Origin of the sequence: Streptomyces varsoviensis, from assembly GCF_000718635.1 — a bacterium.
In the GTDB taxonomy this organism is placed as follows: Bacteria; Actinomycetota; Actinomycetes; order Streptomycetales; family Streptomycetaceae; genus Streptomyces; species Streptomyces varsoviensis.
This window is the reverse complement of the sequence record NZ_JOBF01000001.1, coordinates 1-56353: the sequence shown is the minus strand read 5'-3', so window position 1 is coordinate 56353 and position 56353 is coordinate 1. Positions and strand designations below refer to the sequence as shown.

Annotated in this window: 51 protein-coding genes and 1 tRNA gene (1 of these 52 cut by a window edge); 27 read left to right on the top strand and 25 right to left on the bottom strand. The window is 72.5% G+C overall.

Translation table 11 applies throughout. The annotated features are described in order from the left end of the window. On the top strand, positions 1–152 hold the end of the coding sequence (locus IF55_RS00260) for a helix-hairpin-helix domain-containing protein (protein ID WP_398243980.1). The gene continues 2383 nt to the left of window position 1, outside the view; the window shows 152 of its 2535 coding nt (coding positions 2384–2535); its start codon lies beyond the left edge, outside the window; its stop codon occupies positions 150–152. 136 nt (positions 153–288) lie between these two features. Here IF55_RS00260 and IF55_RS00255 read toward each other — a convergent pair whose 3' ends face one another. Continuing rightward, complete coding sequence (locus IF55_RS00255) at positions 289–984, bottom strand: hypothetical protein (protein WP_030879118.1); 696 nt, start codon at positions 982–984, stop codon at positions 289–291. 268 nt (positions 985–1252) lie between these two features. Between IF55_RS00255 and IF55_RS00250 the strand changes: the two genes are divergently transcribed. Further along, complete coding sequence (locus IF55_RS00250) at positions 1253–1441, top strand: DUF5703 family protein (protein ID WP_030879115.1); 189 nt, start codon at positions 1253–1255, stop codon at positions 1439–1441. Between the two features lie 74 nt (positions 1442–1515). Here the strand turns inward: IF55_RS00250 and IF55_RS00245 are convergent, their stop codons facing one another. The 3 genes from IF55_RS00245 to IF55_RS00235 form a co-directional block, all read right to left on the bottom strand. Next, on the bottom strand, positions 1516–2379 hold the full coding sequence (locus IF55_RS00245) for a chaplin (RefSeq protein ID WP_030879112.1): 864 nt from the start codon (positions 2377–2379) through the stop codon (positions 1516–1518). A gap of 142 nt (positions 2380–2521) precedes the next feature. Further along, a complete protein-coding gene (locus tag IF55_RS00240; protein ID WP_030879109.1) occupies positions 2522–2755 on the bottom strand; it encodes a chaplin in 234 nt (77 codons plus the stop codon). Positions 2756–2981: 226 nt separating this feature from the next. Further along, positions 2982–4307 (bottom strand): M20/M25/M40 family metallo-hydrolase, encoded by a 1326-nt coding sequence (locus IF55_RS00235; RefSeq protein ID WP_030879107.1) that lies wholly within the window; start codon positions 4305–4307, stop codon positions 2982–2984. Positions 4308–4579: 272 nt separating this feature from the next. Between IF55_RS00235 and IF55_RS00230 the strand changes: the two genes are divergently transcribed. The 4 genes from IF55_RS00230 to IF55_RS00215 all read left to right on the top strand — a co-directional run bounded on the left by IF55_RS00230 (position 4580) and on the right by IF55_RS00215 (position 9915). Then, positions 4580–4667 (top strand) — tRNA-Leu (locus IF55_RS00230). A 369-nt stretch (positions 4668–5036) separates the two neighbouring features. After that, complete coding sequence (locus IF55_RS00225; RefSeq protein WP_245661004.1) at positions 5037–6677, top strand: hypothetical protein; 1641 nt, start codon at positions 5037–5039, stop codon at positions 6675–6677. Between the two features lie 389 nt (positions 6678–7066). Then, positions 7067–8605 (top strand): alpha-L-fucosidase, encoded by a 1539-nt coding sequence (locus IF55_RS00220; protein ID WP_342668258.1) that lies wholly within the window; start codon positions 7067–7069, stop codon positions 8603–8605. Further along, positions 8602–9915, top strand: a complete 1314-nt coding sequence (locus IF55_RS00215; protein WP_030891046.1) for a GDSL-type esterase/lipase family protein — start codon at positions 8602–8604, stop codon at positions 9913–9915. Before IF55_RS00220 ends, IF55_RS00215 begins: the two co-directional genes overlap by 4 nt. A 66-nt stretch (positions 9916–9981) precedes the next feature. On the opposite strand, the gene IF55_RS00210 is transcribed toward IF55_RS00215, so the two are convergent. Continuing rightward, positions 9982–11598, bottom strand: a complete 1617-nt coding sequence (locus IF55_RS00210; protein ID WP_030891047.1) for an ABC-F family ATP-binding cassette domain-containing protein — start codon at positions 11596–11598, stop codon at positions 9982–9984. A gap of 336 nt (positions 11599–11934) precedes the next feature. Here IF55_RS00210 and IF55_RS00205 point away from each other — a divergent pair, with 336 nt between their 5' ends. Beyond that, complete coding sequence (locus IF55_RS00205; protein ID WP_030891048.1) at positions 11935–12339, top strand: hypothetical protein; 405 nt, start codon at positions 11935–11937, stop codon at positions 12337–12339. Positions 12340–12492: 153 nt separating this feature from the next. After that, positions 12493–13722, top strand: coding sequence for an alpha/beta fold hydrolase (locus tag IF55_RS00195; protein WP_342668248.1), 1230 nt, complete (start codon positions 12493–12495; stop codon positions 13720–13722). 53 nt (positions 13723–13775) lie between these two features. On the opposite strand, the gene IF55_RS00190 is transcribed toward IF55_RS00195, so the two are convergent. From IF55_RS00190 to IF55_RS00175, 4 genes are all read right to left on the bottom strand, one after another. Continuing rightward, on the bottom strand, positions 13776–15785 hold the full coding sequence (locus IF55_RS00190) for a primary-amine oxidase (protein ID WP_030891055.1): 2010 nt from the start codon (positions 15783–15785) through the stop codon (positions 13776–13778). A 124-nt stretch (positions 15786–15909) separates the two neighbouring features. Next, complete coding sequence (locus tag IF55_RS00185; RefSeq protein WP_030891060.1) at positions 15910–17445, bottom strand: APC family permease; 1536 nt, start codon at positions 17443–17445, stop codon at positions 15910–15912. Positions 17446–17496: 51 nt separating this feature from the next. After that, positions 17497–18441, bottom strand: coding sequence for a hypothetical protein (locus IF55_RS00180; RefSeq protein ID WP_030891062.1), 945 nt, complete (start codon positions 18439–18441; stop codon positions 17497–17499). Between the two features lie 529 nt (positions 18442–18970). Further along, positions 18971–20626, bottom strand: coding sequence for an FAD-binding dehydrogenase (locus tag IF55_RS00175; RefSeq protein ID WP_030891064.1), 1656 nt, complete (start codon positions 20624–20626; stop codon positions 18971–18973). A gap of 248 nt (positions 20627–20874) precedes the next feature. Here IF55_RS00175 and IF55_RS00170 point away from each other — a divergent pair, with 248 nt between their 5' ends. The 4 genes from IF55_RS00170 to IF55_RS00155 all read left to right on the top strand — a co-directional run bounded on the left by IF55_RS00170 (position 20875) and on the right by IF55_RS00155 (position 23418). Then, a complete protein-coding gene (locus IF55_RS00170) occupies positions 20875–21768 on the top strand; it encodes a DMT family transporter (RefSeq protein ID WP_030891066.1) in 894 nt (297 codons plus the stop codon). 352 nt (positions 21769–22120) lie between these two features. Further along, the gene (locus IF55_RS00165) at positions 22121–22657 is read left to right on the top strand and encodes an NUDIX domain-containing protein (protein WP_030891068.1); all 537 of its coding nucleotides are present in this window, start codon (positions 22121–22123) and stop codon (positions 22655–22657) included. A 9-nt stretch (positions 22658–22666) separates the two neighbouring features. Beyond that, on the top strand, positions 22667–23092 hold the full coding sequence (locus IF55_RS00160; protein ID WP_030891070.1) for a YidH family protein: 426 nt from the start codon (positions 22667–22669) through the stop codon (positions 23090–23092). Beyond that, entirely contained in the window at positions 23092–23418 is a 327-nt protein-coding gene (locus tag IF55_RS00155) for a DUF202 domain-containing protein (protein ID WP_030891072.1), read from the top strand. Before IF55_RS00160 ends, IF55_RS00155 begins: the two co-directional genes overlap by 1 nt. Before the next feature lie 199 nt (positions 23419–23617). On the opposite strand, the gene IF55_RS00150 is transcribed toward IF55_RS00155, so the two are convergent. Continuing rightward, positions 23618–24973: a glucarate dehydratase family protein gene (locus tag IF55_RS00150; protein ID WP_030891075.1), complete on the bottom strand. Its 1356-nt coding sequence runs from the start codon at positions 24971–24973 to the stop codon at positions 23618–23620. Positions 24974–25121: 148 nt separating this feature from the next. Here IF55_RS00150 and IF55_RS00145 point away from each other — a divergent pair, with 148 nt between their 5' ends. Together IF55_RS00145 and IF55_RS00140 are read left to right on the top strand one after the other, a co-directional pair. Next, positions 25122–26144, top strand: coding sequence for a phosphotransferase family protein (locus IF55_RS00145; protein WP_030891078.1), 1023 nt, complete (start codon positions 25122–25124; stop codon positions 26142–26144). A 6-nt stretch (positions 26145–26150) separates the two neighbouring features. Continuing rightward, positions 26151–27365 (top strand): acyl-CoA dehydrogenase family protein, encoded by a 1215-nt coding sequence (locus tag IF55_RS00140; RefSeq protein WP_030891081.1) that lies wholly within the window; start codon positions 26151–26153, stop codon positions 27363–27365. 63 nt (positions 27366–27428) lie between these two features. On the opposite strand, the gene IF55_RS00135 is transcribed toward IF55_RS00140, so the two are convergent. The 3 genes from IF55_RS00135 to IF55_RS00125 form a co-directional block, all read right to left on the bottom strand. Next, on the bottom strand, positions 27429–28022 hold the full coding sequence (locus IF55_RS00135; protein ID WP_030891084.1) for a TetR/AcrR family transcriptional regulator: 594 nt from the start codon (positions 28020–28022) through the stop codon (positions 27429–27431). Between the two features lie 117 nt (positions 28023–28139). Then, positions 28140–29789, bottom strand: coding sequence for an AMP-binding protein (locus tag IF55_RS00130; RefSeq protein WP_030891085.1), 1650 nt, complete (start codon positions 29787–29789; stop codon positions 28140–28142). 57 nt (positions 29790–29846) lie between these two features. Then, on the bottom strand, positions 29847–30734 hold the full coding sequence (locus IF55_RS00125; RefSeq protein WP_211269922.1) for an SDR family oxidoreductase: 888 nt from the start codon (positions 30732–30734) through the stop codon (positions 29847–29849). Positions 30735–30858: 124 nt separating this feature from the next. Here IF55_RS00125 and IF55_RS00120 point away from each other — a divergent pair, with 124 nt between their 5' ends. Next, positions 30859–32142, top strand: a complete 1284-nt coding sequence (locus IF55_RS00120; RefSeq protein WP_030891087.1) for an exo-beta-N-acetylmuramidase NamZ family protein — start codon at positions 30859–30861, stop codon at positions 32140–32142. A gap of 133 nt (positions 32143–32275) precedes the next feature. Here IF55_RS00120 and IF55_RS00115 read toward each other — a convergent pair whose 3' ends face one another. Further along, the gene (locus IF55_RS00115; protein WP_030891088.1) at positions 32276–32917 is read right to left on the bottom strand and encodes a TetR/AcrR family transcriptional regulator; all 642 of its coding nucleotides are present in this window, start codon (positions 32915–32917) and stop codon (positions 32276–32278) included. A gap of 105 nt (positions 32918–33022) precedes the next feature. On the opposite strand from IF55_RS00115, the gene IF55_RS00110 reads away from it, so the two are divergent. From IF55_RS00110 to IF55_RS00090, 5 genes are all read left to right on the top strand, one after another. Next, entirely contained in the window at positions 33023–34246 is a 1224-nt protein-coding gene (locus IF55_RS00110; protein ID WP_030891089.1) for a cytochrome P450, read from the top strand. 20 nt (positions 34247–34266) lie between these two features. Then, complete coding sequence (locus IF55_RS00105) at positions 34267–34461, top strand: ferredoxin (RefSeq protein WP_030891090.1); 195 nt, start codon at positions 34267–34269, stop codon at positions 34459–34461. Between the two features lie 353 nt (positions 34462–34814). Next, entirely contained in the window at positions 34815–36068 is a 1254-nt protein-coding gene (locus IF55_RS00100; RefSeq protein ID WP_030891093.1) for an MFS transporter, read from the top strand. A 168-nt stretch (positions 36069–36236) separates the two neighbouring features. Further along, on the top strand, positions 36237–37013 hold the full coding sequence (uppS, locus tag IF55_RS00095) for a polyprenyl diphosphate synthase (RefSeq protein WP_030891096.1): 777 nt from the start codon (positions 36237–36239) through the stop codon (positions 37011–37013). A gap of 240 nt (positions 37014–37253) precedes the next feature. Continuing rightward, positions 37254–38570 (top strand): hypothetical protein, encoded by a 1317-nt coding sequence (locus tag IF55_RS00090; protein ID WP_030891099.1) that lies wholly within the window; start codon positions 37254–37256, stop codon positions 38568–38570. Here IF55_RS00090 and IF55_RS00085 read toward each other — a convergent pair. The 6 genes from IF55_RS00085 to IF55_RS00065 all read right to left on the bottom strand — a co-directional run bounded on the left by IF55_RS00085 (position 38547) and on the right by IF55_RS00065 (position 44105). After that, the gene (locus IF55_RS00085) at positions 38547–39077 is read right to left on the bottom strand and encodes a hypothetical protein (RefSeq protein WP_030891100.1); all 531 of its coding nucleotides are present in this window, start codon (positions 39075–39077) and stop codon (positions 38547–38549) included. The genes IF55_RS00090 and IF55_RS00085 overlap by 24 nt on opposite strands. Before the next feature lie 80 nt (positions 39078–39157). Further along, positions 39158–39379: a DUF397 domain-containing protein gene (locus IF55_RS00080; RefSeq protein WP_030891103.1), complete on the bottom strand. Its 222-nt coding sequence runs from the start codon at positions 39377–39379 to the stop codon at positions 39158–39160. Between the two features lie 146 nt (positions 39380–39525). Further along, entirely contained in the window at positions 39526–40359 is an 834-nt protein-coding gene (locus tag IF55_RS00075; RefSeq protein ID WP_030891106.1) for a Scr1 family TA system antitoxin-like transcriptional regulator, read from the bottom strand. Further along, the gene (locus tag IF55_RS00070) at positions 40356–40853 is read right to left on the bottom strand and encodes a DUF6879 family protein (RefSeq protein WP_030891108.1); all 498 of its coding nucleotides are present in this window, start codon (positions 40851–40853) and stop codon (positions 40356–40358) included. Before IF55_RS00070 ends, IF55_RS00075 begins: the two co-directional genes overlap by 4 nt. Then, positions 40837–41055, bottom strand: coding sequence for a hypothetical protein (locus tag IF55_RS40255; RefSeq protein ID WP_078643290.1), 219 nt, complete (start codon positions 41053–41055; stop codon positions 40837–40839). Before IF55_RS40255 ends, IF55_RS00070 begins: the two co-directional genes overlap by 17 nt. Positions 41056–41255: 200 nt before the next feature. Next, the gene (locus IF55_RS00065; RefSeq protein WP_030891111.1) at positions 41256–44105 is read right to left on the bottom strand and encodes a penicillin acylase family protein; all 2850 of its coding nucleotides are present in this window, start codon (positions 44103–44105) and stop codon (positions 41256–41258) included. A gap of 183 nt (positions 44106–44288) precedes the next feature. Here IF55_RS00065 and IF55_RS00060 point away from each other — a divergent pair, with 183 nt between their 5' ends. Beyond that, positions 44289–44900, top strand: coding sequence for a hypothetical protein (locus tag IF55_RS00060; RefSeq protein ID WP_030891113.1), 612 nt, complete (start codon positions 44289–44291; stop codon positions 44898–44900). 304 nt (positions 44901–45204) lie between these two features. Here the strand turns inward: IF55_RS00060 and IF55_RS35855 are convergent, their stop codons facing one another. Then, a complete protein-coding gene (locus IF55_RS35855; RefSeq protein ID WP_051776233.1) occupies positions 45205–45627 on the bottom strand; it encodes a DUF4190 domain-containing protein in 423 nt (140 codons plus the stop codon). Positions 45628–45870: 243 nt separating this feature from the next. Between IF55_RS35855 and IF55_RS00050 the strand changes: the two genes are divergently transcribed. Beyond that, entirely contained in the window at positions 45871–46332 is a 462-nt protein-coding gene (locus IF55_RS00050; protein WP_030891118.1) for a MaoC family dehydratase, read from the top strand. Positions 46333–46342: 10 nt separating this feature from the next. Here IF55_RS00050 and IF55_RS00045 read toward each other — a convergent pair whose 3' ends face one another. Further along, positions 46343–46966: a TetR/AcrR family transcriptional regulator gene (locus IF55_RS00045; protein WP_030891120.1), complete on the bottom strand. Its 624-nt coding sequence runs from the start codon at positions 46964–46966 to the stop codon at positions 46343–46345. Between the two features lie 258 nt (positions 46967–47224). On the opposite strand from IF55_RS00045, the gene IF55_RS00040 reads away from it, so the two are divergent. After that, positions 47225–48184 carry an urea transporter gene (locus IF55_RS00040; protein ID WP_245661003.1) on the top strand — a complete coding sequence of 320 codons (960 nt, stop codon included), beginning with the start codon at positions 47225–47227 and terminating at the stop codon, positions 48182–48184. A gap of 159 nt (positions 48185–48343) precedes the next feature. On the opposite strand, the gene IF55_RS00035 is transcribed toward IF55_RS00040, so the two are convergent. Further along, positions 48344–49762, bottom strand: coding sequence for an aldehyde dehydrogenase family protein (locus IF55_RS00035; protein ID WP_030891125.1), 1419 nt, complete (start codon positions 49760–49762; stop codon positions 48344–48346). A 221-nt stretch (positions 49763–49983) separates the two neighbouring features. Further along, positions 49984–50595, bottom strand: a complete 612-nt coding sequence (locus IF55_RS00030; protein ID WP_030891128.1) for a TetR/AcrR family transcriptional regulator — start codon at positions 50593–50595, stop codon at positions 49984–49986. Positions 50596–50750: 155 nt separating this feature from the next. Between IF55_RS00030 and hmgA the strand changes: the two genes are divergently transcribed. The 3 genes from hmgA (at position 50751) to IF55_RS00015 (ending at position 54421) form a co-directional block, all read left to right on the top strand. Next, the gene (gene hmgA, locus IF55_RS00025; protein ID WP_030891132.1) at positions 50751–52085 is read left to right on the top strand and encodes a homogentisate 1,2-dioxygenase; all 1335 of its coding nucleotides are present in this window, start codon (positions 50751–50753) and stop codon (positions 52083–52085) included. 11 nt (positions 52086–52096) lie between these two features. After that, positions 52097–52846 carry a GntR family transcriptional regulator gene (locus IF55_RS00020; RefSeq protein WP_030891135.1) on the top strand — a complete coding sequence of 250 codons (750 nt, stop codon included), beginning with the start codon at positions 52097–52099 and terminating at the stop codon, positions 52844–52846. 357 nt (positions 52847–53203) lie between these two features. Beyond that, positions 53204–54421 (top strand): type ISP restriction/modification enzyme, encoded by a 1218-nt coding sequence (locus IF55_RS00015; RefSeq protein WP_030891138.1) that lies wholly within the window; start codon positions 53204–53206, stop codon positions 54419–54421. 59 nt (positions 54422–54480) lie between these two features. On the opposite strand, the gene IF55_RS00010 is transcribed toward IF55_RS00015, so the two are convergent. Then, positions 54481–55227: a TetR/AcrR family transcriptional regulator C-terminal domain-containing protein gene (locus IF55_RS00010; RefSeq protein ID WP_030891141.1), complete on the bottom strand. Its 747-nt coding sequence runs from the start codon at positions 55225–55227 to the stop codon at positions 54481–54483. 64 nt (positions 55228–55291) lie between these two features. Between IF55_RS00010 and IF55_RS00005 the strand changes: the two genes are divergently transcribed. Then, entirely contained in the window at positions 55292–56305 is a 1014-nt protein-coding gene (locus IF55_RS00005) for a daunorubicin resistance protein DrrA family ABC transporter ATP-binding protein (RefSeq protein WP_037967012.1), read from the top strand. Positions 56306–56353: the final 48 nt, after the last annotated feature.

The following is a 56353-nucleotide window of genomic DNA, read 5'->3' as shown; positions in this document are numbered from 1 at the left end:
TCTACACCGCGTTCAGCCGCGCCGAGCGGCATCTGTCCGTGGTGCACGGCGTGGACCAGGCGCTGCCCCGCGCCATCGCCGAGGTGCCGGCGAAGCCGCGCACCACCCGCCTCCGCTCCCTGCTCCAGACGCAGAACAGGCCCGAGGAGTGAACGGGAGTCCGGGGCCGGGCCCCGGCGCGGGACCTGGGCCAAACGCGGGACCTGGGCCGGCGCCCGGACCAATGGCGGAGCCGGGCGGCGGCCCGGCCGGCCCCGCCCGGGCCGGAGGTCAGCGCCGGCGCCGGCGTCAGTGCTCGGGCCGCAGCGGCTCCAGGTCGTCCTCCTCGTCGCCGATGTCCTCCACGTCGTCGTCGAACTCCTCGTCGAAGACCGAGCTGACGTCGAAGCGGCACACCACCCGCTGCGGATCCGTCTGGTCGAACGGCGCGGTCAGCCACTCCCCCGGCTCGGTCAGTTCGTCGAGCGCCGCGACCCAGAGCGTGGAGTCGCCCTCCTCCAAGCCGAACTCCTTGTGCCGGGAGGCGATCTCGTCCGGTTCGTACTCGCCGAAGAGCACTCCGAGCGCGGCGTGCACGCTGCTGCCGACGATGCCCGCGGTCCCGCCCGCCGTGCCGTTCCCGGTGTCGACGTCCGGGTCGAGGTCGGCCACCCGCTGCGCCTGGGCGAGGAGGCGCTGCGGCTCGGCCACCGCGTAGTCGCGGCGGATCAGCACGCTCAGCGCGCTGGGTTCCTCGGGCCCGGCGTACGCGGGCAGCGACTCGTCGCCGGGGATCTCGAAGGGCGTCACCTCGTCGTAGACGTCGTAGAGCAGCTCGTCGTACGTCTCGGCGGCCGCGGCCAGTTCGTTGAACGCGGCGTAGACGTCCGGGTCGTCCTCCCCCGACCGGCGTTCGACGGCGTCGAGGTGACGATCCAGCGCGGCTTTGACCGCCTCGGCGGCGGCACGTACCTCGGCAGCGGTTGGCTGCGCAGCATCAGACATAGTGCAGACGCTATCCGCACCCGGGCTCTTCACGCGCAGTAGATGCGTTGCCAAGACGCGAATATCCCTGCACGGCCGAGCACTTGACTCCGGCCGGGCGGTCAAATGTCCGTAATCATTCGCATTTCGCCGGACGGTAGCCGGGACGGTCGCCGGACGGCCGCCGGGCTGTCTCCGGCCCATCTCCGGCCCACCTCTGGACCCCCTTCGCGCGGCGCGAGACGGCGCGGGGTGCCGAAATCCGCTCGCACCGAGCACAATGGGGGCGATGCCGGAATATGAATTCTGCGACGTGTACGTGCCGCGCGGGGTCTCCCGCAAGGCGACCACGCGCCTGCTGACCGACCATGCCGAGTACGGACACTGGGAGTTGGACCGACTTCGACTCAATCCCGACGGCAGCCGCAAGGTGCGGTTGCGGCGGCGGATCATCCGCCAGTTGCACGCCACGTGGTGAGTGAACGCGAAACGGGCCCCGCACCCGCGGGGCCCGCTCGTAGCGCCCCGGCCGCTGCCGGAGCCCTGGTCCGTTCAGCGCCGTGCCACTCGGGCGCGGCGGTACAGCACCGCGCCGCCGAGCAGCAGCCCGGCGCCGACGGGAATGACCGTACCGAGCTGATCCACGCCGGTGCGGGCGAGTTCCTCGGTGCCCACCGTGTGCGGAGACGGTGCGGCATCACGCGCCCGCGACACCCCGGACGCCTGCGGCTGTCCGGGGTTCGAGTCCGGGTCCGACGGAATGGCGCGGCCGCTCGGAGGCGTGTGCGCCGCCGAGTTCCCGGGGTTCTGCGGCTGGTGACCGGGGTTGTGGCCAGGGTTCTGGCCGGGGTGGTGGCCGGGCTGGTCCGGCGTGTGCGGCTGCCCCGGGTGCTGGGGCTCGTGCGGCCGCTGCCCGCCGGGCGAGTGACCGGGCCCCTGGTGGCCGGGTCCTTCCGGGTTGGCGCACTCGTTGCCGGTGGTCGAGTTGCCGAGGCCGACGACGTTGGCGCTGTTGCCGCAGGCGTTGACCGGCACGTCGATCGGCACCTGGAATCCGTTGCCCGAGCCGATTCCGGGCGAGTTGTGGGCGCCGCCGTGTGCGACGGCCCCGCCGTGGTTGCCGCCCGGCTTCGCGCTGTGGCCATGGTCATGGCCGTGGTGCTGACCGCCCGAACCATTGGCGCACTTGTTCCCCGTGGTGGGATTGAGCACTCCGATCACGTTCACCGTGTTGCCGCACGCGTTCACCGGCACGTGCACCGGGACCTGCACCGAATTGCCGGACAGCACACCCGGCGAGTTCGAAGCGCCGCCGTGCGCCCCCGCGTCCGCCTGTGCGTAGCCGCCGCCGGTCACGGCGAATACGCCGCTCGCGGCCGCCACGGTGATCAGGCCTTTTCTCGCGACCTGTCGCATAGCCTCGTTCCCCTGACTTCTGCCTGTCTTAGGAAAAGCGAGGGGCTGGGTCGCCCACTCGCCGGATGCCCAGCGGCCCCGGAGCGCAGGACACGCGCTCCGGGGCCTACCGGGATCACACCCTCACGGGTTGTGGACAACGTCAGCGGTTGACGCAGGTGTTGCCGTAGGCGGGGTTCAGCAGCCCGACCAGGTTGATGGTGTTGCCGCACAAGTTCACCGGAATGTGGATCGGCACCTGGACGACGTTGCCCGACACGACGCCGGGGCTGCCCACGGCAGCTCCCTGAGCACCGGCGTCGGCAACCGCCAGACCCGCACCGGCGAACACCAGACCACCAGTGACGGCCGCGGCGGCGACGATCTTCTTGATCATTATTCCTCCTTGTTGGCAATGCGATCCAAGCCTCGGACCGCACAACCTGTAACGAGGAGGGGGGAATCGAGCTACGAACCTCCAGCGGCATTCACTCTTTTCGGTGAAGGTCGCACGCTCGGTCGACTACCGAATTCTCGCGCCCACTCCGCTCCTTCGCCGACCGCGTCCACTCCGCCGCTCGCGCGACTTCACCACCGAACCGCCCGGCTCAGCACTGATCGGCTCAGCACTGATCGAGGAAGCGGTCCAGGACCCGTACGCCGAACTTCAGGCCGTCGACCGGCACCCGCTCGTCCACGCCGTGGAACATCCCGGCGAAGTCCAGCTCCGGCGGCAGCTTCAGCGGCGCGAACCCGAAGCCGCGGATGCCCAGGTCGTCGAAGGACTTGGCGTCCGTACCGGCCGAGAGCATGTACGGGACGGCGCGCGCGATGGGGTCCTCGGCCCGTAGCGCCGACTGCATCGCGTCGACCAGCGCCCCGTCGAAGGTGGTCTCCAGCGCCTTGTCCGCGTGGACGTCCTCCCGCCGCACCCGGGGCCCGAGGATACGGTCGAGGTCCGCGAGGAACTCCTCCTCGTACCCCGGCAGGAAGCGCCCGTCGACGTGCGCGGTGGCCTGCCCCGGGATCACGTTGACCTTGTAGCCGGCGCCGAGCTGGGTCGGGTTGGCGGTGTTCTTCATCGACGCGCCGATCAGCTTGGCGATGCCGCCGAGCTTGGCCAGCGTGTCGTCCATGTTCTCCGGGTCCAGCTCGGTGCCGAGCGCGTCCCCGAGCTCGTCGAGAAAGGCCCGCAGCGTCTTGGTCACCCGCACCGGGAACTTGTGCCGCCCGAGCCGCCCGACGGCCTCGGACAGTTCGGTGATGGCGTTGTCCTTGTGGATCATCGAACCGTGGCCGGCGGAGCCGTCCACGGTCAGCTTCATCCAGTGCATGCCCTTCTGCGCCGTCTCGATCAGATACAGCCGCAACTGCTCGTTGACGGTGAACGAGAACCCGCCGACCTCGCTGATCGCCTCGTTCACCCCCTCGAAGAGCTCCGGGTGGTTGTCCACGAGATACCGCGCGCCGTACGTACCGCCGGCCTCCTCGTCGGCGACGAAGGCCAGCACGACGTCGCGCGGGGGCTTGCGGCCGGAGCGCAGCCGGTCCCGTACGACCGCGAGGGTCATGGCGTCCATGTCCTTCATGTCGACCGCGCCGCGGCCCCAGACGCACCCGTCGGCGATCTCGCCGGAGAAGGGGTCGTGCGTCCAGTCGGCGGCGTTGGCGGGCACGACGTCGGTGTGGCCGTGGATGAGCAGCCCCGGCCGGGACCGGTCCTCGCCCTCGATCCGCGCGACGGTGGACGCCCGGCCCCGGTGGGACTCGAAGATCTGCGGTTCGAGCCCGACCTCGGCGAGCTTCTCGGCCACGTACTCCGCCGCGGCCCGCTCGCCCGGCCCGGAGTGGTCCCCGTAATTGCTGGTGTCGATCCGGATCAGATCCCGGCAGAGGTCGACGACCTCGTCCTCGCCCGATCCCGTACGCGCCGGGTTCGCCTCGCTCACGCTGCCTCCTCGTCGTTCGTTCCTCGGACCGCTCGGCCGCGGATCGCCCGGTACGGGCGTCCGTACGCGCTGGTCCACCGCCATCCTCCACCCCACGCCACCGCAGCCCAAGGCCGCAATACTCCCGACACACGCAGGCCACAGGCCCGCCGCCCGCCGCGTCCCGCCCCCGCCCGGCCCCCGGCCCGCTCCGGGCAGGTGATCGAGCACCCCCCGATGTTTGCTATTGTTTTCCATGTCGGAACGGCCACGGGCCAGCCGACAGACACCTTGTCCGGGTGGCGGAATGGCAGACGCGCTAGCTTGAGGTGCTAGTGCCCTTTATCGGGCGTGGGGGTTCAAGTCCCCCCTCGGACACCAGCAGGAACCCCAGTCGATCTGGGGTTTTTCTGTTTTTCGGGCCGGGAGGGCAGGCCGAGGCCGGCGGCTCCGGAGCGGGCCCCGCACGGCATACCTGATACCTGGACGGTCACCTATGTGAACCTCCTGTTCCGGGCCTCCTCGCGGCTTTGATCCGATGTTTGTGGTGTCAGAAGGCTTCCGGTACCGGGGAGTCGGCTGCACTATGCAGAGGGGGTTCAGGTAGGGGAACCAGTGGCACATACGTGACTGGAGGCTGGGCGGATGACCGGAGCTGCTACTCGACGTGCTGTGCTGGGGGCCGCGGCGGGGGCGGGGGTGTGGTGGGCCGCGGGCGGGTCTCCCGCCGGGGCTGCCGGAGGGCGGCGGTTGCCGTTTCTGTTCGACATGGTGCACGCCAACCCCGGTGAGCCGATGACCGTTTCGCGGTACAACGACCCGGCCACGCTGGCCTCGTACGACTACAACGGCCAGGTCATCAACGAGTTCAGACCGCCGCACACCGCCATCACCTTCGAGACCGTCGACGAGCGGATCTTTCCGGCCGGGTCGGCGGGGCGGGCCTGGGTGGAGGACAACGCCCGGCGCGTGCGGGAGCACATCGGGCGGGCGCACGCCGCCGGCGTCGGCTCGTACTTCTTCACCGACATCATCGTGCTGCCCAAGCGCCTGGTGGAGCTGTACGGCGAGGACGTGCTGGACGACAAGGGGCGCATCAGTCTGCATCGGCCCAAGACCGTGGAGATCCACCGGCTGATGCTGCGTGAGGTCTTCGCCCGCTTTCCCGGCATCGACGGGCTCGTGGTCCGCACCGGCGAGACCTACCTCCAGAACGTTCCCTTCCACACCGGCAACAACCCCATCACCGAAGGGCAGGCCAGCCACGAGCTGCTGATCAATCTGCTGCGCGAGGAGGTGTGCGTACGGGCCGGAAAGCGGCTCTTCTACCGGACCTGGGCGACCGGCAGCGACAAGTTCCGGGAAGATCCGACCTATTACCGCGCCGTCACCGACCGGATCGAGCCCCACGAGCGGCTGCTGTTCTCCATCAAGCACACCGCGAGCGACTTCTGGCGGACCATCCCCTTCAACCGGACCCTGGGCGTCGGGCGGCACCGGCAGATCGTCGAGGTGGAGTGCGCGCGCGAGTACGAGGCCAAGGGGGCCTGCCCCGACTACGTGGGCGACGGCGTCATCAACGGCTTCGAGGAGTACGGCACCGGGGCCGGGCCCCGCGGGCTCGCCGACCTCGCCGCGAATCCGCTGCTCGCGGGGGTGTGGACCTGGTCGCGCGGCGGCGGCTGGCGCGGTCCGTACATCGCGAACGAGCTGTGGTGCGACCTCAACATGTGGGTCCTCGCCCACTGGGCGCGCGACACCGGGCGGGGAGAGGCCGGGGCCTTCGCCGCGTACGCGCGGCGGATCGGGCTGCGCGGCGACGCGGTCCGCCGCTTTCGGCGGCTGGCCCTGCTGTCGGCCGCCGGGACCTTGCGCGGCCACTACAGCGCCCGTACGCCGGTGCCGAATCTGACGTGGACGCGCGATCAGTATCTCGGGGGGTCCGACAAGGATCTCGCCGGGCATTTCAAGGCGCTGGTCCGGGGCGGGCTGGTGGAGGACGCGCTCGCCGAGAAGGGTCAGGCGGCCCGGATGTGGCGGGAGATCGTCGCCCTTTCCGACGGGTTGCCGGTGCGGGACCGTGACGACCGGGCCTATGTGCGGGTTTCCGCGCGTTATGGGCTGTGTCTGTACTCCGTTATCCACCATGGGTGGCAGGTGATGCTGCGGGGGTTCGCCGGGGAGCGTGGGCGGGTGATGGCGCAGCACTTGCGGGCTTATGACGCGGCTTGGGAGGAGTGGCGGTGGCTGGCTCGCCGGCAGGCGGATTGCGCGTCGCTTTATCAGCCGTTGGGGTTTGGCAAGAAGGGGGCGGACGGGGTTTATGGGGCCGATCCTGAGCATGGGATGGGGCCGTCTGTGGAGGGGTATCGGCGGTTGCTCGCCCGGTGACGGTGGTTTTTCCGGGGTTTTTCTTTCCCCACCCCGCCCCTTCCCGTAACCGGGGCGCTGCCCCGGACCCCGCACACCGGACCCCCGTCCTCAATCGCCGGATGGGCTGGGTGGGGATCACGTACCCGGGGCGGGGTGGGGCGGGGCGCTGCCCCGGGCCCCGGTCCTCAAACGCCGGACGGGCTGGAAGGGGCGGGTGCGTGGGCCGGGTCGGGGGGAGGCGGCGGGCCTCGAGCGGCGGGTGGGGTGGCCAAGGGGGCGCCGGTCCGAGCCCGGTGGGAGGGCGGGGCCGGCGGGAGGCGCCGGGCCTCGAACGGCGGACGGGGTGAAAAGGGCGGGTGGGGCACGCGGAAGGCCGGTGGGGTGGCCGGGTGGGCGGGGCCGGGGAGATGCCTCGGTTCTTGGATGGAGGTATGGCTTTGCATCGGTATGGGATTCCTCGGAGGGCTCTGCTGGCTTCGGCCGTCGGGGCTGGGGTGGCGGCCGGGTTGGGCGGGGTGGGGTCGGCCGCTCTGGGCGCGGAGCGGCCGCGGCGTTGGCCGCGGTATGAGCCGACGCCCGAGTCGTTGGCCCGGCATCCGGTCGCGCGGTGGTTCCGGCAGGGGAAGTTCGGGATCTTCATTCACTGGGGGGCTTACGCCGTTCCGCATTGGGGGGACGACGCTTGGAGTTCCGAGTGGTATCTCTATGCCATGAACGCCTATGCCAAAGGGGGCGTTTACGAGCATCACCGGGCCACTTACGGGCAGGACTATCCCTACGACGCGTTCCTCTCCCGCTTTCGCGCCGAGCGGTTCGACGCCGAGTCCTGGGTGCGGCTTTTCGAGCGGGCGGGGGCGCGGTATTTCGTGCTCACGTCCAAGCACCACGACGGGTTCCAGCTCTTTCCCAATTCCGCGTCCCATCGCAACTCCGCGCTCATCGGTCCCCGGCGCGATCTGGTCGGCGAGTTGTTCCGGGCGGCTCGGGGCACGGGGTTGAAGCGCGGGCTCTACTACTCGCTCGGGGAGTTCTACAACCCGGCGCTCGGCACGGCGCCGATCAATCCGTACACGCGCGAGCCCATTCCGTACACCGGGTACAAGCCGGTGACCGATTACGTCGAGGAGTACGAGCACGTCCATCTGCGGACGCTCATCCACCGCTACGACCCCGACATTCTGTGGGGCGACGGGCACGGCAGCCATGACTTCGCGGGCGGCGCGGGGCATATCTTCCGGCCGGAGCGGTGGGACTGGCGCAGCGACGAGATTCTCGCGGAGTACTACAACCACGCCGAGGAGCGGGGCCGGCCGAAGGAGGTGCTGGTCAATGACCGGTTCATCGCCTCGCACGCCGACTATCCGGCCGTCGAGGGCGACAAGCCGTCGTACGCGCTGCGGGCCGCGCCCTGGGAGGCGTGTCTGACCATGAGCCGGTCGTGGGGGTACATGGACCCGACGTACCGGATCAAGTCCAAGGAGAAGCTGGTCCAGTTGCTCGTCGACATCGTCTCCAAGAACGGCAATCTGCTGCTCAACATCGGCCCCCGCGCCGACGGCACCATTCCGGACTGGCAGCGCGAGCGGCTGCTGGCGATCGGCGAGTGGCTCGACGTCAACGGATCGGCCGTCTACGGGTCCCGGCCCTGGCGGCGCGCGGAGGACGGGCCGCTGCGCTACACGGTCGGCGACGACGGCCGCTTCAACATCATCACGCTGAACCGGCCGGGACCTCGGCTGACCGCCCCCGCCGACCTGCCGATCCGCGACGGCGACCGCGTTCGCCTGCTCGGCCATCCCGCGCGCCGTCTCCGCTGGTCGCGCACGGCTGACGGCATCGAGATCGTCATGCCTGCCGCCGAACGGCACGGGCCGCTCGCACCGTCCGCCGCACAGGACGAGGTCTATCCCATGGTGCTCTCCGTCGCGAACGGTGGTCGCTCATGAACGCCCCTGCCAGGCGTGAACGCCACGCCCCCGTAAGAGCGTTGGCCGCCCTCGTCGCGCTTGTGCTCGCCGCCGCCCTCGCGCACGGGCTCCCCGCCACCGCCGCCGAGAAGCCGAAGGCGGAGTCCGCCGACGCCCGTTCCCCGCATTGGGTCGGCGGCTGGGGCACGGCCATGACGCCCCCGGGCAGCTCCGGCTACTCGGCGACCGGGTTCGCCGACCGTACGCTCCGGATGGTGGAGCGGCTGTCCGCGGGCGGCAGCGCGGTGCGGCTCCGGCTGTCCAACGCGTACGGAACGTCGCCGCTCGACCTCGGCGCGGTGACCGTCGCCCGGCGGGCGAAGGGCGCGGCCGTCGAGCCGGGCAGCGGTCGCGTGGTCCGTTTCGGCGGGCAGCGCGCCACGACGGTCCCGGCCGGGGCCGAGGCCGTCAGCGACCCGGTCCCCCTGGCCACGAGGGCCGATACGGACCTGGTCGTCAGCGTCCATCTGCCGACCGCCACGGGGCCGACGACCTGGCACCCCTGGGCCAAGCAGACCAATTACCTCTCCGGGGCCGGGGCCGGGGACCACACCGGAGACGTCTCCGGTTCGGCGTTCGGGGAGCAGACGACGTCCTGGTTCTTCCTGGACGGCGTGGACGTCCTCGCGCCCCGCGCCAAGGGCACGGTGGTGGCGTTCGGCGACTCGATCACCGAGGGCGGGGTCACGGCGAACGACTCCAACCGGCGCTGGACCGACGAGTTGGGCCGCCGGCTCGCCGCCCGCCCCGGCGGGCAGCGGCTGTCGGTCGTCAACAAGGGGATCGGCGGCAATCGGGTGCTCACCGACGCGGGAACGCAGGGTCAGGGCAATCGCAACCTCGGAAACAGCGCCGAGTCCCGGTTCGGCCGCGACGCGCTCGCCCAGACGCGCGTCAGCGACATCATCGTCCTCGAAGGCACCAACGACCTCGGCAGCGACGCCGGGGTGCACCCCGGCACGCCGCTCACCGCGGCTCAGCTCATCGCCGGGCTGGACCGGCTCGCACGGCGCGCGCACGCCGCGGGGGCGCGGGTCCACGGCGGGACGATCACGCCCAACGGGAAGCTGACCGCGCGCGGGGAGCGGATGCGCGAGGACGTCAACCGCTGGATCCGCAACGGCGGCGCGTTCGACACCGTCGTCGACTTCGACGCCGCGCTTCGGGACCCCGCCGACCCGCACCGCATGCTCCCGGCGTACGACGGGGGCGACACCGTGCACCCCAATGACGCGGGGCTGCGGGTGATGGCGCGCACCGTGGAGCTGTCGGCCCTCGGCCGCGGCTGACGGCCACGACCGGTGTACGGGCCGGGGGCGCGCACCCCGGCCCCGTACCACCCGGCAGCCGCACCGTCAGGCGGCGTCCTCCTCCCCCGCGTCCGGGTCGAGCACCACCTCCCGCGTGATGCCGATCTCCTTGAGGAACGGTCGGTCGTGGCTGGCGACGATCAGCGCGCCCTCGTACGACTCCAGCGCGCTGACGAGCTGCCGGACGCTCGCCATGTCCAGGTTGTTGGTCGGCTCGTCGAGCAGCAGGAGCTGCGGGGCGGGTTCGGCGAGCATCAGGGCGGCCAGCGTCGCGCGGAAGCGCTCGCCGCCGGAGAGGGTGCCGGCCGGCTGGTCCGCGCGGGCGCCCTTGAAGAGGAAGTGCGCGAGGCGGGCGCGGACGCGGTTGTTGGTGGCGGCGGGCGCGAAGCGGGCCACGTTCTCGGCGACGGTCAGCGCGTCGTCGAGGACGTCGAGCCGCTGCGGCAGGTAGCGCAGCGGTACGTGCCGGCGCACCTCGCCCGCCACCGGCGTGAGTTCCCCGGTGATGGTGCGCATCAGCGTGGTCTTGCCGGCGCCGTTGCGGCCGAGGAGCGCGATGCGTTCCGGGCCGCGGATCTCCAGGTGGGCGCGGGCCCCGCCGCGTACCTCCAGGGAGTCGAGGGTCAGGACGCCGCGGCCGGGCGGCACGGCGGTGTACGGCAGTTCGACGCGGATCTCGTCGTCGTCGCGGACGGCTTCGACGGCCTCGTCGAGGCGGTCTCTCGCCTCCTTGAGCTTCTCAGTGTGCATGATGCGGTGCTTGCCGGCGGAGACCTGGGCCTCGCGCTTGCGCTCGTTCATGATGATCTTCGGTTCGCGCTTGTTCTCGTTCATCTTCTTGCCGTAGCGGACCCGGCGGGCCAGCTTGACGTGGGCTTCGGTCAGCTCCCGGCGCTGCCGCTTCACGTCCGCCTCGGCGACCCGCACCATGCGTTCGGCCGCCTCCTGCTCGGCGGCGAGCGCCTGTTCGTACGCGGAGAGGTTGCCGCCGTACCAGTGGACCTCGCCGCCGCGCAGGTCGGCGATCCGGTCGACCAGTTGGAGGAGTTCGCGGTCGTGGCTGACCACCACCAGGACGCCGGACCAGGCGGTGACGGCGTCGTACAGATGCCGCCGGGCGCGCCGGTCGAGGTTGTTGGTGGGCTCGTCGAGGAGCAGTACGTCGGGGCGGCCGAGCAGCAGGGCGGCGAGCCGCAGCAGCACGGTCTCGCCGCCGGAGAGCGCTCCGGTGGTGCGGTCGAGGCCGATGCCGTCCAGGCCCAGCCGGTCGAGGGCGGCGCGGGCGCGTTCCTCGACGTCCCAGTCGTCGCCGACGGCCGTGAAGTGCTCCTCGCTCGCGTCGCCGCTCTCGATGGCGTGCAGCGCGGCGCGGGTCCCGGCGATGCCGAGGGCCTCGTCGACGCGGAGCGCGGTGTCGAGGGTGAGGTTCTGCGGCAGGTAGCCGATCCGGCCGGCGACGCGCACGGTGCCGGAGGTCGGGGTCAGCTCCCCGGCGATCAGCTTCAACAGGGTTGACTTTCCCGCCCCGTTGAGGCCGATGAGTCCGGTGCGGCCGGGGCCGACGGTGAGCTGGAAGTCTTCGAGTACGGGCGTGCCGTCGGGCCAGGCGAAGTCGACGCCGGTGCAGGCGATGGAGGCCGCCGAAGGGTGTGTATGGGACATAAGGGTCTCCGTGGTGCTCACAAAAGAAAGGGGAAGGGCACAACACGTGGAGACACCACGAGGGTGGGTGGAGGCGGCTCTGTGCCGAGGTCGCACGCACACGTCCGCGCGCCGAGAAGAGGCGCGACCGGTCGCGGTGTCTCAAGACCTCAGTAGAGCAACGGCCTACTCCCATCAACGGCGACAACGTCCGGCACTGACGGTAAGCGGGTGGGCGGGCGCCCCGCAAAGGGTTTTCCCGCGCACCGCGCGCCGCGTACGCGCACCGCGTACGCGCACCGGACGACGTCGTACGCACCCTGATCATCAGCCCCGCCGGTGCGTATCATCTGCCGGATGACCTCGAAGAACGCGCGCCGCTCGGCGCCCGCCGCGGGATCGTGCCGGATCACGGTGTGCCGCGGCTGCTGCTGCGGCGACGCCCGCAAGGTGCCCGGCGTCGATCACGCGGGGCAGATAGCCCGGCTGCGCGCGGCGCTCGACGGCGCGGCGCCGGTCCGGGCCTCGGACTGCCTGGACGTGTGCGAACAGGCCAACGTCATGGTGGTGCAGCCCTCGCCCGCGGGCCGGGCGGCGGGCGGCCGGCCGGTCTGGCTGGGGCTGGTCAACGACGACGGGGCGCTCGCGGACATCGCGGCATGGGTACGGGCCGGGGGGCCGGGGGTGGCGGAGCCGCCGGGGGTGCTCGATCTGTACGGGTTCACGGTCTCGCGGCGGGTCGGGAAGGCGCTGGAGGACTGAGGGCACCGGCGAGGAGCCGGCACGGAGCCGACGCCGAGCGTTGCCCGTACGAACGCGGGGCGCTGCCGGCCGTACGGACACGGGTGCGCCCCCGCGCGTGCTTTGACCGACCGTGTGGCTCTGGCCATGGTTGACTCTGCGTAGGGTTCCTCCATGACGATGTTTGACGAGCTGCCCCCCTTCGAGCTGGCGTTTCCGGGGCCCCTGCGCGACCAGTTGGTCGCGGCCGTGCTCTCCGGCGCGAAGACGGCGACCACCGGCCTGCTGCGGGAGTACGAGCTCGCCGGCGATCCGCTGCCCGAGGTCGGCGAGCGGTCCGCGGTGATCGACTCGGCCGGACTGCCGGTCGCGGTGATAGAGGTGACGGAGGTACGCGTCGTACCTCTGGGTGAGATCGACGAGGCGTTCGCGCGCGCGGAGGGTGAGGGCCACGAGACCGTCGCGGCGTGGCGGGCGGACCACGAGAGCTTCTGGCACGGCCCGCAGATGCGGCAGGCGCTCGGCGACCCGCACTTCACCGTGTCGGACGGCACACCGGTCGTCGCGTGCCGGTTCATGGTCGTGGAGTGCGGGCGGGTGCCGGTCGAGAACGGCGAGCTGTACTACGAGGCCGCGGGCAGCGGCCCGGCGCTGGTGCTGCTGCACGGCGGGATGCTCGACATGAGCATGTGGGACGAGCAGTTCACCCGGCTCGCGCGGGCGGGGCGGCGCGTCATCCGCTACGACGCCCGCGGGCACGGCCGTTCCTCGGTGAGCGACGGGGACTGGTCCGACCACGACGACCTGTACGCGCTCCTGGACCACTTGCGCGTCGTACGGGCCACCCTGGTGGGGCACTCGTCCGGCGCCCGGATCGCCGTGGACACGGCGATCGCGCACCCCGGCGTCGTGGCAGCGCTGGTGCTGCTCGCGCCGGGGCTCAGCGGCAGCGAGATCACCGACCCGTACATCCAGAAGCAGCTCCAGGAACAGGCGACGTGCTTCGGCGCGCCGGACGGCGCGGAGCGCTTCGTCGAGCACTACCTGCGGATGTGGGTGGACGGCCCGTACCGCGAACCGGCGGCCGTGGACCCGGTGTTGCGCGAGCGGATAGGCGCCACGGCCGCGGCGACCGTGACGCTCAACGTCACCACGCCGACCATGGGCCGGGCGGTCGAGGCGGGGGCCATGGAGCGGCTGCACGAGATCCAGGTGCCGACGGTGGCCCTGGTCGGCGAGTTGGACAGCGGCGATGTCGCGGGCAACCTCGCGGAGATCGTCTCGGCGGTGCCCGGCGCGCGGGCGGTGGTGGTGCCGGGCGCCGGTCATCTGGTGCACCTGGAGGGGCGGGCGTCCTTCGAGCAGTCGCTCGACGCGTTCCTGCTGGCGCACCCCTGGGTGTAGCCGGCCCTGGGTGCAGCCGCCCCTGGGTGCAGCCGTCCTGGCTGCGGCGAGCCCTACGAGCCCTGACCGTGGCAGTGGCCGCCCCCGCTCTCCCTCGGCAGGTCGAGGGCGGGGTTGCGGTCGAAGAAGCCGGTGGGCCGCAGGGTGAACCCGCTGTGGTCCACGGGCATGACGGGCCACTCCTCGGGCCGCGGCAGATGGGTGGGTCCGAAGGTGTGCCAGAGGGTCAGTTCGGTGTTCTCCAGCGACTCGTCGCCGACGGCCCAGGACGGCAGCCCCGCGCCGCCGGGGTGCTGGTTGGGGTGGTCGCCCGCCGGATAGCGGCGGTCCGTACGGTGCCGGGTCACCCACAGGTGCTTCGTCCCGTACGCCATGCGCCGCGCGACGGCCGACCCCGGCCGCGCGAGGAGCACCGGTCCGGGCTGCGGCACGAGGGTGTACGCGACGGGGCGGCCCATGCGGTTGCGCGCGGCCGGGTTGGTGATCTGCCAGCGCCTGCCGAGCGCGGGGTCCGCGAGCCGCCCGCCGTCCCCGGCCGCGGTGATCGGGGTCGTACGGGCGGTGAAGGCGTTGCCCGCCGGGTTGCCGGGGCCCGCCGGGAGGGGCACGACATCGACCTCCTCGACGGTGTTGGCGGGCCCGTCGACGGCGGCGTCGAGCCGTACGCAGAACAGGTGCTGGTGGTACGGGGCCAGCAGGCCCGGCGCGACCTCGGTGCCGTGCGGCGAGCCCGCGCCCGGCGGGACGGCCGCGGTCTGCACGATGCCGGTGGACTTGGCCTCGAAGCCGATGGAGCCGTCCTGGTGGAAGTACCAGTAGAAGCCGTAGTCGTAGTTGCCGACGGTCGCGATGAAGGAGACCACGAGGCGGCGGGCGCGGCGGCTCTCGACGGCGTCGCCGTGGAAGCTGTCGGTGTGCTTCCAGAGCAGCCCGGCGTCCTCTTCGTGCACGCACACGGCGTTCGGCAGGGTCCGCGGGGCGCCGAGGTCGTCGGCGAGCACGGCGTCGAGGTAGCGGATCTCGCCGAGGCAGTCGCAGCCGAGCCGCAGCGCGTTGGTGCTCCGTCCCAGCGAGTACTCCCCCGCGTCGAGGAACGCCACCCAGTTGCGGCTCTCCTCCGCCTCCCCGTAGGCGACGGCCATCTCGGCGAGCGAGGCGCGGTGCAGCACGGACCGCTCGCGGTCGCCGTCGCGGTAGGCGATCCGGTGCAGGACCAGACCCTCGCGGGCGTTGAAGTCGACGCGGAAGGACCAGTTCTGCCAGGAGAGGCGGTGGCCGTCGAGGGTGAACGACGGGCCCTCGGGCTGGGTGATCTCCAGCGGGCGCAGATCGGTGCGGGCGGGCCCGGTGAACTCGGCCTCGTACCGCCCGCACTCGGCCGGCACGGGCACCGGTCCGGTGTCGGTGATCCTCACGACGCGGCGTTCGACGACATCGACGTCGACGGCCAGGCCGCCCACCGGGTGCGCCCAGGCGCTGTCGTCCGGCGTGCAGCGCAGCCAGGTCAGCGACCGCAGCAGGCGGCGGCCGGGCCGCCCGTCGGTCTCCGCCGCGAGGGCCCCGGCGGACAGCGGCGCGCAGACCGCCAGTGCCAGCGCCTCCGGCGCGGTGACGCCGCGCTCGGCCATCGCCTTGCGCCAGCCGGGGTCGGCCTTGACGACCTCGTCGACGATTCCGTACTCCTCGAAGGTGATGGCCGCCTGGCCCTCCGACGCCGCGTCGAGCTCCCGGTAGGAGAGGAGCGCTCCGGCGGTGACGTCCACGACCGCCTCGGCCGTCACGCCCGTCGCGGCGTCCAGCAGCGTGACCCGCAGCCGCCGCGTGACCGGGTCCCCCGCGCGGTGCGCCGCGGCCGTCCGCCGGTCGGGCTCGTCCAGCAGCACGAGCGGGAACCGCGTGGCCGTCCCGACCTTCCCGGCCTCGCCCAGCACCCGCCGGGCCGCCGTGATCTCCTCGGCCGTGAGCGGGTCCAGCGGATGCGGGTCCGGCGGACGCGGGCCGGACGCGTGGAGGTCGGATGCGTGCGGGCCGGCCGCCGCCGGGTCCGGGTGGCGCAACGTCATGGAAGCTCTCCTTCGGTTCGTACGGACGGCGGTTGGGACGGGCAGCGGCTGGTACGGGCGGCGGTGGGTACGGGCAGCGGTTCACGCTGAGGCGGTTCGGCCCGCCCGCCCGGCCAGGGCATCGTCACCTCGTGCGCGCGTGCTTCGGCGCGTCGGACGCCTTCTCCAATTGGAACGCCTCGTTGCCCAGTCCGATACGGGCGTGCAGCGCGGGGCGTACGGACTTCAGGACGAGTCCGTAGCCGATGCCGACGACGGCGGCGGCGCCGATGATGCCGGGCAGCAGCCAGCTCAGGGCCGAGCCGGGGTCGGCGCCGAGCAGGACGCCGAAGTCCTTGACCGTGAAGCCGGCGATGACCAGCAGCGCGACGGCCGCGGTGGCGGAGGCCAGCAGCCGCCACGCCTGGGCGCGGCCCGCGCCGCGCCGTACGAAGAAGGCGATGACGGCGACGGAGGCGGTGGCCATGAGCACGATGATGCCGAGGGCGCCGATGTTGCCGAGCCAGGTGAAGAGGTGCAGTACGGGCGCGGTGGGGTCGCCCGCCGGGTGGCCGTCGGTGGCGGCGAAGAGGACGACGACGGTCAGCGCCACCGCGCTCTGGAGCAGCGAGCCGTAGGCGGGGGCGCCGCTAGTGGCGGAGGTGCGGCCGAGGGCGGCGGGCAGCAGGCCCTCGCGGCCCATGGCGAAGGCGTAGCGGGCGACGACGTTGTGGAAGCTGAGCATCGCGGCGAACATGCCGGTGACGTAGAAGACGTGCATGACGTCGGTGAAGACCGGGCCGTAGCGGGCCTCGGTGAGCAGGAAGAGCAGGTTGGGCCCTTCCTTCTGGGCCGTGCCGACGATCGCGGAGGGCCCGGCGGCGACGGTCAGGGCCCAGGAGCTGACGACGAAGAAGAGGGCGACGAAGCCGACGGCGAAGAACATGACGCGGGCGACGAGGACGTTGGGGCGGCTGGTCTCCTCGGCGTAGACGGGGGCCTGTTCGAAGCCGACGAAGGCGGCGATGCAGAAGCACAGGGCGGTGCCGAGGCCGGCGCCGCTGAGCGTGCCGGGGTCGAAGGCGTGCAGCGAGACGCCCTCCGCGCCGGGCCGGGCGAAGCCGGCGATGTCGAAGGCGATGACCATCGCGCACTCGACGAGGAGCAGCACGCCGAGCACCTTGGCGTTGAGGTCGATCTTCAGCCAGCCGAGCACGGCGACGATGACGACGGCCCCGAGGGAGGGCACCCACCAGGCGACGGTGGCGTCGAAGTGGCGGGCGGCGAGGTTGGCGACCTCGTAGCCGAAGATGCCGAAGACGCCGATCTGGAGGGCGCTGTAGGCGACGAGGGCGACCAGGGAGGCGGCGGTGCCGGCGGTGCCGCCGAGGCCGCGGGCGATGTAGGCGTAGAACGCGCCGGCGTTGTGGACGTGGCGGCTCATCTCGGCGTAGCCGAAGCCGAACAGCGCGAGAACGACGCCGAGGATGACGAACAGCAGCGGCTGCCCGATCATGCCCATGACACCGAAGGTGGTGGGCATGACCCCGGCCACCACCATCAGCGGCGCGCTGGCCGCCAGTACCGACAGCAGCAGGCCCGGCATGCCCAGCCGGTCGGCGCGGAGCCGTCTGCCCTGTCCCTTGAACGTGCTGATCTCGTGCGCCGTGCCCGTAGCCATCGCGGGATGGTCCTTCCATGACATGGGTAAGTCGGGGAGCTTGTCGCTGGGTCACACGGAGCCGAGCGCGCTGTCGCGCGCGGCGCGGAACACCTTCCTCGGGTCTCGGTCGGGGTAGGACCACGGGGCGCGGGTGGCGTGCGGTCCGATGCGGGTGAAGAGGGCCGCGGCCTCGGCCATCCGGCCCTCCAGGTACTTGGCGTGCGCCAGGAAGTTGAGGTCGACCTTGCGGCGCGGGTGGTCCTCGGCGTCCCATTCGAGCCACCAGTCGAAGGCGCACCTCATGACCTGCCGGGCGCGGCGGGTGGTCCAGTGGCCGCTGCGGGCGGGGTCGCGGGGCTCAAGTCCCGCGCGGGCCAGGACGCGGTAGCGCTCGGCGTGGGCCACGACCGGCAGGACGGCCAGCGGCGAGTCGGCGGGGGCCCGTTCGGCGGCCCAGGAGGCGAAGTCGTAGACCTCGTGCAGCGGGTCGTCCCGGCCGCCGCGCTGCTCGGCGAGGCAGGCCGCCATCAGGTGGTGCGCGTGGTGGTGGTCCCGGTGCCGGGCCCGTACCTGGTCGAAGGCGCGTACGCAGTCGTCGCCCGAGCCGGTGCGGTGGGCGAGGATCTGGAGCGCCAGCCAGGGCGATGGGTCGGCGGGGTCCATCCGGGCGGCGCCCAGGCACGCCTCGCGGGCGGGCTCGGGCCCGTCCCGGCCGCGCGCGGCCCGGAAGACGGCGGCGCAGGCGAGCAGCGCGGCGGCGTCGGCGCTGTCCGGCTCGGCCAACTGCCATTCGCGCGCCCAGGCCAGGCTGGTCTTCCCGGCGCCGAGGACGACGAGCCGGTGGCCGCGGCGGTCCCAGTCCCGGCCGGTGCGGGCGAGCAGATCGCGGGCTTCGGGCCAGCGGCCGCGGGCGAGCGCGTCGCGGGCCGCGGCGAGGGGGGCGTCGTCGAGTGCCGGGTCGAACGCGGGGCCGGCCGCCTTCCGCGGCCGGCCCAGGGGCCGTGGAGGGGTCATCGGCTGACTTCCTCCATGGCGCACGTCCCCTCCGGGCGCGGGTCAGCGCGTCCGCCTACCGATACAGACCCATACGGACTCATGCGATCACGGATACGGACTCACGTGATCACGCACAGCAAACCGGTCCCCACGGGTCTGCGTCAAGAGCGGTCGCGGGACTGAACTTTCCCCAACTCCTGGGGATATGCGGCGAGTTGATCAGCGGGTGCGTCCCACCTGAGCCCTGCGGGCGTACGGGCCCGAGCCGGCTGCCCGTACGGCCCGGCATCCGCGTGGCATACGGTCACCCCGTGCTGCGCGTACGGGCAAGTTGGCTCACCGTACGGTCACGCCGCCCTGCCCGCGCGCCCGCGGGACCGCACCGTACGGCCGTAAGCCGATACCGAACGGCCGCAAGACCGTAAGCCCGCACCGTACGACCGTAAGACCGCGCCGTACGGCCGTATCCCGCCCGCCCGATCACCCGCCCGATCACCCGGCCGGTCGAGCGGTCCAGCGATCGAGGGTCCAGCGGTCCGGGCCGTCCTCAGCCGACGGCCTTCGCCGCCGCCCGTCCCGCCGTACGCCCCGAGAAGAGGCAGCCGCCGAGGAACGTGCCCTCCAGCGAGCGGTAGCCGTGCATGCCGCCGCCGCCGAACCCGGCGGCCTCGCCCGCCGCGTACACGCCGGGCAGCGGCTCGCCGCCCTCGGTCAGCACCCGCGAGGAGAGGTCGGTCTCCAGGCCGCCGAGGGTCTTGCGGGTCAGGATGCTCAGCCGCACGGCGATCAGCGGCCCGGCGTCCGGGTCGAGGAGGCGGTGCGGCGCGGCGGTGCGGATGAGCCGGTCGCCGAGGTAGCGGCGGGCCCCGCGCACCGCCGTGACCTGGAGGTCCTTGGTGAACGGGTTGGTCATCTCCCGGTCCCGGGCGACGATCTCGTCGCGCAGCTCCTCCTCGACGATGAGCGGCTCCTTGGTCAGCTCGTTCATGCCCCGCACCAGCGCGCCCAGGTCGCGCTCCACGACGAAGTCCGCGCCGTGGTCCATGAACGCCTGGACGGGCCCCGGCACGGCGGTGCGCACCCGGTCGAGGACGCCGCGCAGGCTCTTGCCGGTCAGGTCCGGGTTCTGCTCGGAGCCCGAGAGGGCGAACTCCTTGCCGATGATGCGCTGGTCGAGCACGAACCACGTGTAGTCGTAGCCGGTCTCCATGATGTGTTCGAGGGTGCCGAGCGTGTCGAAGCCCGGGAAGAGCGGCACCGGCAGCCGCCGGCCGATGGCGTCCAGCCACAGCGAGGAGGGGCCGGGCAGGATGCGGATGCCGTGCCGCGCCCAGATCGGGTGCCAGTTCTCGATGCCCTCGGTGTAGTGCCACATGCGGTCGGGGTTGATGACCCGGCCCCCGGCCCGCTCGGTGATGCCGAGCATCGCGCCGTCCACGTGCGCCGGCACCCCGCTGAGCATCCGGGTGGGCGGCGGGCCGAGCCGTTCGGGCCAGTTGGCCCGTACGAGGTCGTGGTTGCCGCCGATGCCGCCGGAGGTGACTAGCACGGCCTGGGCGCGCAGCTCGAAGGAGCCCGTGACCTCGCGGCTGCTGGCCGTGCCGCGCGCCGCCGTGCTCGGCTGGAGCACTTCGCCGCACACGGTGTCGACCGCGCCCGCGCTGCGGGTCAGGGTGGTGACGCGGTGCCGGAACCGCAGGTCGACCAGGCCGCGGGCGGCCGCGGCGCGCACCCGCCGCTCGAAGGGGGCGACGAGGCCGGGGCCGGTGCCCCAGGTGATGTGGAACCGCGGCACGGAGTTGCCGTGCCCGGTGGCGGCGTACCCGCCGCGCTCGGCCCAGCCGACGACGGGGAAGAAGCGGACGCCCCGCTCGTGCAGCCAGGCCCGCTTCTCGCCGGCCGCGAAGTCGACGTACGCCTCGGCCCAGCGGCGCGGCCAGTGGTCCTCCGGGCGGTCGAAGCCCGCCGCGCCCAGCCAGTCCTGCCAGGCCAGCTCGTGGCTGTCGCGGACCCGCAGCCGGCGCTGCTCGGGCGAGTCGACGAGGAAGAGGCCGCCGAAGGAGAAGTGCGCCTGGCCGCCGATGGATCGTTCGGGTTCCTGGTCGAGGAGGATGACCCGGCGGCCGGCCGCGGCGAGTTCGGCGGTGGCGGCGAGCCCGGCCAGGCCGGCCCCGATCACGATCACGTCTGCGTCGTAGGCCATGGTGCGTCCGTCCTGCTCGGCTGGTGCGCTGCGGTGCGGCTGGTCGCTTTGATCCTCGGATCGCGCGGCCCAATGCGTCAACTGTTCGGGTATCAGTACGTTCCGCCGCCGCGCGCCGCGCCCGGCCGGCGCGGCCGGGTGCGGGTGGCACACTGGGAATCCGGGTACTCGGCCGCCGCGCCGCCCCCGACGGCGGCTAAGGTCTTCTGCCAAGTCCTTCACACCCGGCCGGTCTTGAGGTACGCGACGTGACTGTCCTCGTCTTCATCTACGCCGTGGGAGCAGCGTGCTGCCTGGGCGTCGGCTTCGTCTTCCAGCAGAACGCGGCGCAGCGGGCCCCGATGAGCGACTTCCTCTCCCCACGGCTGCTCCTCGATCTGATCCGGATGCCGCGCTGGGTGGCGGGCATCGCGCTGATGATCGCGGGCATGGTGCTCGGCGCGCTGGCGCTGGCCTGGGGCGAGGTCTCGCTGGTGGAGCCGTTGCTGGCGACGAACCTGCTGTTCGCGATGGCCCTGTCGAGATGGCAGACGCGGCAGCCGCTGGGCTGGGCGGGCTGGGGCGGGCTCTGGCTGCTGGCGGGCGGCGTGACGGCGTTCATCGTGGCGGGCCAGCCGCGCGGCGGCGACACCGTCGCCTCCCCGCTGCGGCACTGGCTGATCATCGGCCTGATGCTGGGGTGCGCACTGCTGATGACGCTGGCCGCGAAGCGGGTGCGGATGAGCGCCGAGGCCGCGCTGCTGGCGGTGGCGGCGGGCCTGCTGTACGGGCTCCAGGACGCGCTGACCCGGGTCAGCAGCGAGCGGCTGTCGGACGGCGGCTGGCCGGCGCTGATCACCGGGTGGCAGCCGTACGGCGTCCTGGTCCTCGGCATCACCAGCCTCGTGCTGGTGCAGAGCGCCTTCGAGACGGCCCCGCTGCGGCTGTCCCTGCCCGCCCTCACCGCGGCACAGCCGCTGGCCGGCATCGTCTGCGGCGTCGGCTTCCTCGGCGACCGGCTGCGGATGACGGCGGGCGCGCTGGCCTGGGAGGCCGCCGGTATCGCGGCCATCGTCATCGGCATCGTGCTCATCGGCCGCCACCCGGCGATGCCGACGGGCACCTCGCAGGCCGGGCGCGTACGGGACCTCCAGCCCCGCTGACGCGCCGCTGGACGGGGCCGGCCCGCAGCCGGTCGGTGCCCGCTGGGGGCCGGGACCGCGCGGGGCCGCCACCGGGCGGTCGTACGGCCGAGTCGCCCGTACGAGCCGGGCCCACCGGCCGGAGGAGGCGGCCGGGCCGAGGCGGACGGAGCGAGACGGTCGGGCCGAGGCGGACGGGCCGAGACGGTCGGGCCCGCGAGCACGCCGACCCGGATGGCGGCCGGGCCGGATGGCGGCCAGGCCGGGGTGGGCGTACAGCCCGGAACGGGCGCGTACGCGCCGCGTACGCGCCCCGGCCCCCGCCCGGCGGAGCCGTCGTGGCGCTCCTCGGTGCGGATGATGTGATGGGCGCATGGCTGATACATCCGAGGAGCCGCTGTCGGCGGACGAGCTGCTGGACATCGTGGACGAGCGCGACGAGGTGGTGGGGCAGGCGCGGCGCGATGACGCGTACGCGCGGGGGCTGCGCCACCGGTGCGCGTTCATCCTCGTGCGGGACCGCGAGGGCCGGGTCTTCGTGCACCGGCGCACCGCGCGAAAGCTGGTCTTCCCCTCGCACTACGACATGTTCGTGGGCGGGGTCGTCGGGGCGGGCGAGAGCTACGACGAGGCGGCGCTGCGCGAGGCGGAGGAGGAGCTGGGCGTGCGCGGGCTGCCGGCGCCGCTGCCGCGGCTGAAGTTCCTCTACACCTCGCCCGAATCGGGCCATAGCTGGTGGTCGTGGGTCTACGAGGTGCGCTGGGACGGCCCCGTCGAGCCGCAGGCGTCGGAGATCGCCTGGCACGCCTTCCTCACCGAGGAGGAACTGGACGAGCGGCTCGCCGAGTGGGACTGGACGCCGGACGGCCTGGACGCGTACCGGCGGCTGCGGCTCCTCGACGGCAAGTAGGGTCAGAGCATGATCGATCGCCCCCGGCCCGGCTCCGGGGCCCTCGCGTCCGCAGCCGCGAACGTGCGGCTGTGGTTCGCCCCCCAGCGCATCCACGAGGAGGGCGAGACCCCCGACTACCGCTTCACGCTCGCCAACGAGCGCACCTTCCTGGCCTGGCTGCGCACCTCGCTGGCGCTGGTGGGCGGCGGGTTCGCGGTCGATCAGTTCCTGCCGCACATATCCCGGCCGCTGCGGCTCACGCTGGCGCTGGTGCTGCTGGTCGGCGGCGCGCTCTGCGCGGTGCGGGCGGTCAACCAGTGGGTGCGCTGCGAACGCGCCATGCGGCGCGGCGAGGACCTGCCGATCAGCCGGTTCCCGACCGTGCTGGCGCTGCTGCTGGCGGTCCTCTCGGCGGTGCTGGTGCTCGCGGTCGCCTTCGGCTGGGCGGGCTGATGACGGCCGGTGCGCGGGACGGGTACGAGCGGGACCCGGGGCTCCAGCCGGAACGGACCCGGATGGCGTGGCGGCGTACCACGCTGTCCTGCGCCGTGGCCGGGGTGCTCGCCGCCCGGCAGGCCCTGCGCGGCGGCCCGGACCCGCTCGCCGTGCTGGTCGTGGCACTGATCGCCCTCGTCTTCCTGGCCTTCCTCGGCGCCGCCAATCGCCGCATCCACGCCCTGGCCACGGCCCGCCCACCCGCCCTCTCCACGCGCGCCGCCCTGGCCACGGCCGCCTGCACGCTCGCGCTGGCGGCGCTGGGAGCGGGCCTGCTGCGATAGGGCCGTGACCGGCCATGTTCGCCCGGAAGGAGCCCCCCGCCGCGCCGCTGGGCGAGGCGCCGTGCGAAAGCCGCCCACGGACGGCGGGAGCCCCACGGCAGAGCCTGGGCCCCCTCGCCGGGCCCCCGGCCGCGCCGCTGGGCGAGACGCCCCCGGGGAAGCCGCCCGCAGGGCGGAGGCGGGCCCGGCCCACGGGCTCTCACCAGCGCGGCACCGCCGGTGTCGTCCAGGTGGGGTCCGCGAGCCGCATCGCGGCCGCGTCGTCGCGTTCGCGCAGGGTGCCGTCGTCGTCCAGCCAGCGGCGGTGGAGGGCGGCGAGGGCGGGGCGGTCGAGTTCGACGCCGAGGCCGGGGGCGTCGGGGACGGTCAGGCAGCCGTCCTCGAAGGCGTGGCGGCGGGTGATGACGTCCTCGGTCTGCCAGGGGTAGTGGGTGTCGCAGGCGTAGTCGAGGTTGGGCACGGTGGCGGCGACGTGCGTCATGGCGGCGAGGCTGATGCCCAGGTGGGTGTTGGAGTGCATGGACAGGCCGACGCCGAAGGTGCGGCAGATCGCGGCGAGTTCGCGGGTGTTGCGCAGCCCGCCCCAGTAGTGGTGGTCCGACAGGACGACCTGCACGGCGTCGCGGGCGAACGCCTCCCGTATCTCGGGGAAGGTCGTCACGCACATGTTGGTGGCGAGCGGCAGGCCGGTCCGGGCGCGGCCCGCCGCGACCTCGGCCATCCGGTCGGTGCCGCTCGCGGGGTCCTCCAGGTATTCGAGTACGTCGCGCAGTTCGCGGGCCACGCGCAGGGACGTTTCCACGGACCAGGCGCCGTTGGGGTCGAGGCGCAGGGGCTGTCCGGGGAAGGCCGCGGCGAGTGCCCGTACGGCGGCGATCTCCTCGTCCGGCGGGAAGACGCCACCCTTGAGCTTGAAGGAGCGGAAGCCGTAGGCGTCGGCGAAGCGCCGCGCCTGGTCGACGATCCCTGACGGGTCGAGGGCGGCGCCCCAGTCGTCCTCCGGCACCTCGGGCGCGGGCCGGGCGGGGTGGGCGGCCCAGCGGTAGAAGAGGTACGCGCTGTACTCGACGCGGTCGCGGACCTTGCCGCCGAGGAGCGTGTGCACGGGCAGGCCGAGGGTCTTGCCGAGCGCGTCGAGGCAGGCCACCTCGAACGCGGAGACCACGGAGAGGCGGAGCTTGGCGGCGTTGCGCACGCCCCGCAGTCCCCCGGCGGCGACGTCGGCGGCGGCCGGGCCGGGGCCCGCCTCCCCCGCCTCCCCCGACTCCCCCCGCTCCCCCGCCGCCGCGCACTCCGCCGCCTCGGCCAGCGAGAACAGTCGGTTCACATCCGTGACCGGGAGACCCATAACAGAGTCGGCGAGCGGGCGGGCGAGCGCGAGGTATTCGCCGTCGCCGTACGTCTCCCCCACCCCCGTCACGCCGCCGCGCGTGACGACTTCGACGATGAGCCGCGGGGTGTACGGCTGGTGGACGCCCTGGGTGTTGAGCAAGGGCGGGTCGGCTATCAGGATCGGGGTGAGGTGAACCTCTGCGATCGCCAGCGACGTATCCATACATGAACCCTATTCAGAAATGAGTTCAGTGCGCTAGATCTCTTCACGAGGTCACTGGACGACATACCGACTGGTCGGCATCATGTTCCGCGTACGCACCGCGACCCACCTGTTCCACTCGCCTACGCCCGACACCGAGGAGCACGCGATGAGCAAGGGCAATCCGCCGGGGCTCGACCTGGAGCGGCTGAGCGCGCACCTGGACCGCGAGCGCCCCGGCCTCGCGACGGCGCCGCTGACCGCCGAGCTGATCGAGGGGGGCCGGTCCAACCTCACCTACGCGGTCACCGACGGCGCCTCCCGCTGGGTGGTGCGCCGCCCCCCGCTCGGCCACGTGCTCGCCACCGCCCACGACATGGCGCGCGAGTACCGGGTGATCAGCGCGTTGCGCGACACCGCCGTGCCGGTTCCCGAGACGCTGCTGCTGTGCGAGGACGAGTCCGTCATCGGAGCGCCCTTCTACGTCATGGAGTTCGTGGCGGGCACCCCGTACCGCACCGCCGGACAGCTCGCGGAGATCGGCCCCCGGCGCACCCGCGACGTGGTCCTCGGCCTCGCCGACACGCTCGTACGGCTGCACGCCGTCGACCCGGCCGCCGTCGGGCTGGCGGACTTCGGACGGCCCGAGGGCTTCCTGGAGCGTCAGCTCCGGCGCTGGGGCAAGCAGTTGGAGGCGTCCCGCGACCGTGACCTGCCCGGCATCGACGAGCTGCACCGGACGCTCGCCGCGAAGCTGCCGGACTCCCCGGAACCCACCGTCGTACACGGCGACTACCGCCTCGACAACGTCCTGATCGGCGCGGACGACCGGATCACCGCGATCCTGGACTGGGAGATGTCCACCCTCGGCGACCCGCTCACCGACCTCGGGCTGCTGATGATGTACAGCGAGCAGGAGGCGGTGGAGGGCTCGCCCGTGGCCACCACGCGCGGCGCCCCCGGCCACCCCGAGCCCGCCGAGATCGTGGAGCGCTACGCCGCCGGCTCCGGCCGCGACGTGAGCGCGCTGCCCTGGTACACGGCCTTCGCCTACTTCAAGCTCGCCGTGATCCTCGAAGGCATCCACTACCGCTACACGCTCGGCCAGACCCTCGGCTCCGGCTTCGAGCGCATCGGCGACCTGGTCCCCGTCTTCATCGGCAACGGACTCACCACCCTTCAGGAGGGCTAGCACACCATGGACTTCGCATTCGACGCCCGTACCGAGGAGCTGCGGGGACGGCTCCTCGCGTTCATGGACGAGCGCGTCCTCCCCGCCGAGCCGGTCGCGGCCGCGCAGCGGGCGGAGACGGCCTCCCCGTGGGACTCCCCGGCGATCGTCGAGGAGCTCAAGGCGGAGGCGCGCGAGCGGGGCCTGTGGAACCTGTTCCTGCCGGACGAGAAGTACGGGGCCGGGCTCACCAACCTCCAGTACGCGCCGCTCGCCGAGATCACCGGCCGCAGCCCGCAGCTCGCGCCCACCGCGCTCAACTGCGCCGCCCCCGACACCGGGAACATGGAGGTGCTCGCCCAGTTCGGCTCCGCCGAGCAGCGGCGGCGGTGGCTGGAGCCGCTGCTCGCCGGGGAGATCCGGTCCGCGTTCGCGATGACCGAGCCCGAGGTCGCCTCGTCCGACGCCACCAACATCGAGACGCGGATCGAACGCGACGGCGGCGACTACGTCATCACCGGCCGCAAGTGGTACATCTCCGGGGCCATGAACCCCGACTGCCGGATCTTCATCGTCATGGGCAAGACCGACCCGGACGGCCCGGACCCGCACCGCCAGCAGTCCATGGTCCTGGTCCCCCGCGACACCCCGGGCGTCGAGGTCCGCCGGGCGATGCGGGTGTACGGCTACGAGGACCACGCGCACGGCGGCCACGCCGAGGTCGTCTTCCACGGCGCGCGGGTGCCGGCGAGCCATCTGATCGGCGAGGAGGGCGGCGGCTTCGCCATCGCCCAGGCCCGCCTCGGCCCCGGCCGCATCCACCACTGCATGCGGCTGATCGGGATGGCGGAGCGGGCCATCGAGCTGATGTGCCGGCGCGCCGTGGACCGTACGGCGTTCGGCAAGCCGCTGGCCCGGCAGGGCGTCGTCCAGGAGTGGATCGCGGACGCGCGGGTGGCGGTGGAGCAGTTGCGGCTGCTGGTGCTCAAGACGGCGTGGCTGATGGACACCGTCGGCAACCGCGGCGCGCACACCGAGATCCAGGCCATCAAGATCGCGACGCCGCGCACGGTCGTGGACATCCTCGACCGCGCGGTGCAGTTGTACGGGGCCGGCGGGGTCAGCCAGGACTTCCCGCTCGCGGAGCTGTGGGCGAGCGCGCGCACCCTGCGGCTCGCGGACGGCCCGGACGAGGTGCACCAGCGCTCGCTCGCACGCCGGGAGCTCAAGCGCCACCAGTGAGCGCGCGGCACGTACGAGGGAGTGGCCCGGACAGCCCGGCCACCCCCTCACCCGTACGTCCCGCTACACCCGCAGCGACCTCAGCAGCAGGTCGGCGAGGTGGTCGGCCACCTCGCGCGGGGTGAGCGGGCCCTGCGGGCGGTACCAGGCGCCAAGGTGGTGGATGGACCCGAAGTGGTAGTCGACCACCAGGTCGGCCGGGGTCTCCCGGCTGAAGACGCCCGCCTCCTGGCCCTCCTCGATCAGGGCCCGGAACCGCTCGTGGTACCGCCGCCGCTCGGCCCGCACCTGCTTGTGCTTCTCGGGGCTGAGCTGGTGCATGGAACGGAAGAAGATCGTGGCGTCGTCGAGGTTGTCGATGGTGGTGACGACGACGTCCGCGGCGGCCTCGCGCAGCCGCCGCTCCACGGGCTCGGCGGAGCCGGCGATGGCGTCCAGCCGCTCCTGCTGGAGGCGGAGCAGCCGCGCGTACACCTCGTGCAGCAGATCGTCCTTCGAGCCGAAGTAGTGGTAGAGCGCGCCCTTGGTCACGCCCGCCGCCTCGACGATCTCCTGCACCGAGGTGCGGTCGTAGCCCTGGTCGGCGAAGAGCCGGGTGGCGGCGGCCAGCAGCCGCTGCGGTACGGGCTTCGCGTCGCCCTCCGTCGCCTTGGCCATCGCCATCGCCCGCCTTTCCCTGTCCTGTGCCGCTCTGTGCCGTGCTGCTCTGTGCTGTGTTGCTCTGTGCTGTGTTGCTGTGTGCTGCTGTGCTGCTCTGTGCCCGCGCCGCTGTCGTTACGCGCGGGCGCGCAGTTCCCGCCGCAGGATCTTCCCACTCATGGTCTTGGGCAGCTCCGGCAGGATCTCCACTTCGCGCGGGTATTTGAACGCGGCGAGCCGTTCCTTGCAGTACGCGACGAGGTCGGCGCCCTCGGCGGGGGCGCCGGGCCGCAGGCTCACGTACGCCTTCACCGTCTCGCCCCGGTAGCTGTCGGGCACCCCGACGACGGCCGCCTCGCGCACGGCCGGGTGGGTGTAGAGGACGTCCTCGACCTCCCGCGGCCAGACCTTGAAACCGGACGCGTTGATCATGTCCTTCTTGCGGTCGACGACATAGAGCCAGCCGGTCGGGTCCATGAAGCCGATGTCCCCGGTCCGCAGCTCACCGCCGGGGAACGCCGCCTCGGTCTCCTCGGGGCGCCGCCAGTAGCCGGGTACGACCTGGGGGCCGCGCACCGCGATCTCGCCGTGCTCGCCGAAGGGCACGTCGCAACCCTTCTCGTCGATGATCCGCACCACGGTGTCGGGTCCGGGCACGCCGACCGCGAGGGTGCCCGAGGCCGGGTCGACGGGCGCCTCCAGGCCGGGCGGGACGCTGGCGCAGGGGGCGGTGCACTCGGTGAGCCCGTAGCCGTTGTGCAGGTAGCAGCCGCTGGCGGCGCGGAACCGCTCGGTGAGCGCGGGCGGCAGGGGCGCGCCGCCGGAGGAGATCGACTGGAAGGAGGCGAAGTGGTCCCGCGTGACCTGGGGCTGGGCCAGCAGCGCCATGAACGCGGTGGAGGGGCCGACGGTGAAGGCGGGGCGGTGTTCGAGGAACGCGTCGAGGACGACGCCGGGCTCGAAGCGGTAGGCGAGGGCGAGCGTCCCGGCGTTCGTCAGGCAGACCGAGAGTTCGTTGACCATGCCGGTGATGTGGAAGAGCGGCGCGAGGACGAAGTAGACGGAGCCTTCGGGGATGCCTCCGCCGGTGCGCTGCCGCTCGGCGTTGAACATGATGTTGCCGTGGGTGTTCATGGCGCCCTTGGGTGCGCCGCTGGTCCCCGAGGTGTAGCTGATGAGCGCGGTGTGCTCGGCGGTGAGGCCGGGGTCGGCGGGGCGGTGCGCGCCGGAGCGGGCCACGGCGTACAGGTCGTCGGCGTCGCGCGCGGGGGCGGCGCGCCCGCCGCGCAGCACCCGCGCGTCGTCGCGGCTCTGGAAGTCGAAGGGGGAGGCGGTGAGGGCGATGCGGACCGGGGAGTCGGCGGCCGCGGCCCGCAGATACTCCGCCCAGGCGTGGTCGGCGCAGATCAGCGCGATCACCTCGGCGTCGCGCAGGATGTGGCCGACCTCGCCCGCCTTGTACATGGGGTTGACGGGGACGGCGACGCCGCCCGCCTTCCAGACGCCGAGGAGCGCGATCACGAAGTGCGGGGTGTTCTGGAGCATGAGCACGGCGCGGTCGCCGCGCCGGAAGCCGCGCTCCACGAGGTGGGCCGCCACGGCGTCGGAGAGCCAGTCGGTCTCCGCGTAGCTCAGTCGGCCGTCGAAGTAGACGAGCGCGGCGCGGTCGGGGAAGCGGCGGACCGCGGCCTCGAAGGCGTGCAGGACGCTGGGGGGCGGGGAGATGGGGGCGCGCTGTTCGGCGTTGAGGTGGGCGAGCCAGGGCTTGTCCTGATATGTGGTCATGGGTGGGGCCCTTCTGCGCGTGCGGCTACTGGCCGCTCTCGGCTGCGGTTCGCGTCGTCACACCTGAGGGGCCGTCTTGGCGGCCCTGGTCGTCGCCGGGTCCGTCCCGGTCGCCTCCGCCGCCCCGGCCGCCTGGTCCGCCCCGGTCGCGCTCTCGGTCTCGGTCGCGCTCTCGGCCTCGGCCGCCGCGGTGTGCTCCAGCTTCCGCTGGAGGCGGTTCATGCCGTTCAGCCACCGGTCGGGGTCCGCGGCCCGCACCGTGCAGTAGTCGGCGACCTCGGGGTGCGGCAGGACCAGGAACCGGCCGGCGGCCATGGCCGCGAAGAGCGCGTCCGCGACCTGGGCGGGCTCGATGGCGGTGGGCCGCAGGACCAGGTCCCCGGCGGCCCCGGTCACGTCGAGCATGTCCGTACGCACGCCCTGCGGGCAGATGGCGTGGACGTCGACGCCGCGGTGCCGGTAGGTGGCGGAGAGCCATTCGGCGAAGGCGAGGGCCGCGTGCTTGGAGACGCTGTACGGGGCCGAGCCGAGCATGGTGAGCAGCCCGGCGGCGGAGACGGTGGAGACGAACCGGCCGCTGCCGCGCTCCAGCCACTCCGGCAGCAGCTCGCGTGCGGCCCGTACGTGCGCCATCACGTTGATGTCCCAGGCGCCGGCCCAGATCTCCTCGGCGGCCTCCGGGCCGCCGGCGGGCGCGACCCCGGCGTTGGCGCAGAAGACGTCGACGCGCCCGCCGAGCGCCTCGCGCGCCGCGCCGACGACGCCGGAGGCGTCACCGGGCAGGGGCGTGGCGCCGATCTCCTCGGCGACGGCGGCGGCCTTGGCGGCGTCGAGGTCGTTGACCACGACGCGCGCGCCCTCGGCGGCGAATCGGCGGGCCAGGGCCGCGCCGATGCCGCCGCCCGCTCCGGTCACCACTACTGCCGCGTCCCGCACGCTCTCCACGTTCGCGTCTCCCTCGGCTCGACTGTGCGGGCAGACTAACCAGTCGGTATGTTGCAGCGGAAGGGGGCGGCACGGGCCGTCGCGATCGTTCCGCCACGGGGCCGGGGGCGTTAGCGTGCCTGGCATGGACCTGTCGAGGAGAACCCTGCTCGCCGCCGCCGGGACCGCCGGCGCGGTCGCCGCCACCGCGCCCGGAGCCCGCGCCCAGGCCCGTACGCCCGGCCGGGGCGGCCATGGCCGGGGCGGGCCCCGGGTGCGTACGGGCTTCGACCGGCTGGCCGCCGACGGCTACGCCCGGCTGGCCGGCCGCCGCGTCGGCGTCGTCACCAACCCGACCGGCGTCACCCAAGACGTCCGGCACATCGTGGACGTCATGCACGACGACCCCCGCGTGCGCGTCGTCGCCGTCTTCGGCCCCGAGCACGGCTTCCGCGGTACCGCCCAGGCGGGCGGCTCGGAGGGCACCTCGAAGGACCCGGCGACCGGGCTGCCCGTCCATGACACGTACGGCAAGAGCGGCAAGGCGCTCGCGGACATCTTCGCCGCGTCGGGCGTGGACACCGTCGTCTTCGACATCCAGGACGTGGGCGCCCGGTTCTACACGTACATCTGGACGCTGTACGACTGCATGGTCGCCGCGGCCCTCGCGGGCAAGCGGTTCCTGGTCCTGGACCGGCCCAACCCGCTGTCCGGGCGCGCGGCGTCGGGTCCCGTGCTGGAGCGGCCCCAGGCGTCGGGGATCGGGCGGGAGCCGGTCGCGCAGGCGCACGGGATGACGGTGGCGGAGCTGGCGCTGCTGTTCAACGGCGAGTTCGTGGCGCGGGCGGCGGGCCGCCGGGTCGATCTGGAGACGGTCCGGATGACGGGGTGGCGGCGCGGGGACCTCTTCGACGCGACGGGGCTCCCATGGGTGCCGCCGAGCCCCAACATGCCGACGCCGCGAACGGCCCTCGCGTACGCGGGCACTTGCCTGTTCGAGGGCACCAACCTCTCCGAGGGGCGGGGCACGACGCGCCCGTTCGAGCTGCTGGGCGCGGAGGGGATCGACCGGCGGTGGGCGGAGCGGGTGAACGCGCTGGGCCTGCCGGGCGTGCGGTTCCGGGAGGCGTATTTCGTGCCGGTGTTCTCCAAGTTCGAGGGGAGGACGGCGGGCGGCGTCCAGCTCCACGTCCACGACCCCCGCGCCTTCGACCCGGTCCGTACCGGCATCGCCCTGCTCGTCACCGCCAAACAGGTCTGGCGCGGCTTCGCCTGGCGCTCCGACCACTGGATCGACAAGCTCACGGGGACGCCGCTCGTCCGCACGATGATCGACGCGGGGGCGTCGGCGGACGAGGTGGTGGCGGGCTGGCAGGACGGGCTGGCGGCGTTCCGCCGGACGCGGGAGCGGTATCTGCGCTACCGGTGAGGGGCGATCGCGGGTCTCCGCTGAACTGGGGTCGCCGGGAAGGCAGTTGAGGCGTACGGCCGCGCGGCCATGGTCCGTACGACAGCCGTACCGCGAGGGCGGCCGGGCCTCCGCGGCTCCGAAGGCCCGGACCTCAGTGCCGCCGGGGGGCCGGGCTGAGGATGAGCGGCAGGTACACCTCGTCGACGATGTCCGTGATGGTCTCTTCCTCCAGGGGCGAGCCGAAGAGCAGGAACTCGTTGCGCAGGAGGTCGGTGGCGACGGTGACCCGGCGGGTGTCCAGGACCCAGGGCTCGACCTCGCCGCTCTCGACGGCCCGTTCCAGGACGGTTCTGATCACGGCGGGGCCGGCGGGGTGCACCCGTTCCCGGATGAGCTGGGCGAACGCGGGCTCGCGGGCCGCCTCGGCGATCAGCCCGCGCATGACGCCGCCGAACGGCGTGCACATCTTGGCGGCCATCTGCCGCAGCACGGCGATCACGTCCGTGCGCAGCGCGCCGGTGTCGGGGACGGACATCTCGGAGATGCCGAACTTCTCCACCGCGTCCATGACCAGCTCGGGGCGGCCGGGCCAGCGGCGGTAGAGGGCGGCCTTGCTGGTACGGGCGCGGGCGGCCACGCGCTCCATCGTCACGCGGGCGTAGCCGACCTCGACGAGCTCCTCCATCGTCGCCGTCAAAATGGCGTGTTCTAGCTCCTCACCGCGGCGGCGGGGGCCTTTGCGGTGGTCAGGGGCCATTTCGGCGGCCGGATCGGCGTCGGGTGACAGCGTCATTCCACAGAGTTTACTCAGGGGTCATTGCGTTCCCTAAGTGGGAGACCTAGCCTCTCAGTTAGAGAACTGGTCGTTCTTTATGCGTCAGGGACTTCGAGGAGATCGATGACTGAGACGACTGCCGCACCAATCCACCAAGAAGAGGCGCCGGCCTTCCCGAGCAACCGCACCTGCCCGTACCAAATCCCCAAGGAGTACGTCGAGTTAAGGGACACGGGCGACGCGCTGCGCAAGGTGACCCTCTACGACGGCCGGCAGGCGTGGGTGGTGACCAAGCACGAGACGGCACGGCAACTGCTCGCCGACCCGCGCATCTCGTCCAACCGCCAGGACGACAACTTCCCCGCCACCTCGCCGAGGTTCGCGGCGTTCCGCACCACCGCGCCGGCGTTCATCGGCCTGGACCCGCCGGAGCACGGTCACAAGCGCCGCATGATGATCAGCGAGTTCACGCTCAAGCGCATCAAGGGCATGCGCCCGGGCGTCGAGCGCATCGTGAACGGCTTCATCGACGACATGCTCGCCGCCGGCCCGACGGCCGACCTGGTCAGCCAGTTCGCGCTGCCGGTGCCGTCCATGGTGATCTGCCAACTGCTCGGCGTGCCCTACGCCGACCACGACTTCTTCCAGGAAGCCTCCAAGGAACTGCTTCAGGCGACTACCGGGGAGGAGGCGCTCGCCGCGCGCAAGAAGCTCGGGGACTACCTGGACGGGCTGGTCGCCCAGTTCGAGACCGAGCCCGGCCCCGGCCTGCTCGGCACGCTGGTCACCGAGCAGTTGGCGAAGGGCACCGTCGACCGCGAGGAACTGGTCTCGGACGCGATCCTGCTGCTCGTCGCGGGCCACGAGACGACGGCCTCGATGACCTCGCTGAGCGTGATCACACTCCTGGAACACCCGGACCAGCACGCCGCGCTGCGCGCCGACCCGAGCCTGATCCCGGGCGCCGTCGAGGAGTTGCTGCGCTATCTCTCCATCGCCGACATCGCGGGCGGCCGCGTCGCGACGGCCGACATCGAGATAGACGGCCAGGCGATCCGCGCCGGCGAGGGCGTTATCATCTCCAACTCGATAGCCAACCGCGACGGTTCGGTGTTCGAGAACCCGGACGCCTTCGACGTGCACCGCTCGGCCCGCCACCACATCTCCTTCGGGTACGGGGTCCACCAGTGCCTCGGCCAGAACCTGGCCCGCCTGGAGCTCGAAGTGATCCTCACGGCTCTCTTCGAGCGGATTCCGACCCTGCGGCTGGCGGCCCCGGTGGAGAGCCTGGAGATCCGTCCGGGCACCACGATCCAAGGCGTCAACAAACTGCCGGTCACCTGGTGACCGCGGCGAAAGGAGTGACCATGCGAGTGACCGCGGACCGCGAGGTGTGCGTCGGCGCGGGTCTGTGCGCCATGACCGCACCCACCGTCTTCGACCAGGACGACGACGGGCTCGTGGCCGTTCTCAAGAAGGAGCCGGAAGGGGCGGCCGAGTTGTCCGCCGCCCGCCAGGCGGGCAACATCTGTCCGTCCGGCGCCGTCAAGATCAGCGAGTAGCCCACTGTCCGAGCGGGCCGGCCCACCCCCGGGGCCGACCCGCTCGCGGCCGCCCTGCCCGCGGCCGCCCCGTCCGGCGCCGCCCCGCTCGGGACCGCGGCTCGCCATCCGTACGGCCCGTCTCACCGGTCAAGACGCCGCGAGGGGACTATTGACGCGGACACGGCGCTGACGTGAGAGTTCCCGTCGTGCTCAACGATGCGACGCCGGTGACGGCGGAAGAAGACGACGGCGACGAGAGCCGCCCCGGCACGGGCCCGGCCGACGGACGGTCCGGCGCGGGCTCCACGGACGCGACAGGCTCGGGGACCCCGGAGACGAGCCCGGGGGACCACCCCGAGAGTCCGGAGAGCCTGCGCCGGGTGGCCATCGCCAGTTTCATCGGCACGGCCATCGAGTTCTACGACTTCTACATCTACGGCACCGCCGCCGCGCTCGTCCTCAACGACGCGTTCTTCCCGACGCTGACGCCCGTCAACGCCACGCTCGCCTCGTTCTCCACGTACGCGGTGGCGTTCGCGGCCCGGCCGCTCGGCTCCGTGGTCTTCGGCCACTTCGGCGACCGCGTCGGCCGCAAGTCCGTCCTCGTCGCCTCGCTCCTGATGATGGGGCTCTCCACGGCCTTCGTCGGGCTGCTGCCCGGCTACTCCACGCTCGGCCTCTGGGCCCCGCTGCTGCTCGTACTGCTCCGCTTCGTCCAGGGCATCGGGCTCGGCGGCGAGTGGGGCGGAGCGGCGCTGCTGGCCGTGGAGCACGCGCCGCGCGGCAGACGCGGGCTGTACGCGGCGTTCCCGCAACTGGGCCCGTCCGTCGGGTTCTTCGCCGCCACCGGGATCTTCTGGCTGCTGTCGTCGGCGCTGAGCGACGCCGCGTTCCGGTCCTGGGGGTGGCGCGTCCCCTTCCTGCTGTCGTTCCTGCTCGTGGGCGTCGGCCTGTTCGTCCGGCTGAAGATCAGCGAGACGCCGGTGTTCGCGCGGGTCATGGCGCGGCAGGAGGCCAGCAAGGTCCCCACCCTGGACGTACTGCGCCGGCACTGGCGCGAACTGCTGCTCGGCGCGGGCGGGATGATCATCGCGTACGGGCTCTTCTACACGGCCACCACCTACTGCCTCGCCTACACCACCAAGAACCTCGGCATCGCCCGTTCCACGATGCTCGGCCTGTCGATGGTCGCGTGCCTCTTCCTCGCCGCCGGCACCTGGCTGGCCTCGACCCGCTCCGACGGGCGCGGCCGCCGCAAGGTCGTGCTCGCCGGCACCGGGCTCTCGGTGGTCTGGGGCCTGGTCCTCTTCCCGCTCCTGGACACCGAGCGGCCGGTGCTGATCGCCCTGGCCATCGGCGGCGCGCTGTTCTGCATGGGCGTCGTGTACGGGCCGATGGGCGCCTACCTCCCCGAACTCTTCGGCCCCCGCGTCCGCTACTCCGGCGCCTCCCTCGCCTACAACCTCGGCGGCGTCCTCGGCGGCGCCGTCTCCCCCCTGATCGCCACCCGCCTCCAGCCGGCGTGGGGCTCCGCGTCGGTGGGCTGGTACGTGAGCGCCATGGCGGTCGTCTCCCTCCTGTGCGTACTGGCCCTCCCGGAGACGCGCGAGCGCGAACTGGCCTGACGGGGGGGGAACGGGGATCAGGGGCTCCGTCGCCGCGCGCCGCGTTCCGTTTCCGGCTCCGCGCGGCGGGCGCGCCCGGCATACTGGGCCGCGGCGGCCGCCGCCCCGGCCCGCCCGCCTGCCCCGCCCGCCCGCTCGCCGTGTTCGCGAAAGGACGCCGAGGACGCCATGGGTATCGCCGCTCCGCTCTACGCCCTGTACGCGAACCGGCTGCGCCGCCAGGTGCTGGAGGGCGCGCTGCCCGAGCACATCGGGCTGATCATGGACGGCAACCGCCGGTGGGCGCGGCAGATGGGGCTGGCCGACCCCAGCGAGGGCCACCAGCGCGGCGCCGAGCACGTCGAGGACGTGCTGTCCTGGTGCGAGGCGCTGGGCATCAAGCACATCACGGTGTTCGTCTGCTCGACGGAGAACCTCCGGCGGCGCGAGGACTCCGAGGTCGCCTGCCTCATGCGGCTGATCGAGCAGGTCGCCCACGACAAGCTGTGCCGTCCGGACCCGCGCTGGCAGGTGCACATCGCCGGCACGCTCGACGTGCTGCCCGACACCACCGCGCACGCGCTCAAGGACGCGGTCGAGGCGACCCGCTCCTGCCCCACCGGGGCACATGTCACGCTGGCCATCGGCTACGGCGGACGGCAGGAAGTCATCGACGCGCTGCGGGAGTTGATGACCGAGCGCGCGGCCCAGGGCCAGTCGCTGACCGAGCTGGCGGCATCCTTGACCGTGGACGACATCGCCCAGCACCTCTACACGGCCGGGCGCCCCGACCCCGACCTGGTCATCCGCACCAGCGGCGAGCAGCGGATGTCGAACTTCCTGCTGTGGCAGAGCGCCTACTCCGAGCTGTACTTCTGCGAGGCGTACTGGCCGGCCTTCCGCGAGATCGACTTTCTGCGGGCGCTGCGCAGCTTCTCCGCGCGGGAACGCCGGTACGGCGGCTGAGGGCGCGTACGGGCGGGGGACGCGGGCGTACGGGCGGGGGGGGACGCGGGCGTACGGGCGGGGGGCGCGGCGCGTACGAACCGGCCTTGGCGAGCTTGACGAACTTGGCGGCCTTGACGGCTTTGGCGGATTTGACGGCCTCGGCGGCCTTGTTCCCCGGCAATTCACGTGCGCGGCGTATGGCCGGGCCCGGCGTACGGCGGGAGGATGCGGCACATCGGACCGCTGAGGGGAACCGCGATGGCCGGATTCAGTGTGAAGCCGTTCTGGGAGCTGACGTTCGACGCGGACGGGGATGTGCACGCCGGCCAGCGGGACGCGCTGACGCGCGACGTGGCCGGGGCGGGCCTGACCGACCTGGTGCTGTTCGCGCACGGCTGGAACAACGACCGGTCGATGGCGACCCGGCTCTACGACCGGTTCTTCGCGCCCTTCCCCAAGCTGATCGGCGGCGCCGACGGGGTGCGCGTCGGCTACGTGGGGGTGCTCTGGCCGTCGATGCGCTTCACGGACGAGCCCATCCCCGACTTCCCGTCCCAGGGCGCGGCGGCGACCGCCGCCACCGTTCCCGACGGGCTCGACAGGGACACCCGGCACGCGCTCAACGCCGTCTTCCCCGGCCATGTCATGACCGTGGCGCGGATCGCGGAGCTGCTGGAGAAGCGGCCGGACAGCCGGTCGCGGCTGGAGGAGTTCGCCTCGCTGGTACGCCAGTTGACGGAGGCGCCGACGGGCGGGACGGCGGCGCGGTTCGCGGCGGACGTGGACCACGACGGGGCGTCGGGCGCCGTGCCCACGATGCTCACGGCCGACCCGGTACAGGTCTACGAGCGGTTCACCAACGCGCTGGCGGAGGCGGGCGACGCCCGGCCGGAGCTGTTCGGCGGCGGGCTGAAGCGGCTGTGGAACGGGGCGCGCGAGATGCTGCGCCAGGCCTCGTACTACGGCATGAAGCGCCGCGCGGGCACCGTCGGCCAGTTGGGGCTCGGCCCGGTGCTCGGCCTGCTGGCCCGCTCCTCCCCCACGGTCCGCGCGCACCTGATCGGCCACAGCTTCGGCGGCCGGCTGATGTCCTTCGCCCTGCGCGGCCTGCCGGAGGGCGTGGGCAGCGTCAAGTCCCTGACGCTCCTCCAAGGCGCCTTCTCCCATTACGCGTTCGCCGAACGGCTGCCGTGGGCCACCGACCGGGGCGGGGTGCTGCGCGGCGCGCCGAGCCGGGTGGACGGCCCGGTGGTGGCCTGCCACTCCAGCCATGACACGGCGCTGAGCGTCCTGTACCCGGCCGCCTCGAAACTCGCCGACGACGCCGAGACGATCCTCGGCGTCGGCGACGAGCGCTGGGGCGCCATGGGCTTCGACGGCATCAAGGCCGTCGAGCCCTGCGAGGAACTCACCCTGGAGAACGCCCTGCGCCACCCGTTCCCCGCCACCGGCTGCGTGAGCGTCGACGCCTCCCCCGTCGTGGCCCGCGGTTTCCCCCCAGCCGGCGCCCACAGCGACATCTGCCACGAGGAACTGGCCCGCGTAGTCCTCTCAGCAGGCCGCATCCTCTCCTGACCGGCGAAATTCGGCGCGAAGCGGGCTCAGAGGGCAGGCCGTGTCCGGCTGATCTCTGTTCGGGGAGCAGCACACCAGGGCGAGCGACAGGAACAGGGGGCGTTCGAGGTAGAAGCCGTGGGCCACGTCGCCGCCCCATTTCAGCCGCTCCGCCGCCGAACCGGCCAGTTCCGCCAGACGGGTTCCGTCACGTTGCGCCTCGGACATGAACCTGGGCGCGTACTCCATGAGCCGATGTCCGAGCCACGCGGCGGCCTCCATCGGCTCTTCCCAGGTGCCGCAGATCAGGCTGCCGGGCTTCGTCAGCCACCGGGCCGTCTCCATCGGAGGGAGGTCACCTGTACGGAACTCCGCCGCCGCTTCCTTGTAGCGCTGAGCGAGCTTGTGCCCCTCTGTGTCGTCGCCCCCTACCGGCGGGGGCGGCGGGAGCGGGTGCGGGGGTCGTCGGTGGCCCTCTTGGTCGAGCCGCTTCCTGGAGCCGGTCCACAGATAGCCGTGATGGTGCAACTGCTCGTCCTTGTCCAGAGCATTCGACGACGGCCTCGCTCTCCTGGGGGAGCGAGGGCCGCCGGTCGACGAAAGGCCGGTCAGACCGGCACGGTGAAGCGGGCCGGGTCGATACCGGCCGCGTTCAGTTCGGCGGTGGAGAAACGCAACGGCGTCATGTCAGGGCGCTTGCTGTCTCCCAGCGCCCACCTGTCCTCGGCGACACGGGAGAGAGTCACGCACCCTTCGGTGCAAGGGCCTCCGCAGGCCTTGAAGAATTCGTCTCCTTGGAGAGGGAGGCTGTACAGGTCGATTTCGGGCATGGGCGTGCCTTTCAGTGAGGTCAATTGTGAAGACCGAACCGCATTCCTTGCGGCGACCACCGAGTCGGTCGACGAGGACGATTCTTGGGGCACCGGCCCAAGGGAGCCAGCACTATGCTCGCCTTGGACTAAAGATCACGAACGGATCAGGCCCGAAATGCGGCCGCCCAGTCCCTCAGCTTTCCCCTCGCGCTCTCATCGAACAGCGCCAGTTCCTCGTAGGCCATGAACTCGTTCAGATAACCGCGGACATCTCTGGGATCACGGAACACCATGACGCCGGCCGAAAGTTCGGCCGTGGCTATCCGTTCGTCGTACACCGTGAACGTGTTGAGCGGGTTGCCGGGCAGCCTGGTTTCCATGGGAAGCACGCCTAGGCGCACATTCGGCAGGTGAGTGAGGGAAGCCAGTCGGTCGATCTGCACGGCCATGGCCTGCCGGGGAACCAGGGGGGACCTGGCGGCCTGCTCGGTGAGGAGGAAGAAGAACCGCTTCGACGTGTCGTAAAGGACTTCCTGGCGCTGCACCTTGCGGGCCACCGTGGCGCTGTGGTCACCGCTGATGTGGGCGAGACTGGCCCGGATGTATTCCGGAGTGGACAAGAGGCCGGTGATCATCGAGAGCAGGAAGTACCGGAGATCCGTCGAGGAGTTCTCCAGTCCCGCCAGCTCCGACTGCTTCTTGTCCAGGCCCTTCCTGCGGAGGTTCCTGGAGTCCTGCCACCCCGTGTTGGCGATCCGCGCGAGCGCCATGGCTTCCGCCACCAGCGTGTGTGGCGCGTCCAATGCCCTGAGGATCCGCTCCACATCCACGAGCGACGGCCGCACTCGGCCATTCTCGATCCGGCTGATTTTGGACTGAGACATGTTGCAGCGCCGGGCCAGCCGCTCACCCGGCAGCTCGGCCGACTTGCGCAAATGCTTCAGCAGGGCAGCCAGCTCATGCGCCGACTGCCCCAGCTCCTCCGGCCCGAACGTCACTCCCGCACGTACTCCAGAAAAGGCACGGACTCGTTCTTGGCGATCCGCTGGTATTCGATGAAGGGGGCGGGGTCCCCCTCGTACAGCTCCCGGCTGATCTGTTTCCCATCCGGCTGGTAGTGCATGAGCACGATGACGGAGTGATCGAACATCCAGAAGTCCTGAACATCAGGAAGAGGGTTCTCCCGCTCCGTGATGTCGAGGATGCGGATGTCTTCCCCTGCCGGCGCCTGATGCCGGTAGTAGCGTTCGAACTCGAACCGCAGGTAGTCACTCAGCGGTCGGGCCACGATATGCACGCGCCCGATGGAACGGGCACGGACCATCCGAATCCACGAGTCCTCGTACGGGCCGGGGAACCGTGCTCCCTCCTTGAACGCCGTGAACTCCTCCGCCTCCTGCGGCATGAGGTATTGAGGCAGCGTCTCAAGGCGCCAGGCTTCCGTCTGGAATTCCCGGAACTTGGCCGCCCACGCGTCACCATCCAAGAACACGGAAGGCCTCCCTCAGCACGGCCTCAGGAACCTCGACGAGCCCTTCCCCCGTAGGAGGCTGAAACGCGTCGGACACCTCGCCCTGAAAAACGAACGAACCAGATGCGGTGCGGTAGACGTTGGGGCAATCGCCTTGTCCGCACGGTCCCCCGTTGCCGTTCTCGTCCACGCCGGTGAGCCTGGCCAGTTCCGCACGTGCCATGACGCAACCCCCTGGTTCTGCGAGTGGTGCACTGACCGTACGGAAGCGGGGGGCCGGCCGTCCATGCACGGAGGGGACTATGCGCGTGTTGGCATAAACAGGGCTCGGAGCACGGGGCTCGGCACCGGCCGCCGCGTAGCTGCGCGGAAACCGCGGCCGGCTTCACCGGGGGCCGGCCCCCGCCGGTTGTGTGCCGGGGGTCAGCGGTGGGTGGGGAATTCGACTACTTGTTGGTAGGTAGGGCGGTTCTGCCAGGAGATGGGGTGGTGGGTGAGGCCGCCGATGGGGCGTTGGATGATGGCGTCGGCGCACCACTGGTCGCCGGCCTTGCAGGTGTCGTCGCCCGGGTAGACCTTGTCGGCGGGTTGGGAGGCGGCCTGGCGGAGGGTGTCGAGGAGGGTGGTGCGGCAGGCGGCGAGGTCGCCGTCGCCGCAGTACCGCTTGGCCAGGGGGCCCTTGACCTGTTGGCCGAGTACGGAGCGCAGGTCCTTGTCGACGTAGCTCCACCAGCCGGTGAGGAAGGCCGAGCCGGCGTGGGAGCCGGTGGGGCCGTGGCCGGCGGAGGGGGATTCGTCGATGGCGGCATTGGCCTGGAGGGCCTGGTAGAGGTCGCCGCCGAGCCCCGGCTCGAAGGCGGCCCGTACCAGCAGCGGCCACCAGGCGTCCATGGTCCGTACGGCGTCGGCGTGCGCGTAGGTGTGCGAGCCCGGCGTGGTCTCGTGGCGCTCCGCGCCGTCCGCGCGCCAGGACTCCAGCTCTTGGATGACGGAGGAGAGTTGCGGGTCGGTGACGGGCGCCGACCGCAGGACCTTGAGCAGGTCCGGCAGCACGTCCTCGCCCCGCAGGTCCGTCACCGCCGCGTCCTCCATGGCGCGCGTCAGGGAGGCGCGGGTCACCCCGCCGTCGGCCACGAGCGCCCGCACCCGGTCGTCGAGGAGGTCGGCGCGGTGCACCGAGCCCGCCGCGAAGCCGGCCGAGGCGTAGTCATCCGACTGCCGGTTGTTCCATGAGATGTAGTAGTCCTGGTCGATGTCGTTGGGGTGTTCCCTCGCCGGGGTGTAGTCGGCCGTGTTGCCCGCCGGGTCGAACCCCTTCCACTCGTACGCCCGCTCCGCCTTGACGGGCAGCGACGGGTCCACGTCGGGGTTGCGCACGGGGTTGAGGCCGCTGTTGAAGTAGGCGGTCTGCCGCGCGTCCGCGTAGAACCAGTTGAAGGCGTAGCCGATGTGGTCGGCCGCGCTCTGGAAGGACGCGGCGTCGCGTACGTAGCCGGGGTCGTTGAGCATCTGGAAGCCGATGATGGAGTCGGCCTCGTGCCGGTAGGTGGAGCGCAGCGCGGTGTAGGCGACGGGCTTGCCGTCGACCTTCGCGCGGTGGGTGACGGTGCCGTACTCGGTGCGCAGCACCCGCATGCGGTACGAGCCGGCGGCGGTGGAGTCCGCGACGGTCGGCTTCCAGGAGTTGGTGTGCTCCAGCTTCTCCATGGGGAGGCACGTGCCGCGGAAGAGGTAGTGCTCGGAGCGCTCCGTGGGGGTGCCGCCGCCCGGCTCGCAGAGGTCGACGGCGTAGGTGTCGGTGATGTCCTGGGCCGCGGACGTGGCGCTCCACGCGTAGTCCGCGCCGCGCCCCAGCTCGACGTACATGCTCACGCCCGCGAAGGACGCGCCCCGCGCGCTGATGCCGGGGCCCTGGATCTCCTGGAGCATCAGGAGCTGCGGGGCGAAGTAGCCGGTCTGCGGGCCGAAGACGGCGACGGGGTGGCCGCCGGCGGTGTGCTTGCCGGAGACGAGCAGGGCGTTGGACATGCCGTGCCGCTTGCCGAACAGGTCGCCGGGGGGCACGCCCTTGTCGAACATGCCCTGCGCGGGCCTGAGCCTCTTCGGCGCGTCGACCGGGGTCTTCGCGGGTTTGCCGGCGGCCGCCGCGCCCGTACGGTCGTAGACCAGCGGTTCTTCCGTGACCGAGCCGGCGTCGGGCAGGGCCGCGCCCTTGGGGTGCTCGGGCTTGCCCGCGTACGGGAAGCTCTGGCCGTCGTGCAGGGTCTGCACGGCCTCGGGGTCGTTGCGCTCGCGGAAGGATTCCCAGACCTTGGTGCCCTCGGAGACCCCGTACCGCTTCTGCGCGGCGAGCAGGGAGAGCGCGGACTGCACCTCGCCCCCTCCGCCGTTGCCGAAGAGCCCGCCCACGACGGAGGCGAGGGCGATGAGGTCGGTGAGGGTGAAGGGGGCGATCTCGCCCTTGTTGGTGATGGCGTCGATGTGGCCGGTGAGGACGTATTCGCCGGGGAAGTACCGGCCGTCCTTGGACTGCTGCCGGTAGGCGTTGACGCCGTCGACGTACGCCTGCGCGTCCTTCATGGCCTGCTCGCCGCGCGGCCCGCTGGCGGCGATCTTGTCGACCTGGGCCTGGAGGTCCTTCTCGGTGTACGGGGCGATGCGCCAGAACTGCTGCTCAAGGCCCTGGTTGGCGGGGGCGCCACCGGCAAAGGGGGTGAGTTCGCCGCGGCCGACGTGGCGGAAGAGGTCCATGAGCCAGAGTCGGTCCTGGCCGGCCGCGTAGCCCGCGCCGTACTCGGTGCCGTACCGGGTGGTGCCCTGGATGTGCGGGACGCCGGTCTGCTTGTCGCGGGTGATCGTGACGTCGTCGCGGGGCCTGTCGACCTTGGCGACGTTCTCCTTCCGCACGCCGAAGGAGGCGTCGTTGAAGAAGTCGCGCAGCTTGTCGTCGGTCAGCGAGCGGTAGCCGCCGGCGAGGTCGGCGTACGGGCCGAGCTGGTCGGTGCTGTGCTCGGGGTGGGTGCCGAAGGCGCGGTTGCCGAGGATCTCGACGAGCGTGGCGTTGCCGTTCTCGCCGGGCGGCAGGATGTCGCCGCACTGGCCCCCGCAGTAGTCGTCGGCGGTGGTTTGCGCCGAGGCCCGCGCCGGGGCTCTCGCCGCGCCGGTACGGGCCGGTGCCGGGGCCGCCTGCGCGGCCGGGGCGACGAGGGCCGCGCCGAGCGCCAGCAGCGCCGCGGTCGCGGTGGTTCTGAGTGTGCCGATGCGCCGTCGCATTCCCGCTCCTCCCGGTGACCGTCGCGGCGGACGTTACCGCCGGTACGAACGGGCCGGAAGGTGAACTCCCGTCACCTTTCCAAATCCTCACAACTTGGTCGGCCGCAAGCCGGATGGAACGGATCGGCCTCGGTACACGTCCATTCCACAACGGTCCGAGTCCGCTTGTCGGAGGTGGGAGCATTGGCCGGTTTCAGAGCGCTCGCACGAGAAGTGCGCAATCCACGCAACAGCACGGCGCTGCGACGGACGTCACTGCGTAAATGCCTCGAACGATTCGCCCCCTATGGCCACCGGGCCACCTGGCACCACCTGTGCGCCCGTGCCGGGCTGGCCCCCGACGACCGCGGCCCCGACCCGGCCCGGCTGATCATCGCGCTGGAGGAGTTGGAGGAGGCCCGGGCGGTCTGGCTCGCCTACGAGGCCGAGTTCGCGGAGCGGCGGCGGCGCGAGAAGCACGACGGCATCCGGCAGCCGAGCGCCATCGACGAATGGCACCGCCGCACGTGGGGCGGGTGCGACATAGTGCCGTGCGCGACGCCCCTGCACCACCCGACGGCGCGCCTGGCCGATGTGCTGCGCCGCATGATCACCGCCATGGAGTCGGGCCCCGGCGACGACTGCCCGATCTGCTCGCAAGGCCCCATCGAATGGCGCGACGACCTGGAGCGCTACCCGCTGTCGGGCCCGGTCTGCGCGACGTGCGGCGTGGTCGTGCCGCTGTCCGTACTGACTCCGGAGGCGCTGTCCATGGCCCGTCGGCCGCGCTTCGAACGGCGTTACGCGGGTGTGTGAGGGGCCCGCTGGGTTCCGAGGAGCCCTCCCCTGAAGGTCCGGATGGGTCCTGAGAGGTCCTTGAGGGACTGAGGGACTGAGGGAGGCCGACTCCCGCGATGGCGCGGGGAGCCGTGCGTTCCTCCGCTCGTCGGCCGGGATGTTCCGGGATGTTGTCGGCGGCGGGGCTCCGAGGGGGAGGCCCCGCACCGGCCGGCCGCCGGACCGCGCCCCGGGGGCGGCGAACCGCGAGCGCGCCCCGGAACGAGCGAACCGCCGGCGCGACCCGGAACAGCGAACCGCGAGCGATCAGGCGCTCAGGCGATCAGGCGCCGCCGATCGCCGAGGCCACGATGATGATGACGCCGAGCGCCGCGAACGCGCAGCCGATGATGCCGAGGACGATCCCGGCGACCGCCTGGCCGCGTCCGCCCGCCTCTCCCCGGTCCGCCTTGCGCCGTGCGGAGATCCCGAGGCACAACGCGATGACCGGCAGGATCACGGGCAGGATCAGCAGCCCGAGGATGCCGAGCACCATGGACGCCGTCGCCTGGCCGCTGGGCAGCGGGGGCTGCCAGCCGTAGCCGGCTCCGGGACCGGCCCCGGGGCCGGGCGCGTAATGCGGCAGCGTGCCGGAGCCGCCGTACGGGCGAGGCCCCGGCCGCCCTTCGCCCGGCGCTCCCCAGGGGTCACCGGACCCGCCCCGCGGTCCGTGCGCGTTGCCGGGCTTGCCTGGCTCGTCAGCCATCTCTGCCTCTCCTGTGGTGGTTTCTTGGTCCTGAGCTGGTTTCTCGGGTTTTCGGAACAAGACGGTCGTCCGTCCACGCGGGTGCCCGTCATCGGGGCAATGATGCGGGGTGACGGAACCGCCGCTCACCACCGCCGATGACGCGACGCACGCGTTGACAGGGGCGCGCTCGCGAACCATGCTGAGCAAGCGCTTAGACATTGTCCGTCTCGACTGCTGATGACTGCTTGGGAGGCCACGATCATGGCGGAGCCCCGGATCTTCACCTCGCTCGACGAACTGCGCGCCGCCGTCGGCGAGGAGCTGGGCCCCAGCGACTGGCTGGAGATCGACCAGAAGCGGATCGATCTGTTCGCGGAGGCGACGGGCGACCATCAGTGGATCCACGTGGACCCGGAGCGGGCGGCGGGCGGCCCGTTCGGGGCGACCATCGCGCACGGCTATCTGACCCTGTCGCTGCTGCCCTCGCTCGTACCGCGGGTGATGCGGGTCGAGAACATCAAGATGGGCGTCAACTACGGCACCAACAAGGTCCGCTTCCCCTCCCCCGTGCCGGTCGGCTCCCGGCTGCGCGCCTCGGCGCGCGTCGCCGAGGTGGCCGAGGTGACCGGCGGCGTGCAGGTCACCACGGTGGTGACGATCGAGCGGGAGGGCGAGGCGAAGCCGGCCTGCGTCGCGGAGACCGTCAGCCGTTTCTATCTGTAGTACGACCGGTTCAGCGCTCGGGCGTACCCGCGCCGACCATCCGCAGCGCGAGGCCCGCGTAGAACGCGCCGACCTCGTCCGGGGTGCGCCGGCCGTCGGCGTTGAACCAGCGGGCGACGTCGATGCAGAGGGAGAGGACCGCGAGCGCCGTGCCGGGGATGTCCGGCACATCGAAGTCGCCCGACCGCACGCCGTCCTCGATGATCGAGCGGACCGCGCCGTCGCTGCCCCGGCGCAGGGCGACGATCTCGGCGTAGTGGTCCTCGGCCAGCGCGCCCAGCTCGTACTGGACGACGCGGGCGGTGGTGTGGTGCTCGGCGTGCCAGCGGACGAAGGAGCGTACGGCCTCGGCGAGCCGCTCCACGGGGGTGCCGCCGCCGTCCCGCGCGGCGGTGAGGAGGTCGAGGGCGAGCCGGTGGCCGACGCTGCTGATCCGGTAGAGCAACTGCTCCTTGGTCTTGTAGTGGATGTAGAGCGCGGCCGGGCTCATGCCGGCCCGGCCGGCGATGTCACGGGTGGTCGTCGCGTGGTAGCCGCGCTCGGCGAACGCCTCCACGGCGGCGGTCACCAGCCGCCGGGCCGCGTCGGGCGTGACGTCCGCCCACTCCTCACCCCGCTGCGCCTCGGCGTCCATCGCTCGCCCCGCTTCCCGGCTCCGGCCGGGGACCCTCCACCGGCCGGACGGACACCATACCCCGAAGCTGAGCAAGCGCTTAGGCATCCGGCCGGGTGCGCCTCTACCACCGCACCGGCCGCACCCGCCGACGATTTTACTGTCCTATACACATAGTTGACCCGAACGGCCGCGGGCGCACCATGATCGTCCGGTATGAAGGGAGTCGCGCGCCGCGATCCCACGGCGGACGACTCCTCGTAACGCCGGAGAAAGAACGTGCAGCAACCACCCCGCGCCGACCGGGTGCCGATCCCCCCGTACCGGTTCCTGACCGAGGTCCTCAAGGGACAGGGCCAGGTCACCTTCATGCCGAGCGCCCTCACCGGCCTCTTCTTCGCCGCCGCGCTCTTCGCCGCCGGCTGGGAGTACGGGCTCTACGGGCTCCTGGGCACCGCCGTCGGCACCGCCACCGCCCGGCTGCTGGGCGTCGACCGGGGGCGGGTGGCGGACGGGCTCGAAGGGTTCAACGCCTGCCTGGTCTCGACCGGCTGCGCCGTCTTCCTCGGGGCCGACCGGATCTCGTCCGTCCTCATGGCCCTCGGCGGCGCCGTCGTCGTGACCGTCGTCACCGCCGCGCTCGCCAACGTGCTGGCCTCCTGGAACCTGCCGACCTTCACCCTCCCGTTCTGCCTCGTGGCGAGCGCGACGACGATGGCCGCGCCGGGCTTCCACCGGGTGTGGGAAGGGGCCGCGGGCACCACCGCGCTCACCCGCCCGGCGACCGGGGCGACGTCGCTGAGCTGGACCCAACTGTGGCACGCCTTCTTCGCCGACATCGGCCAGATCTTCTTCATGCCGCAGTGGTACGTGGGGCTGCTGTTCCTTCTCGGCATCTTCGCGGCCAGTCGCTCCGCGGGGCTGGTGGCCTGCCTCGGGAGCGCGGTGGGCATCGCCACCGCCTGGGCGCTGGGCTCCCCCGCCGACGGGATCGCCCAGGGGCTGATGGGGTACAACGCCGTGCTCACGGCGATGGCGGTGTGCGGCGTCTTCATCGTCGCCGACCGCTGGAGCCTCGGCTACGCCGTTGCCGCGGGGGCGGCGGCGACGGCTCTGACGGCGGCGGTGACGTCGTTCTTCGCGCCGTCGGGGGGGCATACGTTCACGTGGCCGTTCGTGTTGACGTCGCTGGTGTTCGTAGCCGCCGTGCCATCGTTTCCGCGCCTGCGGAGGGTGTGACCGGGGCTCCGCCCCGGGCCCCGGTCCTCAATCGCCGGACGGGCTAGGTGGTGCGGGCTCGTCGCCGGGCGCGGCTATGCGCTTTGTCCTCAAGCGCCGGACAGGCTGGATGCGGCGCGGGTTCGGTTCAGCCGTCCGGCGGTTGAGGACATTCCTGCGTCAGAACTGGAGGGACTTCGTCTGGAGGTATTCGGCCAGGCCGTGGGCGCCGAGTTCGCGGCCGACGCCGGAGCGCTTGTAGCCGCCGAAGGGGGCGAGGATGTTGAAGCGGCCGCCGTTGATGTCGACTTGGCCGGCGTCGAGACGCCGGGCGAAGGCGGTGGCGGTGGCGTCGTCGGCGGCCCAGACGGCGCCGGCGAGGCCGTAGTCGGTGCCGTTGGCGATGCGCAGCGCGTCGTCCTCGTCCTCGTACTTGAGGATGGAGACGACCGGGCCGAAGATCTCCTCCTGGGCGATGGTCATCTCCGGGGTGACGTCCGCGAAGACCGTGGGGCTGACGTAGTAGCCGCTCGGCTGCCCCTCGGGGGCGTCCGCGCCGCCCGTGACCAGGCGGGCGCCCTCCTCCACCCCCTTCTCGATGTAGCCGCGCACCCGGTCCCGCTGCTTGGCGTTGACGAGGGGCCCGAGCCGGCTCCGCTCGTCGCGCGGGTCGCCGGGTACGTACGCGCGTGCCTCCTCGGCCGCGAGGGCGACGGCCTCCTCGTACTGGTCGCGGTGGACGAGCATGCGGGTCAGGGCGTTGCAGGACTGGCCGGAGTTGCGTACGACGTCGGCGACGTTGACGGCCACGGCCTTCGGCAGATCCGCGCCGGGCAGGATGACATTGGCGGACTTGCCGCCGAGTTCGAGGGCGACGCGCTTGACGGCGGCCCCGGCGATCGCGCCGATCTTCCGGCCGACGGCGGTGGAGCCGGTGAAGGAGACCAGGTCCACACCCGGGTGCTCGGCGAGGGCCTGGCCCGCGACCGTGCCGAGGCCGGTGACGAGGTTGACGACGCCGGCCGGGATGCCCGCCTCGGCCACGCACTCGGCGAAGAGCTGGGCCGTGAGCGGGGTGTCCTCCGCGGGTTTGACCACGATGGTGCAGCCGGCCGCCAGCGCGGGCGCGACCTTGTTGGTGATCTGGTGCAGCGGGTAGTTCCAGGGGGTGATCGCGCCGACCACGCCGACCGGTTCGAGCAGGACGGTCGAGTTGCCCACCTTCTCCTCGAAGGCGTACGAAGCGGCGAGCTCCGCGTACGAGCCGGTGACCGCGACCGGCACGCCGACCTGCACCCGCTTGCTGAACCCGAGCGTCGAGCCCAGCTCGGCCGTGATCACCTCGGCGATCTCGTCGGTACGGGCGACCAGCCGGTCGCGGAGCGCGGCCAGTCGCTCGCCGCGCTCGGCCGGGGCGGTGGCGGCCCAGCCGGGGAGGGCCGCGCGGGCGGCCCGTACGGCCGCGTCCACGTCGGCCTCGACACCGGCCGGGACTGCGCCGATCTCCTGCTCGTCGGCCGGGTTGACGACGGCGATGGTCTCCCGCCCCGCCGCCGGACGCCAGGCCCCGTCGATATACATGCCGTCGTGCGCCTTCATTGCGTCGACCTCCCTTGACTCTGCGGTGCGCGGGCCGGGCGGGCGCCCCGCGGATCGGCCACCGGCCCGCCGGGCCGGTCCGCGTGGCGTACGCCCACGACGAGGGTGCCACGCGCCGCCGCGCCGGTGACCACCGCGATCGGGCCCGGGCGCCGGACCCGCCAACTGGCCCACCCGCGCGGCCGGTACCGCCCGTACCGCCCATACCGCCGGTACGGAGTTCAGTCGAGCGTACGGGCCAAGTACGCGCGCAGCAGCGCCTTGGTCTCGGAGACGATCGTGGGGTCCCCGGCCGGGTCGAGGCGGAAGGCGAGGCGGAGCAGGGCGTCCGCGCTCTCGACGGCGACGAGGAAGGCGACGCGCAGCCGGTCGTCGTCCGCGTCGAGGCCGAGGCGGTCGGCGAGCAGGGCGCGCAGCCGGTCGGCGACCAGGTGGTTGGGCTGGTCGGGGGCGGCCGTGGCGGGGACGGGCATGCCGAACTCGACGAGGGCGAAGCCGGGGGCGCCGCGCTTCATGGCCAGGTACTCGTCGATGACGACGTCCATGGCGTGCCGCCAGTCGCCCTCCCCGCCGGGCTCGGCGAAGCGTTCGGTGACGCGTGCCGCGTAGACGTCGAGGTTGCGGTGGGCGAGCGCCTCGGCCATGGCGCGCTTGTTGGAGAAGAAGCGGTAGACGGAGCCGATGGGTACCTCGGCGCGGGCGGCGACCGCGCGGGTACTGAGTTCGTCGTAGCCGCTCTCGTCGAGCAGTTCGGCGCAGGCGTCGAGGATGCGGTCGAGCCGCTCGGCGCTGCGCCGCTGTATCGGGGTGCGGCGGAGGGGTGGTGTGGGCACGGGCCCATCCTGCCGCTCCCCGGGGCCCGAAGCGGAATCGGAAGCGGAACCTCCGCACGACCCGCCCGTACGCCCTGCGGCCCCAATGTCATTGACGCGCCCCGCCCGCATTCCTATGGTCTTGCACAGGAATCGTTGAGCATCGGGAGCACACGATGAGCGGTACGGACAACGAGCGGGCGAGGAAGACGGCCGAGAGTCTGGCGTACTCGTCCGGGTTCGGTAACGAGCACAGCAGCGAGGCCGTTCCCGGAGCGCTGCCGCACGGCCGCAACTCCCCCCAGCGCGCGCCGCTCGGGCTGTACGCGGAGCAGCTCAGCGGCACCGCGTTCACCGAGCCGCGGAGCAGCAACCGCCGGTCGTGGCTGTACCGCGTCCGGCCGTCGGCGGCACACCCGGCGTTCTCGCGGATCGACAACGGGGCGCTGCGCGGCGCGCCGTTCACCGAGGTGGAGGCGGACCCCAACCGGCTGCGCTGGGACCCGCTGCCCGAACCCGCCGCGGGCACCGACTTCCTGGCCGGGCTGTGGACGCTCGGCGGCAATGGCGACGCGACGCAGCGCACGGGCATGGCGATCCACCTCTACGCCGCCAACTCCTCGATGACGGACCGGGTGTTCAGCGACGCGGACGGCGAGCTGCTGATCGTGCCGGAGCGCGGCGCGCTGCTGCTGCGCACGGAGTTCGGGCTGCTGCGCGCGGCTCCGGGCCATGTGGCGCTGATCCCGCGCGGGGTGCGGTTCCGTGTCGAACTGCTGGAGGACAGCGCCCGCGGGTACGTGTGCGAGAACTACGGGCGGCCGTTCACGCTGCCGGACCTCGGCCCGATCGGCGCCAACGGGCTGGCGAACGCGCGGGACTTCCTCGCGCCCGTCGCGGCGTACGAGGATGTCGAGGGCCCGGTCCAGGTCGTCAACAAGTTCTGCGGCAACCTCTGGTCGGCGACGTACGGGCACTCGCCGCTGGATGTCGTCGCCTGGCACGGCAACCATGTGCCGTACGTCTACGACCTGCGGCGCTTCAATGTGATCGGCTCGATCAGCTACGACCACCCGGACCCGTCGATCTTCACGGTGCTGACCTCGCCCTCGGACACGCCGGGGCTCGCGGGCGTGGACTTCGTGGTGTTCGCGCCGCGCTGGCTGGTGGGCGAGGACACGTTCCGGCCGCCGTACTTCCACCGCAATGTGATGAGCGAGTACATGGGGCTCATCGAGGGCGCGTACGACGCGAAGACCGCGGGGAAGGGCGGCTTCGTGCCGGGCGGCGGCTCGCTGCACAACATGATGTCGGCGCACGGCCCGGACCGGGACACGTTCGAGGCGGCGAGCGCCGCGGAGCTGGCCCCGCGGAAGGTCTCCGACGGGCTGGCCTTCATGTTCGAGACGCGCTGGCCGGTCACCGCCACCGCGCAGGCGCTGGCGGCGGACCACCTGCAGAGCGGGTACGACACGGTGTGGCAGGGTCTGGAGCGCCACTTCCGTAGCTGACCGGAGCCGATGTGACCACCTTCGCCCCCGACTCCCTCGCGCTCAACCGCAAGCTGCCGCTCTGGTACCAGGTCTCGCAGTCGCTGCGCGCCTCGATACTGGGGCGCAGCCCGCAGGACCCGCTGCGGCTGCCCACCGAGGACCGGCTCGCCGAGCACTACGGCGTCAGCGTGCTGACGATGCGGCAGGCGCTCAAGGAATTGGAGGCGGAGGGGCTGATCAGCCGGCACCGGCGGCGCGGCACGTTCATCGAGCCGAGCGCCCGGCGCACCTCGCCGGTGCGGCTGCTCGGCTCGGTCGACGCCATCGTCGCCCAGCAGTCCGGCGAGCGGACCACGCTGCTCGGCCACGGCCCGGCCCCGGTGCCGGCCGGGCTCGCCGAGCACTTCCCCGGCATCGACGAGGCCGTCCGCTACCGGCGGCTGCGCTGCGCGGAGGGCACGGGCGAGCCCACGAACTGGGCCGAGAACTATCTGCGCCCCGACATCGCGGCCCGCCTCGACCCCGCGGACCTCGCCCGGTGGCCCATGACGAAGGTCCTCCGGGACGCGGTAGGCGTGCGCATCAGCCGCATCACGGACACGGTCGAGGCCCGCCTCGCGGACCCGGAGACGTCCCGCCTCCTGGAGGTGCCGCTGCTCAGCCCGATCCTCCACTACACGGGCGTCACCTACGACGAGGAGGGTGCGGTGGTGGACGTGGTCCTCATCCACTACCGCGGCGACCGCTTCTCCTTCACCGTGACCATGGAGGCGCGCTGAGAGCGCCCCCGCTCATGGCCGCCGCGTACGGCGCGCGGGCGCGCGGCGCGGTGCGGCGCGGTCCGCCACCGGACGCCACGCCGAGCGCGCCCCGCGCTCCGGAGCGAGCGCTCGGGCTCGCCGCCCACGCCCGGCCGAGGCGGCGCGAAGGGCACGCCGCCCGCCCCGTGCCGGTACGAACGGGGGCTGGACGCGGCAGCCCGCGGGGCGTGGGGCGCTCGCCATGCGTCCCGCCCTCGGGCTGGTACGGGCAGCACGTCGGCGGTTGGCGCTCGAAGGGCCGGGCCGGAGGGGCGCCGCGCGTCTTGTGGCGAGGCCGGTGGCCGGGCCCGTTCGTCGCCGGAGGCAGTGGGTAGCATGCGTGCGGTGAGCGACGATGTGCCTCTTTTAAGCGACCTCATGCCGTGGGCCGTGGGTCCGTTGCGGCTGGGGCGCGGGTGGGTCATGGGGCCTGACGCGGTGGCGCTCAAGGCTCGTTGGAAGGCGCTGGCGGAGGGTGGGAGCGAGGCGGAGCGCAGTGCGCTGTTCCGGCCGACGCGCGCCCGTACGCTGCACAGTTCGGTCTCGCAGCTTCCCGGTCAGCCCTCGTCGACGGAGCGGCTGGCGCGTGGGCTCGGGCCGTGTCCGGAGCCGGTGCGGGTGCTGCACGGGCCGTACGACCAGCAGTGGCTGCTGCCGGACCACCGGCTCATCGACGTGGCCCGGCCCGAGCTGTGGCGGGTCGCCGACGGGCGGCAGCTCTTCGCCGCGACCCAGCCGCGGCTGCCGGGCCCGCCCGGCCCCGCGCTGGTCTTCTCCGCGCTGCTGCCCGACGGGCACGCCCCGGCGGGGCGGCCCGGCCGCATCCATCCGCTGTACCGGCGGCCCGGCGGCGCGGAGCCCAACCTCGCGCCGGGGCTGCTGGACCACCTCGCCGACCGGCTCGAACAGCCGGTGGCGGCCGCGGACTTCCTCGCCTGGGCCGCCGCCGCGGCCCGGCACTCCCCCGCCGGGTGCGCGGTGCCGCTGACCGGGCGCCCGGACGTCTGGGCGGAGGGCGTGGAGCTGGGCCGCCGCGTGCTGTGGCTGCACACCCGCGGCGCGCGCGACGGCGAGCGGCCCCGGATGCCGGGCGGGCGGCGGCCGTACGTACGGGCCGCCCCGCCGTCCGCCGTGCCGCCGGGCGCCCTGTCGTACGACGCGGAGGGCGAGGCGCTGCTGCTGGGCGAGGGCCGGATCGCGCCCGTACCGGCGGCGGCGTGGGAGTTCCACGCGGGCGGGGCGCGGGTGGTGGAGAGCTGGTTCGCGAGCCGTACGGACCCGGCGGAGCCCGGCACGCTGGCGGCCGTACGCCCGGCGGGCTGGCCCCGGGAGTGGACGTCCGAACTGCTGGAACTGGTCACGGTGGTGGCCCTGCTCGCCGAGCTGGAGCCGCGGCGCGCCCGGCTCGGCGAGCGGATCGACGCCGGGCCGCGGCTCGGCGCGGCCGGGCTGCGCGGCGCGGGCGTGCTGCCCGCCCCGGAGTCGGCGCGCCGGCCGGCGTCCGTGCTGGACCATCACGAGGAAGGCCCCGAGGGGCAGTTCGCGCTGGTGTGAGCGGGCGCGCCGGGACGCGCCGGGTGATCAGCCCTGACGCGTCGGGCGGCCCACGCGGGCTACGACGCCCCCTCGCCGCCTCCGGCGCTCTCCGCCGCGAAGCCCGCGAAGATGCGGCGCATGGCCCGCTCGAAGAGCACGTCCTGGTCGGCCGGGCCGGACGCGGACTCGAACGTGCGGGCCATGCGCGGGTAGCGGCCGCTGGCCAACTCGCGGGCGAGGTAGGCCGAGCGGGCCGCGCGCTCCTGCTCGGGCGGGTGCGGCGAGGCGCGGTGGCGCTCGGCGGCGGTCAGTTCGCTGGCGACGAAGGAGGTGACGACGGCGGTCATCATGGCGAGCAGTTCCATCTTGGCGCCGTCCTCGACATCGAGCCCCTCCAGGGCCCACAGGACGTATTCGAAGTAGCGCAGCGCGTTCGGGCTGAAGCCGTAGACGGGTGACATCAGCCCCGGCATCCAGGGGTGCCGGTGCATCATCGCGCGTGACTGGCGGGCGAGTCCCAGCAGGTCGGCGCGCCAGTCGCCGGAGGGCCGCGCGGGCAGTTCGTACTCGGCGGCGGCCGCGTCGACCATCAGCTCGTACAGGTCCTCCTTGCGCGGCACGTAGTTGTAGAGCGACATCGTGCCGCAGCCGATCTCGGCCGCGACCCGCCGCATGGAGACGGCGTCGATGCCCTCGGCGTCGGCGATGCGCACCGCCGCCGCCGCGATCTCGGCGCGGGTGTGCGCGGGCCGGGGTCCGCGTCCGGCGCGCTCGGGCCGCGCCCAGATCACCTCGGGGCCGGTCGTACGGCCGCTGGCTGCCATGGATCATCACCTCGGCCCCCATCCTAGTTACGTACGCCGTACGGAGTGCGCTACGGTGGGCCGCATGAAAACTCCGTACGCTGTACTTAGTGAGGGGCTGCACAAGCGCTACGGCGAGGTGCACGCGCTGCGCGGACTGGACCTCGCCGTCCCGGAAGGCACCGTCTGCGGGCTGCTCGGGCCGAACGGCGCGGGCAAGACCACCGCGGTCCACATCCTCTCGACGCTGCGCGCCCCCGACTCCGGCACCGCCCGCGTCGCCGGCCACGACGTCACCGCCGACCCGCGGGCGGTGCGCCGCAGCATCGCCCTCACCGGCCAGTTCGCCTCCGTGGACGGCGACTTGACGGGCCGCGAGAACCTGCGGCTCTTCGCCCGCCTCCAGCGGCTGCGGCCGGCCGCAGCCGCCCGCCGGGCGGACGAACTGCTGGACCGGTTCGGCCTCGCCGAACTCGCCGGACGCCCCGCCCGCACCTACTCCGGCGGCCAGCGGCGCCGGCTCGACCTCGCCGCGTGCCTGCTCACCGATGTCCCCGTGCTCTTCCTCGACGAGCCCACCACCGGCCTCGACCCGCGCAGCCGCGGCGACATCTGGGACGCCGTCCGCGAGCTGGCCGCGGGCGGCACGACCGTGCTGCTCACCACGCAGTACCTGGAGGAGGCGGACCGGCTGGCCGACGACATCGTGGTCATCGACCACGGCCGGGTCAGCGCCACCGGCACCCCCGAGGAGCTGAAGGCCGCCATCGGCTCGTACGTCGAGGTCGTCGTCGGCGACGCGAGCGAACTCGCCGGGGCGGCGGTCGCGCTCGGCCGGCTGACCGGCGCCCAGCCCGCGGTCGACGCCGAGCGGCGCACGGTCGGCTCCGCCTGCGCCGACCCGACCCTCACCCTGCCCCGCGTCGTACGGGAGCTGGACACGGCCGGCATCGGCCTGGCCGACGTGTCCGTACGGCAGCCCACCCTCGACGAGGTCTTCCTGCGCCTGACCGCGGACGCCTCTGAGCCCCACCCCCTGAAGGATGACGCAGAGGACTTCCCAATCGTGATGTCAAGCCGCAGCCGTGACGGGTGGTGAACCTTGGTAATACTGTCCGTCACGGATCATGGCCCACAGAACGTTGAG

Bases quoted from the DNA above. Each gene is read 5' to 3' on its own strand.
- IF55_RS00105 (WP_030891090.1), top strand. From the start codon at position 34,267: ATGCGAGTGACCGCGGACCGCGAGGTGTGCGTCGGCGCGGGTCTGTGC.
- IF55_RS00175 (WP_030891064.1), bottom strand. From the start codon at position 20,626: ATGGCCTACGACGCAGACGTGATCGTGATCGGGGCCGGCCTGGCCGGG.
- IF55_RS00120 (WP_030891087.1), top strand. From the start codon at position 30,859: ATGGACCTGTCGAGGAGAACCCTGCTCGCCGCCGCCGGGACCGCCGGC.
- IF55_RS00090 (WP_030891099.1), top strand. From the start codon at position 37,254: ATGGCCGGATTCAGTGTGAAGCCGTTCTGGGAGCTGACGTTCGACGCG.
- IF55_RS00010 (WP_030891141.1), bottom strand. From the start codon at position 55,227: ATGGCAGCCAGCGGCCGTACGACCGGCCCCGAGGTGATCTGGGCGCGG.
- IF55_RS00245 (WP_030879112.1), bottom strand. From the start codon at position 2,379: ATGCGACAGGTCGCGAGAAAAGGCCTGATCACCGTGGCGGCCGCGAGC.
- IF55_RS00205 (WP_030891048.1), top strand. From the start codon at position 11,935: ATGACCTCGAAGAACGCGCGCCGCTCGGCGCCCGCCGCGGGATCGTGC.
- IF55_RS00110 (WP_030891089.1), top strand. From the start codon at position 33,023: ATGACTGAGACGACTGCCGCACCAATCCACCAAGAAGAGGCGCCGGCC.
- IF55_RS00065 (WP_030891111.1), bottom strand. From the start codon at position 44,105: ATGCGACGGCGCATCGGCACACTCAGAACCACCGCGACCGCGGCGCTG.
- IF55_RS00180 (WP_030891062.1), bottom strand. From the start codon at position 18,441: ATGACCCCTCCACGGCCCCTGGGCCGGCCGCGGAAGGCGGCCGGCCCC.
- IF55_RS00165 (WP_030891068.1), top strand. From the start codon at position 22,121: ATGGCTGATACATCCGAGGAGCCGCTGTCGGCGGACGAGCTGCTGGAC.
- IF55_RS00135 (WP_030891084.1), bottom strand. From the start codon at position 28,022: ATGGCCAAGGCGACGGAGGGCGACGCGAAGCCCGTACCGCAGCGGCTG.
- IF55_RS00050 (WP_030891118.1), top strand. From the start codon at position 45,871: ATGGCGGAGCCCCGGATCTTCACCTCGCTCGACGAACTGCGCGCCGCC.
- IF55_RS00145 (WP_030891078.1), top strand. From the start codon at position 25,122: ATGAGCAAGGGCAATCCGCCGGGGCTCGACCTGGAGCGGCTGAGCGCG.
- IF55_RS00005 (WP_037967012.1), top strand. From the start codon at position 55,292: ATGAAAACTCCGTACGCTGTACTTAGTGAGGGGCTGCACAAGCGCTAC.
- IF55_RS00015 (WP_030891138.1), top strand. From the start codon at position 53,204: ATGCGTGCGGTGAGCGACGATGTGCCTCTTTTAAGCGACCTCATGCCG.
- IF55_RS00185 (WP_030891060.1), bottom strand. From the start codon at position 17,445: ATGGCTACGGGCACGGCGCACGAGATCAGCACGTTCAAGGGACAGGGC.
- IF55_RS00240 (WP_030879109.1), bottom strand. From the start codon at position 2,755: ATGATCAAGAAGATCGTCGCCGCCGCGGCCGTCACTGGTGGTCTGGTG.
- IF55_RS00155 (WP_030891072.1), top strand. From the start codon at position 23,092: ATGACGGCCGGTGCGCGGGACGGGTACGAGCGGGACCCGGGGCTCCAG.
- IF55_RS00115 (WP_030891088.1), bottom strand. From the start codon at position 32,917: ATGACGCTGTCACCCGACGCCGATCCGGCCGCCGAAATGGCCCCTGAC.
- IF55_RS00190 (WP_030891055.1), bottom strand. From the start codon at position 15,785: ATGACGTTGCGCCACCCGGACCCGGCGGCGGCCGGCCCGCACGCATCC.
- uppS (WP_030891096.1), top strand. From the start codon at position 36,237: ATGGGTATCGCCGCTCCGCTCTACGCCCTGTACGCGAACCGGCTGCGC.
- hmgA (WP_030891132.1), top strand. From the start codon at position 50,751: ATGAGCGGTACGGACAACGAGCGGGCGAGGAAGACGGCCGAGAGTCTG.
- IF55_RS00080 (WP_030891103.1), bottom strand. From the start codon at position 39,379: ATGCCCGAAATCGACCTGTACAGCCTCCCTCTCCAAGGAGACGAATTC.
- IF55_RS00220 (WP_342668258.1), top strand. From the start codon at position 7,067: ATGCCTCGGTTCTTGGATGGAGGTATGGCTTTGCATCGGTATGGGATT.
- IF55_RS00150 (WP_030891075.1), bottom strand. From the start codon at position 24,973: ATGGATACGTCGCTGGCGATCGCAGAGGTTCACCTCACCCCGATCCTG.
- IF55_RS35855 (WP_051776233.1), bottom strand. From the start codon at position 45,627: ATGGCTGACGAGCCAGGCAAGCCCGGCAACGCGCACGGACCGCGGGGC.
- IF55_RS40255 (WP_078643290.1), bottom strand. From the start codon at position 41,055: ATGGCACGTGCGGAACTGGCCAGGCTCACCGGCGTGGACGAGAACGGC.
- IF55_RS00210 (WP_030891047.1), bottom strand. From the start codon at position 11,598: ATGTCCCATACACACCCTTCGGCGGCCTCCATCGCCTGCACCGGCGTC.
- IF55_RS00130 (WP_030891085.1), bottom strand. From the start codon at position 29,789: ATGACCACATATCAGGACAAGCCCTGGCTCGCCCACCTCAACGCCGAA.
- IF55_RS00215 (WP_030891046.1), top strand. From the start codon at position 8,602: ATGAACGCCCCTGCCAGGCGTGAACGCCACGCCCCCGTAAGAGCGTTG.
- IF55_RS00195 (WP_342668248.1), top strand. From the start codon at position 12,493: ATGACGATGTTTGACGAGCTGCCCCCCTTCGAGCTGGCGTTTCCGGGG.
- IF55_RS00255 (WP_030879118.1), bottom strand. From the start codon at position 984: ATGTCTGATGCTGCGCAGCCAACCGCTGCCGAGGTACGTGCCGCCGCC.
- IF55_RS00250 (WP_030879115.1), top strand. From the start codon at position 1,253: ATGCCGGAATATGAATTCTGCGACGTGTACGTGCCGCGCGGGGTCTCC.
- IF55_RS00160 (WP_030891070.1), top strand. From the start codon at position 22,667: ATGATCGATCGCCCCCGGCCCGGCTCCGGGGCCCTCGCGTCCGCAGCC.
- IF55_RS00035 (WP_030891125.1), bottom strand. From the start codon at position 49,762: ATGAAGGCGCACGACGGCATGTATATCGACGGGGCCTGGCGTCCGGCG.
- IF55_RS00140 (WP_030891081.1), top strand. From the start codon at position 26,151: ATGGACTTCGCATTCGACGCCCGTACCGAGGAGCTGCGGGGACGGCTC.
- IF55_RS00045 (WP_030891120.1), bottom strand. From the start codon at position 46,966: ATGGACGCCGAGGCGCAGCGGGGTGAGGAGTGGGCGGACGTCACGCCC.